Source organism: Scandinavium sp. (genome assembly GCF_051650185.1).
Taxonomy (GTDB): Bacteria; Pseudomonadota; Gammaproteobacteria; order Enterobacterales; family Enterobacteriaceae; genus Scandinavium.
Genome location: NZ_JBOFIN010000074.1, coordinates 1 through 47,477 on the forward strand (window position 1 = coordinate 1; position 47,477 = coordinate 47,477).

General features: G+C 55.0%; 39 protein-coding genes and 1 riboswitch. Of the genes, 15 read left to right on the plus strand and 24 right to left on the minus strand.

Features of this window, described 5'->3' with window-relative positions; genetic code table 11:
- The 20 genes from lpxC to leuO all read right to left on the minus strand — a co-directional run.
- A partial coding sequence (gene lpxC / locus ACRCWW_RS09370) for a UDP-3-O-acyl-N-acetylglucosamine deacetylase (RefSeq protein ID WP_438682173.1) occupies positions 1-527 on the minus strand: 527 nt, incomplete at its 3' end.
- A 100-nt stretch (positions 528-627) separates the two neighbouring features.
- Positions 628-1,779, minus strand: a complete 1,152-nt coding sequence (ftsZ, locus tag ACRCWW_RS09375) for a cell division protein FtsZ (protein ID WP_438682174.1) — start codon at positions 1,777-1,779, stop codon at positions 628-630.
- 62 nt (positions 1,780-1,841) lie between these two features.
- Complete coding sequence (gene ftsA, locus ACRCWW_RS09380) at positions 1,842-3,098, minus strand: cell division protein FtsA (RefSeq protein ID WP_097162871.1); 1,257 nt, start codon at positions 3,096-3,098, stop codon at positions 1,842-1,844.
- Complete coding sequence (gene ftsQ, locus ACRCWW_RS09385; RefSeq protein WP_438682175.1) at positions 3,095-3,928, minus strand: cell division protein FtsQ; 834 nt, start codon at positions 3,926-3,928, stop codon at positions 3,095-3,097. Before ftsQ ends, ftsA begins: the two co-directional genes overlap by 4 nt.
- Before the next feature lies 1 nt (position 3,929).
- Positions 3,930-4,850 (minus strand): D-alanine--D-alanine ligase, encoded by a 921-nt coding sequence (locus ACRCWW_RS09390; RefSeq protein ID WP_438682176.1) that lies wholly within the window; start codon positions 4,848-4,850, stop codon positions 3,930-3,932.
- Complete coding sequence (gene murC, locus ACRCWW_RS09395; RefSeq protein WP_438682177.1) at positions 4,843-6,318, minus strand: UDP-N-acetylmuramate--L-alanine ligase; 1,476 nt, start codon at positions 6,316-6,318, stop codon at positions 4,843-4,845. Before murC ends, ACRCWW_RS09390 begins: the two co-directional genes overlap by 8 nt.
- A gap of 57 nt (positions 6,319-6,375) precedes the next feature.
- The gene (gene murG, locus ACRCWW_RS09400) at positions 6,376-7,443 is read right to left on the minus strand and encodes an undecaprenyldiphospho-muramoylpentapeptide beta-N-acetylglucosaminyltransferase (protein ID WP_438682178.1); all 1,068 of its coding nucleotides are present in this window, start codon (positions 7,441-7,443) and stop codon (positions 6,376-6,378) included.
- The gene (gene ftsW / locus ACRCWW_RS09405) at positions 7,440-8,684 is read right to left on the minus strand and encodes a cell division protein FtsW (protein WP_438682179.1); all 1,245 of its coding nucleotides are present in this window, start codon (positions 8,682-8,684) and stop codon (positions 7,440-7,442) included. Before ftsW ends, murG begins: the two co-directional genes overlap by 4 nt.
- Positions 8,684-10,000, minus strand: coding sequence for a UDP-N-acetylmuramoyl-L-alanine--D-glutamate ligase (gene murD, locus ACRCWW_RS09410; RefSeq protein ID WP_438682202.1), 1,317 nt, complete (start codon positions 9,998-10,000; stop codon positions 8,684-8,686). Before murD ends, ftsW begins: the two co-directional genes overlap by 1 nt.
- 2 nt (positions 10,001-10,002) lie before the next feature.
- Positions 10,003-11,085: a phospho-N-acetylmuramoyl-pentapeptide-transferase gene (gene mraY / locus ACRCWW_RS09415; protein ID WP_404658697.1), complete on the minus strand. Its 1,083-nt coding sequence runs from the start codon at positions 11,083-11,085 to the stop codon at positions 10,003-10,005.
- Complete coding sequence (gene murF, locus ACRCWW_RS09420; RefSeq protein WP_438682180.1) at positions 11,079-12,437, minus strand: UDP-N-acetylmuramoyl-tripeptide--D-alanyl-D-alanine ligase; 1,359 nt, start codon at positions 12,435-12,437, stop codon at positions 11,079-11,081. Before murF ends, mraY begins: the two co-directional genes overlap by 7 nt.
- Positions 12,434-13,921 carry a UDP-N-acetylmuramoyl-L-alanyl-D-glutamate--2,6-diaminopimelate ligase gene (gene murE, locus ACRCWW_RS09425; RefSeq protein WP_438682181.1) on the minus strand — a complete coding sequence of 496 codons (1,488 nt, stop codon included), beginning with the start codon at positions 13,919-13,921 and terminating at the stop codon, positions 12,434-12,436. The genes murF and murE overlap by 4 nt, the downstream gene beginning before the upstream one ends.
- Positions 13,908-15,674 carry a peptidoglycan glycosyltransferase FtsI gene (locus ACRCWW_RS09430; protein WP_438682182.1) on the minus strand — a complete coding sequence of 589 codons (1,767 nt, stop codon included), beginning with the start codon at positions 15,672-15,674 and terminating at the stop codon, positions 13,908-13,910. The genes murE and ACRCWW_RS09430 overlap by 14 nt, the downstream gene beginning before the upstream one ends.
- A 30-nt stretch (positions 15,675-15,704) precedes the next feature.
- Positions 15,705-16,070 (minus strand): cell division protein FtsL, encoded by a 366-nt coding sequence (gene ftsL, locus ACRCWW_RS09435; protein WP_404658693.1) that lies wholly within the window; start codon positions 16,068-16,070, stop codon positions 15,705-15,707.
- Positions 16,067-17,008: a 16S rRNA (cytosine(1402)-N(4))-methyltransferase RsmH gene (gene rsmH / locus ACRCWW_RS09440; RefSeq protein ID WP_438682183.1), complete on the minus strand. Its 942-nt coding sequence runs from the start codon at positions 17,006-17,008 to the stop codon at positions 16,067-16,069. Before rsmH ends, ftsL begins: the two co-directional genes overlap by 4 nt.
- 1 nt (position 17,009) lies before the next feature.
- Positions 17,010-17,468 (minus strand): division/cell wall cluster transcriptional repressor MraZ, encoded by a 459-nt coding sequence (gene mraZ / locus ACRCWW_RS09445; RefSeq protein ID WP_404658691.1) that lies wholly within the window; start codon positions 17,466-17,468, stop codon positions 17,010-17,012.
- A gap of 600 nt (positions 17,469-18,068) precedes the next feature.
- Positions 18,069-19,073, minus strand: a complete 1,005-nt coding sequence (gene cra, locus ACRCWW_RS09450) for a catabolite repressor/activator (RefSeq protein WP_330982327.1) — start codon at positions 19,071-19,073, stop codon at positions 18,069-18,071.
- A gap of 180 nt (positions 19,074-19,253) precedes the next feature.
- Positions 19,254-19,745, minus strand: coding sequence for an acetolactate synthase small subunit (ilvN, locus tag ACRCWW_RS09455; RefSeq protein WP_097162857.1), 492 nt, complete (start codon positions 19,743-19,745; stop codon positions 19,254-19,256).
- A gap of 2 nt (positions 19,746-19,747) precedes the next feature.
- A complete protein-coding gene (ilvI, locus tag ACRCWW_RS09460) occupies positions 19,748-21,472 on the minus strand; it encodes an acetolactate synthase 3 large subunit (protein WP_438682184.1) in 1,725 nt (574 codons plus the stop codon).
- A 384-nt stretch (positions 21,473-21,856) separates the two neighbouring features.
- A complete protein-coding gene (gene leuO / locus ACRCWW_RS09465) occupies positions 21,857-22,807 on the minus strand; it encodes a transcriptional regulator LeuO (protein WP_438682185.1) in 951 nt (316 codons plus the stop codon).
- A 628-nt stretch (positions 22,808-23,435) separates the two neighbouring features.
- On the opposite strand from leuO, the gene leuL reads away from it, so the two are divergent.
- The 5 genes from leuL (at position 23,436) to leuD (ending at position 28,297) form a co-directional block, all read left to right on the plus strand.
- Entirely contained in the window at positions 23,436-23,522 is an 87-nt protein-coding gene (gene leuL, locus ACRCWW_RS09470; protein ID WP_404658748.1) for a leu operon leader peptide, read from the plus strand.
- A gap of 93 nt (positions 23,523-23,615) precedes the next feature.
- On the plus strand, positions 23,616-25,187 hold the full coding sequence (leuA, locus tag ACRCWW_RS09475; RefSeq protein WP_438682186.1) for a 2-isopropylmalate synthase: 1,572 nt from the start codon (positions 23,616-23,618) through the stop codon (positions 25,185-25,187).
- A complete protein-coding gene (gene leuB / locus ACRCWW_RS09480) occupies positions 25,187-26,278 on the plus strand; it encodes a 3-isopropylmalate dehydrogenase (RefSeq protein WP_438682187.1) in 1,092 nt (363 codons plus the stop codon). Before leuA ends, leuB begins: the two co-directional genes overlap by 1 nt.
- Before the next feature lie 2 nt (positions 26,279-26,280).
- On the plus strand, positions 26,281-27,681 hold the full coding sequence (gene leuC / locus ACRCWW_RS09485) for a 3-isopropylmalate dehydratase large subunit (RefSeq protein WP_330982323.1): 1,401 nt from the start codon (positions 26,281-26,283) through the stop codon (positions 27,679-27,681).
- 10 nt (positions 27,682-27,691) lie between these two features.
- The gene (gene leuD, locus ACRCWW_RS09490) at positions 27,692-28,297 is read left to right on the plus strand and encodes a 3-isopropylmalate dehydratase small subunit (protein ID WP_438682188.1); all 606 of its coding nucleotides are present in this window, start codon (positions 27,692-27,694) and stop codon (positions 28,295-28,297) included.
- Between the two features lie 82 nt (positions 28,298-28,379).
- Here the strand turns inward: leuD and ACRCWW_RS09495 are convergent, their stop codons facing one another.
- A complete protein-coding gene (locus tag ACRCWW_RS09495) occupies positions 28,380-29,558 on the minus strand; it encodes a sugar efflux transporter (RefSeq protein WP_438682189.1) in 1,179 nt (392 codons plus the stop codon).
- A gap of 110 nt (positions 29,559-29,668) precedes the next feature.
- Positions 29,669-29,815: a glucose uptake inhibitor SgrT gene (gene sgrT / locus ACRCWW_RS09500; protein WP_330982320.1), complete on the minus strand. Its 147-nt coding sequence runs from the start codon at positions 29,813-29,815 to the stop codon at positions 29,669-29,671.
- Between the two features lie 87 nt (positions 29,816-29,902).
- Between sgrT and sgrR the strand changes: the two genes are divergently transcribed.
- From sgrR to thiQ, 4 genes are all read left to right on the plus strand, one after another.
- Positions 29,903-31,558 (plus strand): HTH-type transcriptional regulator SgrR, encoded by a 1,656-nt coding sequence (sgrR, locus tag ACRCWW_RS09505; RefSeq protein WP_438682190.1) that lies wholly within the window; start codon positions 29,903-29,905, stop codon positions 31,556-31,558.
- 161 nt (positions 31,559-31,719) lie between these two features.
- Positions 31,720-31,815: riboswitch (TPP riboswitch) on the plus strand.
- A 32-nt stretch (positions 31,816-31,847) separates the two neighbouring features.
- Positions 31,848-32,831, plus strand: a complete 984-nt coding sequence (thiB, locus tag ACRCWW_RS09510; protein WP_438682191.1) for a thiamine ABC transporter substrate binding subunit — start codon at positions 31,848-31,850, stop codon at positions 32,829-32,831.
- Positions 32,807-34,417, plus strand: coding sequence for a thiamine/thiamine pyrophosphate ABC transporter permease ThiP (gene thiP, locus ACRCWW_RS09515; RefSeq protein ID WP_438682192.1), 1,611 nt, complete (start codon positions 32,807-32,809; stop codon positions 34,415-34,417). Before thiB ends, thiP begins: the two co-directional genes overlap by 25 nt.
- Positions 34,401-35,099, plus strand: coding sequence for a thiamine ABC transporter ATP-binding protein ThiQ (thiQ, locus tag ACRCWW_RS09520; RefSeq protein WP_438682193.1), 699 nt, complete (start codon positions 34,401-34,403; stop codon positions 35,097-35,099). Before thiP ends, thiQ begins: the two co-directional genes overlap by 17 nt.
- Before the next feature lie 47 nt (positions 35,100-35,146).
- On the opposite strand, the gene ACRCWW_RS09525 is transcribed toward thiQ, so the two are convergent.
- Together ACRCWW_RS09525 and araC are read right to left on the minus strand one after the other, a co-directional pair.
- On the minus strand, positions 35,147-35,914 hold the full coding sequence (locus ACRCWW_RS09525; protein ID WP_438682194.1) for a DedA family protein: 768 nt from the start codon (positions 35,912-35,914) through the stop codon (positions 35,147-35,149).
- A 122-nt stretch (positions 35,915-36,036) separates the two neighbouring features.
- Positions 36,037-36,888, minus strand: a complete 852-nt coding sequence (gene araC, locus ACRCWW_RS09530; protein WP_438682195.1) for an arabinose operon transcriptional regulator AraC — start codon at positions 36,886-36,888, stop codon at positions 36,037-36,039.
- A 215-nt stretch (positions 36,889-37,103) separates the two neighbouring features.
- Between araC and araB the strand changes: the two genes are divergently transcribed.
- The 6 genes from araB to rluA all read left to right on the plus strand — a co-directional run bounded on the left by araB (position 37,104) and on the right by rluA (position 47,245).
- On the plus strand, positions 37,104-38,810 hold the full coding sequence (gene araB, locus ACRCWW_RS09535) for a ribulokinase (RefSeq protein WP_438682196.1): 1,707 nt from the start codon (positions 37,104-37,106) through the stop codon (positions 38,808-38,810).
- A gap of 10 nt (positions 38,811-38,820) precedes the next feature.
- Positions 38,821-40,323: an L-arabinose isomerase gene (araA, locus tag ACRCWW_RS09540; RefSeq protein ID WP_438682197.1), complete on the plus strand. Its 1,503-nt coding sequence runs from the start codon at positions 38,821-38,823 to the stop codon at positions 40,321-40,323.
- Between the two features lie 86 nt (positions 40,324-40,409).
- Positions 40,410-41,105 (plus strand): L-ribulose-5-phosphate 4-epimerase, encoded by a 696-nt coding sequence (gene araD / locus ACRCWW_RS09545; RefSeq protein ID WP_438682198.1) that lies wholly within the window; start codon positions 40,410-40,412, stop codon positions 41,103-41,105.
- A 75-nt stretch (positions 41,106-41,180) separates the two neighbouring features.
- Positions 41,181-43,538, plus strand: a complete 2,358-nt coding sequence (gene polB, locus ACRCWW_RS09550) for a DNA polymerase II (protein WP_438682199.1) — start codon at positions 41,181-41,183, stop codon at positions 43,536-43,538.
- Positions 43,539-43,669: 131 nt separating this feature from the next.
- Positions 43,670-46,576 carry an RNA polymerase-associated protein RapA gene (gene rapA / locus ACRCWW_RS09555; RefSeq protein WP_438682200.1) on the plus strand — a complete coding sequence of 969 codons (2,907 nt, stop codon included), beginning with the start codon at positions 43,670-43,672 and terminating at the stop codon, positions 46,574-46,576.
- Between the two features lie 9 nt (positions 46,577-46,585).
- Entirely contained in the window at positions 46,586-47,245 is a 660-nt protein-coding gene (gene rluA / locus ACRCWW_RS09560) for a bifunctional tRNA pseudouridine(32) synthase/23S rRNA pseudouridine(746) synthase RluA (RefSeq protein ID WP_438682201.1), read from the plus strand.
- Positions 47,246-47,477 lie beyond the last annotated feature (232 nt).

A 47,477-nucleotide genomic window follows, 5' to 3' on the forward strand; every position in this document is an offset into this window, starting at 1 on the left:
TTCATGGCATAACGCTGGTTGCTGCCGTCAATCGCCGGATGGTTAAAGTCGATGGTGAAATCCAACGAGAAACCATTGTACGGCTTGAATTCAGCCCATTTGTCGCCATCTTCAACGCGAACCGTTTCTTTAATGCGCACAAATTTCTTCGCGCAGTTCAGTTCATCGATCCCTGCATCGAGCAGCAGATAGACAAACGGTGCAGCACTGCCATCCATGATCGGGATTTCTGGCGCATCGACTTCAATAACAATGTTATCGATACCCAAGCCCGCCAGCGCGGCATTCAAGTGCTCAACCGTTGAAATCCGCACGTCATGCTCGTTGACAAGGCAAGTACAGAGCATGGTATCACGCACAGATTTGGCATCTGCCGGAAAATCAACCGGTGGATTCAAGTCGGTGCGACGATAGATGACCCCGGTATTTGCCGGCGCAGGGCGCAACGTCAGCGTGACTTTCTTGCCGGTGTGTAAACCGACGCCAGTCGCCTGAACGATACGTTTAAGTGTCCTTTGTTTGATCATCGTATAATCTCGCCAAATTACCTATCCAACCGAAGTGTACTATACATTCGGCAGGCCAGTTTAGCACAAAGAGCGCAGATACCCAACTTCCAGCTAATTCTTAATCAGCTTGCTTACGCAGGAAGGCTGGAATGTCCAGATAATCCGGTTCTTTGGTGGTTTGCGGCGTATTGTCGTTTACCACTTTTGCGACCGGCTTCTGCTCTTGCGTCAACGGAGCCATACCGTGCTGCTGGTAGCGTTCCATCACTGGCTGCTGCTGTTGTTTGTTGGTCACCAGAGTAATTTCTGGACGTTTGTCCATACCGATACCGGTGGCAACAACGGTCACGCGCAGTTCGTCGTTCATGTCCGGGTCCAGTGAAGTACCGATAACCACGGTCGCATTATCCGAAGCAAATGCACGGATAGTGTTACCCACGGTTTCGAACTCATCCAGACGCAGATCGAAGCCTGCAGTGATGTTAACCAGCACACCACGCGCGCCAGACAGATCGATATCTTCCAGCAGTGGAGAAGAGATAGCCATTTCAGCCGCTTCTTCCGCACGGTCTTCACCGCTAGCCAGGCCAGAGCCCATCATCGCGTAGCCCATTTCGGACATCACGGTGCGCACGTCTGCAAAGTCGACGTTCATCAGACCCGGACGTGTAATCAGCTCTGCGATACCCTGCACTGCGCCTTTAAGAACGTCGTTCGCCGCACCGAATGCATCAAGCAGAGAAATCCCACGACCCAGCACTTTCAGCAGCTTGTCGTTCGGGATAGTAATCAGAGAGTCCACATGCTTGGACAGCTCGGCGATACCCTGCTCCGCGAATGCCATGCGCTTCTTGCCTTCAAAGTTGAAAGGCTTCGTCACGACAGCAACGGTCAGGATACCCAAATCTTTTGCGACTTCAGCGACTACAGGAGCCGCACCGGTACCCGTACCACCACCCATACCAGCGGCGATGAACACCATGTCTGCACCTTCAAGGGCAGCACGCAGTGCTTCACGGTCTTCGTCTGCCGCGTTGCGACCGACTTCCGGGTTTGCACCAGCACCCAGGCCTTTGGTAATACCATTACCAATCTGGATGGTCTGGCCAACGGCCGTTTTACGCAACGCCTGGGCGTCGGTGTTAACGGCGAAGAATTCAACACCCTCAATGCGCTCGCGCACCATGTGTTCGACGGCGTTGCCACCGCCACCACCGACGCCGATGACTTTAATCACCGCGTCGTTGGTCAGTTCCATAGGTTCAAACATAGTTTCTCTCTCCGTTGTGCCTGTCGCCTGAGAACGCTAATTTTCTGCGCTCTCTTAAAAAATTAAAACTCTTTTCGCAGCCAGGTATTAATTCGCTTAATCCATGAACTCACTGCGACACGTTTTTCCACTTCCGCTTCACCACTCAGGTGTGACTCTTTCCCGTAGTGCAGCAGGCCCACCGCCGTTGAATAATACGGCTCCTGGGCATAATCCGTCAGTCCGGTGATGTTCAGCGGTGCGCCAATGCGAACCTGGGTATGGAACACACGCTGCGCACAGGCCGCCAGGCCTTCAATTTGCGCCGCGCCTCCGGTCAGAACAATCCCCGCAGCCAGGTGGTGTTTGACACCCTGCTGGCGCAGCTGTTCCTGCAGTTGCAAAATCTCTTCGTTCACCAGATTGAGCAACTCGGTATAACGCGGCTCAATCACTTCTGCCAGCGTCTGACGCTGCAGACTACGCGGTGGACGACCACCTACGCTTGGCACTTCAACGCTTTCGTCTTTCCCGACGATGGAGCCCAATGCACAGCCATGGCGAACTTTAATCGCTTCGGCGTCGCTTGGCGGTGTGCCGAAGGCGTAAGCGATATCGCTGGTCACCACGTTCCCGGCATACGGGATAACCTTGGTATGACGCAGCGCTCCGCCCGTATAAACGGCGATATCCATGGTACCACCGCCAACGTCAACCACACAGACGCCCAGCTCACGTTCGTCTTCCGTCAGGACTGAATAACTCGATGCCAGCCCGGCAAAAATAAGTTGGTCAACTTTCAGACCACAACGTTCCACGGCTTTCACAATGTTTTTCGCCATATCGTTGTGACATGTGATCAAGTGCACTTTTGCCTGCATACGCACACCGGAAAGGCCAACCGGATTTTTGATCCCTTCCTGATAGTCGATGGCGTACTCCTGCGGGATCACGTGCAGAACACGATGTTCGTCACGCACACGTACGGACTTCGCCGTATGCACTACGTTCTCAACATCTTCCTGCGTCACCTCTTCTTCAGAGATGGGCACCATACCAATTTCATTCTGACAGCTAATATGTTTGCCTGAAAGCGCCAGATACACTGACGAGATTTGGCAATCCGCCATTAACTCCGCCTGATCAATGGCACGCTGTACGCATTTCACCACGGATTCAAGGTCGTTCACGCCACCTTTGTCCATACCCCGGGATGGGCAACTGCCCACGCCAATAATATTCACCATTCCGTCGGGCAGAACTTCCCCTACCAAAGCGGCTACCTTCGCGGTACCAATTTCCAGTCCTACTACCAGTTTTCTGTCCGTCGCTTTGATCATTGTTGCTCTGCCTGTGCCTGATTTTGTTGTTGATGTGTATCCTCTACGGGAGCAGGCTGCCAACCCACCGCCGCGCCTGAGTCATAACGCAAATCAACGTAGCTAATCCGTTTGCCATCGGTCTGCGCCTGCTGCTGTAGAACAGGATAGAGTTCTAAAAAGCGCTCAAGCCTTTTCATCGTATCGCCACGTCCCAGGTCCAGTTTGATGTCGTTACTCAACGTCAACTGCCAGGAACGGCGTGCGGTCATCGCCGCCACTTTCAACGTAAATTTCCCTTTCGCCAGCATCTGCCCCATATCGCGATAGCCTTGCAGCACTTCACTCTCGCTGCCTTCCGGGCCATACAACATGGGCAGATTCTGTTTACTGGTGCGATCGGTCGGCACGCTAAAGGCATTGCCGTCGCTATCCACCATATGCTGATCATTCCAACGCGCAATCGGCACATATTCAACCAGATGAATCTTCAATTCGTCCGGCCACTGCTTACGAACGCTTGCCTGCTTGATCCACGGCAGACGTTCAATCTGGCTCTGAATGATGTTGACGTCCTGGGTCATGAAGGTGCCCGGTGGCCCCAACGCCAGGATCGCCTGACGAATATCATCATTTCTTGTGTAGTGACGTTCCCCGGTCACCACCAGTTTTGACAGCGGCAGCCGCTGCGCATCTTCCATCCAGCCCAGCACCATCCAGCCGCTCATCAACACGGTGCATAATACCGCGAGCAGGAACACTATCCCTGCAAGACGCGTTCCATTATTTCTGCGTGAAGAAGCGATTTCCTCTTCTTCACGGTTCCGTGTATTCAGTGCTGCCTGCGACATATCAACCCGCCAGGTCCAAAATGCGTACCACTAACTGCGAGAAGCTCATGCCAGCCTGACGCGCCGCCATCGGCACCAGGCTGTGGCTGGTCATGCCTGGAGAGGTGTTCGCCTCCAGCAGATACAACTGGCCATCGCTATCCTGCATCACATCAATGCGTCCCCAGCCTGCACAACCCAGGACTTTCCAGGCTTTTAGCACCAGAGTGTGCATTTCTTGTTCACGCGCTGGATCTTCACAACCAGGGCAGAAATACTGCGTCTCGTCAGAGAGATACTTCGCCTCATAATCATAGAAGACTCCAGCCGGTTGGATGCGGACTGAAGGTAAAATTTCTTCACCGAGTACGGCGACGGTAAATTCCGGCCCGCTTAACCATTTTTCAATCAATACTTCTTCATCGTGCTGAAAAGCCAGCGTTAAGGCGTCGTTAAGCGCACCCTTTTCGCCCACTTTCGACATGCCCACGCTTGAACCTTCACGACTCGGCTTCACAATCAACGGTAATCCCAGGGCGGAAATGCGCTGCTGCTGGTCTTGCGAAAGGCCATGGGCAAACTCATCACGGGTCAGTGCCACCCACGGAGCCACCGGTAAACCAGCGCCCTGCCACAGCAATTTGCTGCGCAGTTTATCCATAGAAATTGCAGAAGCCATCACGCCGCTACCGGTATAAGGCAGGCCAATCAGCTCCAGCACCCCCTGAAGCGTGCCATCTTCCCCACCGCGTCCGTGCAGCGCAATAAACGCTTTCTTAAAACCCTGATTTTTGAGTTGCGTGATATCCGCATCGCGAGGATCAACGCCGTGTGCGTCGATACCCGCTTCGCGCAAGCCCGCCAGCACAGCCGCGCCAGAATTCAGAGAAACCTCTCGCTCTGCGGAAGTGCCGCCGAGGAGGACAGCGATTCTATCAGCCATGGCGCTCTTCCTCCTGAGTTTGCGGCTTGAGTTTGATTTCAGCTAAGTTACGCGCAATTTTGCCGATATTTCCCGCTCCCTGAATCAGAATCAGGTCGTTGCCCGTCAGTACGGGTGCCAGCATTTCTGCAACTTTCGCCGGATCAGAGACCAGGATGGGGTCCACCTTGCCACGGCCACGAATGGTGCGGCACAGTGAGCGGCTATCCGCGCCAGGAATCGGAGCTTCACCCGCCGGATAGACTTCCAGCATCAGAAGCGCGTCGACGTCCGTCAGCACGTTGGCGAAATCGTCATACAGGTCACGCGTACGGGTATAACGGTGTGGCTGGAATACCATCACCAGATTTTTGTCCGGCCAGCCCGCACGTGCCGCTTTGATAGTGGCATCAACCTCCGTTGGATGATGACCATAGTCGTCAACCAGCATCGCGCTGCCGCTTTTACCGTTCACTTCCGCTAGCGGATATTCGCCGAGGAAATCGAAACGACGCCCCGTGCCCTGGAAGCTTTCCAGTGCGCGCAGAATAGCTTCATCGTCAATGCCTTCTTCCGTAGCAACAGCGACGGCTGCGGCGGAGTTCAGAGCGTTGTGACGACCCGGTGCATTCAGCGTCACTTTCAGCGGCGCATGATCCTGACGAATCAGCGTGAAATGCCCCTGAGCGCCAATTTGTTTGTAATCTTCAACACGCACATCGGCATCGTCACTGAAACCATAAGTGGTAATTTGACGGCCAACGCGTGGCAGCAATTCGCGGATAACAGGGTCATCAACGCACATCACCGCACGACCATAAAACGGCAAATTGTGCAGGAAATTAATAAACGTCTGCTTTAAGTTCTCGAAGTCGCCCTGGTAAGTGTCCATGTGGTCGGCTTCGATATTGGTGACAATCGCCACCATCGGTTGCAAATGCAGGAACGACGCATCGCTCTCATCCGCTTCCGCAATCAGATAACGGCTGTGGCCCAGACGAGCATGCACTCCGGCAGCTTTCACCAGACCACCGTTAACGAACGTCGGGTCAAGACCCGCTTCGGCATAAATGCTTGAGACCATCGCCGTAGTCGTGGTTTTACCGTGCGTACCGGCAATGGCAATGCCATGACGAAAACGCATCAATTCTGCCAGCATCTCTGCACGGCGAATGACTGGAATACGCGCTTCATGCGCCGCGACAATTTCCGGGTTATCCGCAGAAATGGCGCTGGAAACCACCACCACACTCGCATCGAGTACGTTTTCCGGGCGATGATTGAAATAAATGGTGGCACCCAGCGCCGTCAGCTGCTGAGTCACAGGGTTCGGAGCAAGATCCGACCCACTGATTTGATACCCTTCATTCGCCAACACTTCGGCAATACCGCCCATGCCAGCACCGCCGATGCCGACAAAGTGGATGTGCCGGACGCGACGCATCTCGGGCACAATAGAACGCAGTTTCGCCAGTTGTTGTGTATTCATTCTCTAAACGCCATCGACTACTTCAAAATTCGTGCAACGCAAAAGGCGCTGCGATGATTAAGCCTGAGCTGCCAGGCTGACTGCTTTTGCTACCCGCTCGGTAGCATCCGGAATGGCGGCAGCTCGCGCACGCTCGGCCATTTCCAGCAATGTCTTTCTGTCCCAGTCTGCCAACGTGTTGGCGACGGCTTCCGCGGTGAACTGCGGCTGCTCAAAAATTTTGGCTGCACCGGCTTTTTCCAGCGGCAGTGCATTCCAGTACTGCTGGCGGTCTTTGTGCTGGAACGGCACAAAAATCGCGGGCAAACCTGCCGCAGCGATTTCGCTGACCGTCAGCGCGCCGGAGCGACAAACCACCACATCAGCCCAGGCATAGGCCGCGGCCATGTCGTCAATAAATTCGGTCACTTTATGCTGTGGCTGGCCTGCATCAGCATAAGCTTGCTCAACGGCTTGCTGCGCACCCTTCCCGCTTTGATGCCAGACAGAAATCTGATCGTCGAGCTTCGCGGCAACCTGCGGCATTGTCTGGTTTAAGACGCGCGCGCCCTGAGAGCCGCCAACCACCAGCACACGAATTTCACCTTCGCGCCCGGTCAGTCGCTGCTCCGGCAATGGCAGCGCCAGTACATCAACGCGAACGGGGTTCCCAACCACTTCTGCGTCAGGGAATGCGCCCGGGAACGCCTGCATCACAGTTTTAGCAATCTTCGACAGCCATTTGTTGGTCAGGCCGGCAATGCCGTTCTGCTCGTGCAGCACCACTGGAATACCTAATGACCACGCTGCCAGACCACCTGGACCCGAAACATATCCGCCCATTCCCAGCACCACATCCGGCTGAAAACGCTTCATGATGGTGCGAGCCTGTCGCCAGGCGTTGAAGATACGTATCGGCGCAAAAAGCATAGCCTTGAGGCCTTTTCCACGCAGACCCGAAATCTGAATGAAATCAATCTCGATCCCATGCTTTGGCACTAAGTCCGCTTCCATACGATCGGCGGTACCGAGCCAGCGAACCTGCCAGCCCTGATCCATCAGATGGTGCGCAACAGCCAGCCCCGGGAACACATGCCCCCCGGTACCGCCCGCCATCACCATCAACCGCTTAGCCTGACCACTCATCGAACACCCCGTGTAAACGCCTGAGCTTTTTCCAGACGCGTTTCATAATCAATTCGCAACAGCAACATGATTGCTGTCGACATAATCAGCAGACTGGAACCACCGTAACTGATGAGCGGCAGCGTCAGACCCTTGGTTGGCAGCATACCTGCCGCAGCCCCGACGTTAACTAACGCCTGGAAGCTGAACCAGACACCGATCGAACAAGCCAGAAAACCTGAGAAGCGCTGGTCAATCTCCAGCGCTTTACGGCCAATGGACATGGCGCGGAAAGCGACGAAGAATACCATTAAAAGCGCCAGTACCACACCGATATAGCCTAATTCCTCGCCGATGATGGCGAAGATGAAGTCGGTATGCGCTTCCGGCAAATACTCCAGTTTCTGCACCGAGTTGCCGAGGCCCTGCCCCCACATTTCACCGCGACCAAAGGCCATCAGAGACTGGGTTAACTGGTAACCGCTGCCGAACGGATCTTCCCATGGGTTCCAGAATGAGGTGACGCGGCGAATACGATACGGCTCGGCAAGGATCAGCAAGACCACGGCGGAGATCCCCATGCCGATAATGGCGATGAACTGCCACAGTTTTGCCCCTGCCAGGAACAGCATCGCCAGCGTCGTCACAAACAGCACAACCACCGTACCAAGGTCTGGCTGAGCCAGCAGAAGGATGGCCAGTACGAAAATCACACCCATCGGTTTTAAGAAGCCACGAAGGTTGTTTCGAACCTCATCGCCCTTACGCACCAGATAGTTGGCGATGTAACAGAACAGCGACAGTTTGGTCAGTTCCGCAGGCTGAATACGCAGTGGCCCCAGTGCAATCCAGCGTGATGCCCCGTTAACCGAGCTCCCGACGACCAGTACGATCAACAGCATGCCAATCGACGTAATCAGCATCGCGGTGCTGTGACGCTGCCAGAAATCCATCGGCAAACGCAGCGTGATGAGCCCTAAACAAAACGCCAAAATGATGTACAGGCCATCACGCTTGGCAAACAAAAACGGATCGTTCGCCAGGCGTTGCCCGACAGGCATGGACGCAGACGTCACCATGACAAAACCAATCGCCGCCAGGCCGAGTGTCAGCCACAATAGCGTGCGATCGTACATCACCAGGCTGTCGGTATCTTTCTGCCGAGAGCCCATCACCCAGCCTTTCAGTGCCGCAAACAGCCAGACCAGGACTCCTGATCCCGGCAGACGCGGCAATCTCAGGCGAGGGAGAGATAAACGCATTAGCCTAACTCCTTCGCCAGGCGGGTAAACACATCCCCGCGCTGCTCAAAATTCTTAAATTGATCAAGGCTGGCACAGGCTGGCGACAGCAAAACCATATCGCCCGCTTTCAGCTGCGGCGCAATCGCACGCATCGCCTGTTCCATGGTTTCGGTGCGCGTTGCCACTTCAGGGCGCAGGGCAGCAAGTTCATCACCGTCGCGGCCAAAGCACCACAGACGCACGTTATCGCCTTTGAGATACGTTTTAAGCGGAGAAAAATCGGCCGCTTTGCCATCACCACCCAGCAGTAAATGCAGCGTGCCGTCGACGTGCAGGCCATTCAGCGCGGCTTCAGTGCTGCCGACATTGGTGGCTTTAGAGTCATTAATCCAGCGCACACCGTGATGTTCCAGCGCTAACTGGAAGCGGTGCGTCAGGCCCGTAAAGGTGGTCAGCGCTTTCAGGCTGCTGGCGCGCGGTAAACCCGCGGCATCTGCCAGAGCCAGTGCCGCCAGCGCGTTGCTGTAGTTGTGTTGCCCGGTGAGTTTCATTTCACGTACGTTAAGCACCTTCTCCCCTTTCACGCGCAGCCAGGTTTCGCCCTGCTGGCGATTGAGGTGATAGTCGCCCATGTTGACGCCAAAGCTCACGCAGCGCTCATCGGCCCCGCGAACCGGCATGGTCAGCGCATCATCGGCATTCACCACACAGGTTTTTGCATTCTCATAGACGCGCAATTTGGCTGCCCGATACTGCTGCAGCCCAAACGGGTAGCGATCCATATGATCTTCCGTCACGTTGAGGATCGTGGCCGCCACCGCTTGCAGGCTGGAGGTGGTTTCCAGCTGGAAGCTTGAAAGTTCAAGCACGTACAGCTCACGGGAAACATCCAGCAGCATCAGCGCTGGCAGGCCGATATTGCCACCAACCCCAACATTGACGCCTGCGGCTTTCGCCATTTCGCCCACCAGCGTGGTAACCGTACTTTTGCCGTTTGAGCCCGTGATAGCGATGATCGGCGCCTGAGCTTCACGGCAGAACAGTTCGATGTCGCCAACAATCTCAACACCAGCATCCGCCGCCGCGATCAAGGAAGGGTGCGCTAAGGCAATACCAGGGCTGGCAACAATTAAGTCCGCCGCCAGCAACCAGTCATCATTCAGACCACCAACATGACGCTCCACTTCTTCAGGCAGCTTATCGAGACCCGGAGGAGTGGCTCGGGTATCCATTACCCTAGGCATTACGCCCTGCGCCAGAAAGAAATCGACGCAGGAAAGCCCGGTCATTCCCAGACCGATGATGACAACGTTTTTATCCTGGTAATCTGCCATCATTAACGTACCTTCAGCGTGGCCAGGCCAATCAGGACCAGCATCAGTGAAATGATCCAGAAGCGCACGATGACGCGCGGTTCCGGCCAGCCTTTCAGTTCATAGTGGTGATGAATCGGCGCCATACGGAAGATGCGCTGACCGCGCAGCTTGAAGGAGCCCACCTGCAGAATCACCGACAGCGTTTCGACCACGAACACACCGCCCATAATGACCAGCAGGAATTCCTGACGCAGTAACACCGCGATAATGCCCAGTGCGCCGCCCAGAGCCAGGGAACCGACATCGCCCATAAAGACCTGAGCCGGATAAGTGTTGAACCACAGGAAGCCTAAACCTGCGCCGACTATCGCGGTGCAGACGATAACCAGTTCACCCGCATGACGCAGATACGGAATATGCAGGTAGTTCGCAAAGTTCATGTTACCGGTCGCCCATGCCACCAGCGCGAAACCGGCAGAAACGAACACGGTTGGCATAATCGCCAGGCCGTCCAGGCCATCGGTGAGGTTAACCGCGTTACCGGTCCCCACAATCACGAAGTAGGCCAGCAGGATGTAGAAGATACCGAGCTGCGGCATGACATCTTTAAAGAACGGCACAACCAGCTCGGTGGCTGGCGTATCTTTCCCGACCATGTACAGCGCGAAGGCCACGCCCAGCGCAATCACCGACATCCAGAAGTACTTCCAGCGGGCAATCAGGCCTTTGGTGTCTTTGCGCACAACTTTGCGGTAGTCGTCGACAAAACCGATGATGCCGTAACCGACCAGAACGACCAGCACGCACCAGACGTACGGGTTAGACGGATAGGCCCACAGCAGCACTGAAACCACAATCGCGGTCAGGATCATGATCCCGCCCATGGTTGGCGTTCCGCGTTTGCTGAAGTGTGACTCAGGGCCGTCATTACGGACGACCTGACCGAAAGAGAGTTTTTGCAGACGGGCGATCATGCGCGGGCCCATCCACAAAGAGATGAACAGCGCAGTCAGCAGGCTGACGATGGCGCGAAACGTCAGATAGGAAAAGACGTTAAAGCCAGAATAATATTTGACCAAATGTTCGGCCAGCCAAACTAACATGTCCCATTCTCCTGTAAAGCGCGAACCACCTCTTCCATGGCAGCGCTACGTGAACCCTTCACCAAAATAGTGATAATTTGATGTTCTTCGATGAGTGACTTAAGGCGTGCAATCGCTGCGGTTTTGTCCGCGAAATGCTCGCCGACGCCGCTTGCATCGCTGATCGCTTTGCTTTGTTTGCCAACGCTCAGCACGCAATCAATGCCTGCCGCTTTTGCCGCTTCGCCTACCTGCTGATGACAGGCTTCGCTTTCCGCCCCCAGCTCAGCCATATCTCCCACCACGAACACGCGGTAACCCGGCATTTCGGATAAGACCTGCGCCGCCGCCGTCATTGAGCCGACGTTGGCGTTGTAGGAGTCATCCAGTAAGAGCTGATTTTCAGCAAGCTTGATCGGGAACAAGCGCCCCGGCACCGCTTTGAGTGAGGCTAACCCAGCTTTTACGGCTGGCAGATTTGCACCGACAGCCATGGTCAAAGCCGTGGCAGCTAAAGCATTCGCGATATTGTGACGACCGGGTAACGGCAGCAAAACGTCAATGTTGCCCACTGGCGTTTGCAGCGTGAATTCGGTGCCGTGGCTGGTAACGTGAACGTTGTTGGCCGTGAAATCACTGTTCGCCGCATTCGGTGAGAAGCGCCAGACTTTGCGATCGCCAATCACGCTCTGCCAGTTCAGCCAGTCGTTATTGTCGGCATTGAGGATCGCGATACCGTTCAGCGGTAAGCCGGTGAAGATTTCACCTTTCGCTTTCGCTACCCCCGCCAGAGAGCCAAAACCTTCCAGATGTGCCGCCGCGAGATTATTCACCAGCGCCGCTTCCGGACGAGTCAGACCGACAGTCCAGGCGATTTCGCCCTGATGGTTAGCGCCCAGCTCAATCACCGCGTACTCGTGCTCTTTAGTCAGACGCAACAGCGTCATCGGCACGCCGATATCGTTGTTCAGGTTACCTGCGGTGTAGAGCGTATTCCCGCACTGGCTCAGAATCGATGCCGCCATCTCTTTCACAGAGGTCTTGCCGGAAGAGCCGGTTAACGCAATTACGCGCGTCGGTAGCTGCTGGCGAACCCATGCAGCCAGTTCACCAAACGCCAGACGGGTATCTTTCACCAACACCTGCGGCAAATCGCAATCAACTTTGCGGCTGACCAGCAGCGCACCTGCGCCACCTGCTTTTGCCTGTTCAGCAAAATCATGGGCGTCGAAACGGTCGCCTTTCAGGGCGACAAACAGGCAGCCAGGCGTGAGTTTACGCGTATCGGTCGTGACAGCATCGATGGTCACATCGTTACCCAGCAGTTCGCCATTGAGGATGTCGGCTATCTGACTTAGCGTTACGCTAATCATGCGATCCCCCCCAGCAGACGGGCTGCGGTTACACGGTCGGAGTAATCCAGACGACGAGTCCCCACAATCTGGTAATCCTCGTGGCCTTTTCCGGCTAACAGTACGACGTCGTTTTCTTTCGCCTGCATGATGGTGGCCGTCACCGCTTCAGCGCGGCCTTCCATCACTTTGGCATGGCCTGCATCTAGCATGCCCGCCAGAATATCGTTGATGATGGCGCGCGGCTCTTCAGTACGTGGGTTGTCGTCGGTGACGACAGCAATGTCCGCAAACTGCTCAGCGATGGCTCCCATCAGCGGGCGCTTGCCTTTGTCGCGGTCGCCGCCGCAGCCAAATACGCACCAGAGTTTACCGGCACAGTGCAGGCGGGCCGCTTCAAGCGCTTTTTCCAGCGCATCGGGAGTGTGAGCGTAATCGACCACAACGGTCGGTTTGCCCGGCGCAGTAAACACTTCCATACGGCCACAAACCGGCTGAAGGCGTGATGCTGTTTTCAGCAGTTCGGCCAGCGGATAATTCAGAGCCAACAACGTGGCCAGCGCCAGCAGAAGGTTGCTGACGTTAAACGCGCCCATCAGACGGCTTTCGATTTCGCCCTGACCCCAACTGGAGTCAAACTGGATAGTCGCTCCGCTGTCGTGATAGCTCACTGCAGTGGCTTTCAGCCAGCGGCCATGACAGTTCGGGTTGATGTGATCTTCCATCGATACCGCAACCGCATCCGGCAGTTTTGCCAGCCAGCGGCGACCCACTTCGTCATCGGCGTTAATGATTGCCTGACCAAAGTGGTGCGTGGAATAGAGCATCCATTTTGCCGCTTCGTAGTGCTCCATATCGCCGTGATAGTCGAGATGGTCACGGCTGAGGTTGGTAAACACGGAAGCCACAAATTTCAGTGCAGCGACACGGTGCTGAACCAGACCGTGGGAAGAAACCTCCATTGCCGCAAACGAAGCGCCCTGTTCTGCCAGTCCTGACAGCACATGCTGCACATCAACCGCAGAACCGGTGGTATTTTCCGTTGGCACAACCTTGCCCAACAACCCATTCCCCACCGTACCCATTACCGCACTGGTTTCACCGAGCAGTTGCGCCCACTGTGCCAGCAACTGAGTGGTGGTCGTTTTGCCGTTCGTTCCGGTGACGCCCACCAGTTGGAGTTGTTCAGAAGGTTGATGGTAGAAACGCCCGGCCAGCGCGGACAAACGTTCATTCAACTGGCTGAGATAGATGACGGGCACACCGTGCATTTCACGGATTTCGCCATCAGCAGCTTCATCTTTTGCTTCAGCAATAATGGCAGCTACACCTTGCGCTATCGCCTGCGGGATATATCGACGCCCGTCCGCCTGATGACCTAAAACAGCCACGAAAAGATCGCCCGACGCAGCCACACGGCTGTCGAGTGTCATTTCTCGCAGTGCTCGCTCCGGTGCATTTGGCACCCACGGAGCCAGAAGGTCGCGCAAATTACGATCTGCCACCTGTTCCCTCGCCTTGATTAGTCACAAATTCACTTTTTTCGCCCGTAGACAGCGCATCAGGTTCGATGTTCATGGTGCGCAGAACGCCGCCCATGATGGCACCAAACACTGGCGCAGATACGGCACCGCCGTAGTACTTACCGGCCTGCGGATCGTTAATCACCACCACCAGCGCAAAACGCGGCTGGCTGGCTGGTGCAACGCCCGCGGTATAAGCAATGTATTTGTTGATGTACTTACCGTCTGGCCCCACTTTTTTCGCGGTACCGGTTTTGATGGCGATGCGATAGCCTTTGATCGCCGCTTTCACGCCGCCGCCGCCAGGCAGCGCCACGCTTTCCATCATGTGAACGACGGTACGAACAATGGGTTCCGGGAAGATGCGTTCTCCCGGAACGGGTGGGTCAACTTTGGTAATCGACAGCGGGCGATACACCCCGTAGCTGCCAATCGTTGCGTAGACTCGCGCTAACTGTAACGGCGTTACCATTAGCCCGTAGCCGAAAGAGAAGGTGGCCCTCTCTATGTCAGACCACCGTTGTTTTTGAGGATATAAGCCACTGCGTTCTCCGACCAACCCCAAATTGGTCGCTTTTCCCAATCCAAAACGTGAGTAAGTATCTACTAACGCTGAGGAGGGCATCGCTAACGCCAGTTTGGAAACCCCGACGTTACTCGACTTCTGTAGTACCCCGGTGAGGGTCAATTCGCTGTAACGCGCCACGTCTTTGATTTCGTGACCGTTAATTCGGTAAGGAATGGTATTCAGCACCGTGTTTTCGTTGACGATGCCGCGTTGCAATGCCGTCATCACCACCATCGGTTTAACGGTGGAACCCGGCTCGAAGACGTCGGTGATTGCGCGGTTACGCATCGCGTCTTTTGCCGTGCCGGTAAAGTTGTTCGGGTTATAAGAGGGGCTGTTTGCCATCGCCAGTACTTCACCGGTGCTGACATCCACCAGCACTGCGCTGCCCGATTCCGCTTTGTTAAACGCCACGGCGTTGTTCAGTTCGCGATAAACCAGTGCCTGAAGGCGTTCGTCAATGCTCAACGCCAGGTTGTGTGCTGCCTGGCTGTCGGTGGAAGAGATATCTTCAATGACGCGACCGTAACGGTCTTTACGCACGATGCGCTCGCCTGGCTGGCCAGTCAGCCATTTATCAAAGCTTTTTTCGACGCCTTCAATCCCCTGACTGTCGACGTTGGTGAAGCCAATGAGGTGAGCAGTCACTTCCCCTGAAGGGTAATAACGGCGGGATTCTTCACGCAGATGAATCCCCGGCAGCTTGAGCTTTTTGATGTAGTCGGCCATATCAGGGTTAACCTGACGCGCCAGATAGATAAAGCGCATGCGCGGGTTGCTGTTGATACGCGTTGCCAGCTGATCCAGGGGCATGTTGAGCGCATCGGCTAACGCCTTCCAGCGGTTATCAATGCTCACGCCACCGGCGTCATGCAGCTCTTTCGGATCGGCCCAAATCGCTTTTACGGGCACGCTCACCGCCAGCGGGCGACCAGAGCGGTCGGTAATCATGCCACGGGACGTTGAGACTTCCTGCACGCGCAGCGAGCGCATGTCGCCCTGACGCACCAGCATGTCCGGATTGATTATCTGTAACCAGGCCACGCGGCCCAGCAGGAAAGCCATCGCCAGCAAAATGCACCCGCAAAGCAACGCAAAACGCCAACTGATAAAGTTGGCCTGTTCTTCCTGACGTTTTGGTTTAAGCGTCTTTGCCGCTGCTTTCATTGCGTTACATTAATCCTTATTCTGTAGCGTCTATTTCTGAACGACGATGTTTTCCTGTGAAGGATCGACATGCTGCATTTGCAGCTTCTCCGTCGCGATCCGTTCTACCCGGCTGTGATCGCCGAGTGCGTTTTCTTCGAGGATCAGGTTGCGCCACTCGATATCCAGAGCGTCGCGTTCCAGAACCAGTTGTTCACGTTGGGCAGTTAACAAACGAGTATGGTGCGCCGTTGTGACTACCGTCACTGCCGAAATGATGATGCAAATGAACAGGCAGAGTGGCAGCTTCCCAAACCGCAAAAGATCGTCGCCGATCACGCCAGGCAAAGCATGGCGCTCGTTGCTTCCTAACGATCCTTTCACTTTGCTTAGGGCTTCTGACACTCTGCTGATCATGCGTTCGTCCTTTCTGCGATACGCAGTACTGAACTACGAGCGCGTGGATTCTCTGCCACTTCTTGTTCGCCCGGCATCAACTTGCCTAGTGCTCGCAGGTGACGGCCACCCAGTTTCCTGAGTTGCTCTTCGGTCATCGGTAACCCGGCCGGAACCTGCGGACCGCGGCTTTGCTCACGCATAAAGCGTTTCACAATGCGGTCTTCCAGCGAGTGGAAACTGATGATAGAGAGCCGCCCTCCCGGGGCAAGCACGTCGAGCGAGCTTTTTAGCGCCTGCTCTATCTCCTCAAGTTCACTGTTCACCCAGATGCGCACCGCCTGGAAAGTACGGGTCGCAGGATGTTTGAATTTGTCCTTCACCGGCATTGCCGCAGCGATAACTTCCGCCAGCTCTTTGGTGCGGGTCATCGGCTCTACGCGATTGCGTTCAACGATGGCGCGAGCAATACGTTTGCCGAAACGCTCTTCGCCAAAGGTTTTGATAACCCAGGCGATGTCCGCTTCGTCCGCCGTTTGCAGCCATTGGGCAGCAGACTGACCACGAGTCGGATCCATACGCATATCCAGCGGCCCATCACGCATGAAGGAGAAGCCGCGCTCTGCGTCGTCAAGCTGAGGTGAAGAGACACCAAGATCGAGAAGGATGCCGTCGATCTTGCCAATAAGGTCACGCTCGGCCACGTAATCGGCCAGCGCGGAAAAAGGTCCATGCACGATGGAAAAGCGAGGGTCATCGATGGTGCTCGCCTCAGCGATCGCCTGCGGATCACGATCGATAGCCAGCAGCTGCCCTTCCGCACCCAGCTGCGACAGGATCAGACGCGAGTGGCCACCACGACCGAAGGTGCCATCAATGTAGATACCGTCAGGACGAATATTCAGGCCGTTGACAGCCTCATCCAGCAGTACCGTTGTATGTTTGAAATTTTCCATCATTTTATAAGGACAAGTCCTGCAACCGCTCCGACAACTCTCCGGAGGCGGACTGCTCAGCGTCGATATCTTCCTTGACCCGTTGATACCAGGTCGATTCATCCCACAGTTCAAACTTGTTGAACTGCCCGACCAGCATCACTTCTTTAGTCAGTCCGGCGTGTTGCCGTAAAACCGGCGCAATCAGCAAACGACCGGCGTTGTCCATTTGACATTCGCTGGCATGTCCCAGCAGCAGACGCTGCACGCGGCGCTCTGCGGGATTCATGCTCGACAGTCGTGACAATTTTTGCTCAATGATTTCCCACTCAGGCAGTGGGTAAAGCAGCAGGCACGGGTGATGGATGTCAATGGTGCAAACCATTTGACCGGCAGCGTTCTCGTTCAGCAAATCCCGGTATCGGGTCGGCACCGCTAAGCGCCCTTTGCTGTCGAGATTGACTAACGTAGCTCCACGGAACATGCCAGCCTCACCCCTTTTCTCCACTTTCACCCACAAATTCCCACATAAAGGAGTTTACGGAGCGGAGGAAAAGCTTGTCAAGCCAGCACTGGTGCTATAAGAGTCTTAAAACTCAATATTGGACACCAATATTCGCCCTGATTAATTTCTGTCCAGCGAACGAGGCAAAATAACGTTATGAATACTGGCGAGAAAAAAACCAACAGGTTCGTAACGATTTTGAACAACTCAATTTCACAAAGGTGAAAATATAAAGTGTCAGTTTGCGACGTGCGCGGCATTTTAGGACATTCTCATCCGCGTTAATAGCCCTTGTGGGAACTGTTTCTGCCAGCCCACAGGCGCTAAAGCGTGAGGAAATGTGAGAGTAAGAATGAAGTGACTGTTAATTCTGCAAAAGCCTCGCAGAATGTAACAAAACAATACAAGGTAAACGAAACTTTACTTTCTATTAACCTAAATTAATTCATTTTAACTCAGACAAATAACGGGGTTTATTAAGAATCCGGGAAATTTAAGGAATTGTCTGAATAAGAAGTTTCCCTACCTTCGTCTGCAAATCTGGAAAGGCAATCATCGTTAATTGCCTTTCCTTTCCCCTTATCGGCGGCTGAGGCTGCCACGACGATAAAGATTACGACGGATGCGGCTCAGACCCGGCTTCGGCTTACGCGGCTCGTCCAGGCTGGCAAGGACGATTTCCAGGACACGCTCGGCCACATCACGATGGCGCTGGGCCACCGCTAAAACGGGACACTGCAGGAAATCGAGCAATTCATGATCGCCAAAGGTCGCGATGGCCAGGTCCGAAGGCAGTTTACCTTCGCGACGCAGCGTCACATCCATAACGCCCTGAAGCAGCGCGAAAGAAGTGGTAAACAGCGCCTGTGGCATAGGATGGGTTTCCAGCCACTTCTCGAACAACTGCGCGGCAGCTTCACGCTCGTAGCTGTTGGCGTACAGGAAATGAACATCGCGCGAGTCTTCTTTCCACGCAGTGCGGAAACCTTGCTCGCGTAAGAAACTGACGGACAATTCCGGTAATGCGCCAAGATAGAGAACGGTCTCCGCAGGGAATTTCCGCAACTCAGCGGCTAATGCTTCTGAATCTTCCTGATCGGCACCCACTACGCTGGTGAAATGCTCGCGGTCGAGTGCGCGATCCAGCGCCACGATCGGGAAGGGATCGTTGGCCCAACGTTGATAGAACGGATGCTCCGGCGGCAACGACGTCGAAACAATGATGGCGTCGACCTGCCGTTGCAGCAAGTGCTCAATGCAGCGCATCTCGTTATCGGGCTGGTCTTCAGAACAGGCAATCAGAAGTTGATAGCCACGCTGTCGAGCCTGACGCTCGAGATAGTTAGCAATGCGGGTATAACTGGTGTTTTCGAGATCGGGGATAACCAAACCAATGGAACGCGTGCGTCCAGCACGAAGACCAGCCGCTACGGCATTAGGATGGTAGTTATGCTCACGCACGACAGCCATGACTTTTTCGACCGTTTTATCGCTAACACGGTACTGTTTGGCCTTTCCGTTGATCACATAACTTGCCGTGGTGCGCGATACACCGGCAAGCCTGGCGATTTCGTCCAGTTTCACAATTGCCCCTTGCTTAAAATGTACAATCCATAACCATTGTTAAATTATGGGATAAATTCCATAACATCTAAGCGCAGAATAAAGATCGCGGCAACCGCTTTTGTTGCCACTTCCCACTGATTTCGCAAAAAAAAGCCCGACGTGGAACGCCGGGCTACGTATTTCGGATGAACCTCAGGCTTATCGCATGATCTTGTCGCCGCGAGACAGGCCAACCACGCCTGAACGCGCAACTTCAACAATCCTCGCTACGTCACGCAGCGAGGCAAGAAATGCGTCAAGTTTATCGCTGGTTCCGGCAAGCTGAACGGTATAAATAGAAGGCGTAACATCGATGATCTGCCCACGGAAGATCTCTGTGTTGCGCTTAACTTCTTCACGCCCATAACCGCTGGCCTGGACTTTCACCAGCATAATTTCACGCTCAACGTGCGCGCCCTGCCCCAGTTCGCTAACGCGTAAGACGTCAACCAGTTTGTGTAGCTGCTTTTCAATCTGCTCGATGACTTTTTCATCGCCAACGGTCTGAATAGTCATGCGAGACAAGGTCGGATCGTCTGTCGGAGCGACGGTCAGGCTTTCAATGTTGTAGCCACGCTGAGAAAAGAGCCCAATCACGCGCGATAAAGCACCCGATTCATTCTCTAACAGGACTGATAATATCCGGCGCATAATCAGGTTCTCTCCGTTTTGCTTAACCACATTTCATCCATACCCCCGCCGCGGATGTGCATCGGGTAGACGTGCTCGCTACCGTCGACGATCACATCGACAAACACCAGCCGGTTGTTACGTACGTGCTCCAGCGCTTCTGCCAGTTTTGTTTCCAGCTCAGCGGGATCGCTGACACGGATACCTACGTGACCGTAAGCTTCTGCCAGGCGAACAAAGTCAGGCAAAGAGGACATATAGGACTGAGAATGACGACCCGAGTAGATCATGTCCTGCCATTGTTTGACCATACCGAGATAGCCGTTGTTGAGGTTCAGCACCAGCACCGGTAACTCATATTGCAGGGCTGTCGACAGCTCCTGGATATTCATCTGAATACTGCCGTCGCCGGTTACGCAGACCACAGTCTCTTCCGGCAGCGCCATCTTCACACCCAGCGCGGCTGGCAGGCCAAAGCCCATCGTGCCCAGACCACCAGAGTTAATCCAGTGACGTGGCTTGTCGAATGGGTAGTAAAGGGCGGCAAACATCTGGTGCTGACCGACATCGGACGTGACGTAGGCATCGCCGTGGGTCAGCTTCCAGATGGTCTCAATAACGGCTTGCGGTTTAATGTGCTCACTTTGGGTGTCATATTTCAGGCACTGGCGAGAGCGCCATTGCTCGATTTGCTGCCACCAGTCACGAATCTCATCCAACGGTTGCGTTGTCGTTTCTTGCTCCAGCAGCTCAAGCATTTGCTCCAGCACCAGACGAGCATCACCGACAATCGGCACATCTGCCGAGACCGTTTTGGAGATAGACGTTGGGTCGATATCGATGTGCAGTACCGTCGCATTAGGGCAATACTTCGCGAGGTTGTTGGTTGTGCGGTCGTCGAAGCGTACGCCAACCGCAAAAATGACATCGGAATTGTGCATCGTCATGTTGGCTTCATAAGTGCCGTGCATGCCCAACATACCGAGCGCCTGACGATGTGATGCGGGAAACGCCCCCAATCCCATTAAAGAAGAGGCAACGGGTAAATTCAGTTTCTCAATCAGCGTGTGCAGTTCGCCCTCACAGGCTGAATTGATTGCCCCACCACCGACATAAACCACGGGTTTTTTGGCGGCGATAAGAGTCTGCAAAGCACGCTTGATTTGCCCTTTATGCCCCGTGGTCGTCGGGTTGTAAGAGCGCATGCTAACCGTCTCCGGCCAGCTATAAGGCAGTTTATTTGCCGGGTTGAGAATGTCTTTTGGCAAGTCGACAACGACTGGCCCTGGACGCCCGCTGGCTGCCAGCCAGAAGGCCTTTTTCAGCACACCTGGAATGTCTTCAGTTTGTTTTACCAGGAAGCTGTGTTTCACCACAGGACGGGAGACCCCCACCATATCGCATTCCTGGAATGCATCGTAGCCAATCAGTGAGGTCGCCACCTGCCCTGACAGCACCACGAGCGGAATGGAATCCATATAGGCCGTGGCAATGCCCGTTATGGCGTTGGTCGCCCCTGGTCCGGAAGTGACGAGCACCACGCCGACTTCCCCTGTTGCGCGAGCCAGGCCGTCGGCCATATGTACCGCTGCTTGTTCGTGGCGAACCAGAACGTGATCGATTCCGCCGACCGTATGCAACGCATCATAGATATCGAGGACTGCGCCTCCGGGATAGCCGAAAACCTGCTTCACGCCTTGATCGATTAACGATCGGACGACCATCTCGGCGCCAGACAACATCTCCATGGTTTGCCTCCAGGCTTAGTTAATGACGGCAGAACTCATTTCCGCATCGTCACACAACAGGGCACCTATGCACCCTGTTGATTTTAGAATGACAGCATTTCCTTAACATAACCGCTCACTCCCGGGCAGGCAATCAGCCACCAGGATGAGGCCATGGTAACAAACAGGAGAAATGAAGAGCCCGCCCCACATTCGTGGTGGAATACTTCAGAGATAAGAACAGACGATAGGGAAAATTTGGGAAATCAGGATGCTGACAGACAATCATCCATTTTTAATCTGATCAACAAGGCGTGAAAAAAATGGCATTAGATAAAAATATCGATTTCATTGTGAATAACGCTATAAACCAGATGCCGAAACATCTGGTTTAAGCAGAGGCCATTAATCGCGGCAAACAGAAACCAGCAGTTCTTCCATCCATTGATGGCCTTTATCTCGTCCGGCAGCTTCATGCCAGGAAAGATAACAAGTTCGGCTATTCAGTTTCATTGGCAACGGTAAAACCTGAATGTTAAGTTTTTCCGTGAACGCTTCCGCCAGCCATCTCGGCGCAATCGCAACGAGCTGCGTTTGAGAAACAACATTAAGCACGCTGATTAATGCCATCCCCTGATAGGCAATGCAGGCCTGTTTTTCTGGTGTGTCGTACCAGGGCTGGCTAAATGAGGCATAGCGTTCCAGAGAAACAATCGCATGCTCTTCACGATAAATATCGCTTTCTTTCAACGGCCCAAGAAGACGCGGATGGTTTGCACTGGCGACCAATACCATTTCATCGCGGAATAAAGGCACACAAGCAAACTCCGGACGGCGGAATTCTTCATAGCCAATAACAAATTCCAGCTCCTGGTAGCGCAGCTGATGTTCTGTATTCTGATTTAAGCTGGACTTAAATACGAGATGAATATTCGGTGCGATCGCACTCACATTATTTAGAATTAATGAGGTCAACCGATTATCCAGCGGACTGCAGACGCAAAGATTAAACACGCGTTCACTGGTGACAGGTTCAAATCCAGAGCCTGGCAACTCATTCTGCACCAGTTGCAATGCCTGGCGAATTGATCCAAACAGCTGAGATGCCCTTGCCGTGGGCTGAATGCCTCGCCCGTAGCGCACGAACAACTCATCATTGAACATGACTTTCAAACGCGCGACGGCATTACTGACCGCCGGTTGCGACATCCCCAGAAAGTGTGCGGCACGAGTAATATTTTGCTCCTGCATCACCGCATCAAAAACGGTCAGTAAATTTAAATCCACTGAGCGTAATTGCGGCCGGTGCGCGTCCGGAGCCGAAGCAGAGCTGGGCACTTCTTTTTCTACGACCATGGTTGACTCCAATGTCACACATAACTCCCTTGCCTGACTGCAGCAATACATTTCGAAAATATGATTTACCACGCAAATACATTCAGCAGAAGAGTAGCGGCGAAATTTAGGAATTTATAAAGCTCTTCCACCCGGTGCCGACAAACGTGCCTTACACCAGGAGCAATAAGCCATCGAACGATAACTGGTACTTTGTAAACCAAGTTTACTCATAAACCGGATCAATAAACAACAGCACGACAAGACAAACAATGTTTTAGTAATCTTAAATTGGCTTTTAAGAATTTTCGAATCACATAACAAACAATTATCAATTAATTATGAAAATTCCTAAAACTTAATGACCTCATTAATTAAGTTTCACTATATCATCGCGTTACACGAGCACACTGACGAGGTCAGTCTGTATCCGGATAAAAATGGATATTGAAAATTGATTCAAATTATTAAAATCATGAATTGCCGCTAAAACATTCTGCGAAAAAAAACGACGCTGCCAGCACAATTAGCTTAAGAAAACTCGCAGAGCCCCTCCCCGGAAACCAAAACAGAACTCAGAAAAGATTGACATCAATCGTCGTATCCAGTACCACTAGAAGCATATCGAATTCATCTGGAGCATGACGTAATGACTCGCAACTCTCGTTTCAACGGTCTACTACTACTAAACGCATTCACTGTGCGCGGTAGACTGGTGGGCGACGTTCAACGTTAAGTCATCTTCCAGCAAGACTGAAAACCCGCGCCTTAGCGCGGGTTTTTTTATGCTCGTAGCAAGGCGACCTAAGACTGACAAGGACCAAAAACCATGAGCCAACAAGTCGTTATCTTCGATACCACCTTACGTGACGGTGAACAGGCATTGCAGGCAAGCCTGAGTGTAAAAGAGAAACTGCAGATTGCCCTGGCCCTTGAGCGTATGGGCGTCGACGTCATGGAAGTCGGCTTCCCGGTCTCTTCCCCTGGCGATTTTGAGTCAGTTCAGACTATCGCTCGCACCATTAAAAACAGCCGTGTGTGTGGCTTAGCCCGCTGTGTTGAGAAAGATATTGATGTTGCGGCTGAATCACTGAAGGTGGCTGAAGCTTTCCGCATCCACACATTCATTGCGACGTCTCCAATGCACATCGCCACCAAGTTGCGCAGCACCCTGGATGAGGTCATCGAGCGTTCTATTTATATGATCAAACGCGCTCGTAACTACACCGACGATGTTGAATTCTCTTGCGAAGACGCAGGCCGCACACCAATTGCTGACCTCGCCCGCGTTGTCGAAGCAGCGATCGCCGCTGGCGCACGCACCATTAATATTCCGGACACCGTCGGCTACACCATGCCGTTTGAGTTTGCCAACATCATCTCTGGCCTGTATGAGCGCGTACCGAACATCGATAAAGCGATTATCTCTGTTCATACCCACGATGACCTGGGCTTAGCGGTCGGCAACGCCATTGCCGCTGTTCACGCTGGCGCTCGTCAGGTCGAAGGCGCGATGAACGGTATTGGTGAGCGTGCAGGCAACTGCTCACTGGAAGAAGTGATCATGGCTATCAAGGTCCGCAAAGACATCATGAACGTGCAGACCCGCATCAATCACAACGAAATCTGGCGCACCAGCCAGACCGTCAGCCAGATTTGCAACATGCCAATCCCGGCGAACAAAGCGATTGTTGGCACAGGCGCCTTCGCCCACTCCTCCGGTATTCACCAGGATGGCGTGCTGAAGAATCGCGAAAACTACGAAATCATGACCCCGGAATCCATCGGTCTGAATCAGGTGCAACTGAACCTGACGTCCCGCTCTGGTCGTGCGGCAGTGAAACACCGCATGGACGAAATGGGTTACAAAGAGTCCGATTACAGCCTGGATAACCTGTACGACGCGTTCCTGAAACTGGCTGATAAGAAAGGTCAGGTCTTTGATTACGACCTGGAAGCCCTGGCGTTCATTAACAAGCAGCAGGAAGAGCCAGAACATTTCCGCCTGGATTACTTCAGCGTGCAGTCAGGCTCTAACGACATCGCAACGGCATCAGTCAAACTGGCCTGCGGCGAAGAAGTCAAAGCAGAAGCGGCGAACGGAAACGGCCCGGTAGATGCGGTTTATCAGGCTATCAACCGCATCACCAACTACAACATTGAGCTGGTGAAATACGGTCTGACCGCAAAAGGTCACGGTAAAGATGCACTGGGCCAGGTAGATATCGTCGCCAACTATAACGGTCGTCGTTTCCACGGCGTCGGTCTGGCAACGGATATCGTCGAATCCTCCGCCAAAGCGATGGTTCACGTGCTGAACAACATCTGGCGTGCCAATGAAGTCGAAAAAGAGTTGCAGCGCAAAGCGCAGAATAACGAGAACAAAAAGGAAACCGTGTAATGTCGAAGAACTACCATATTGCTGTGTTGCCGGGTGACGGTATTGGCCCGGAAGTGATGACACAAGCCCTGAAAGTCCTGGAAGCCGTCCGCAAGCGTTTTGACATTCGTATTACCACCAGCCATTACGATGTTGGTGGGATCGCCATCGACAAACACGGCCAACCGCTGCCGCAGGCAACGGTGGAAGGCTGTGAACAAGCTGATGCCATTTTGTTTGGCTCTGTAGGTGGCCCAAAATGGGAACATTTGCCACCAGCCGAACAGCCGGAGCGCGGCGCGTTACTGCCACTGCGTAAGCACTTTAAACTGTTCTCGAACCTGCGCCCGGCAAAACTGTATCAAGGTCTGGAAGAGTTCTGCCCGCTGCGCGCTGATATTGCTGCTAACGGCTTCGACATTCTTTGCGTGCGCGAACTGACCGGCGGCATCTACTTCGGTCAGCCGAAAGGCCGCGAAGGCAGTGGTCAGCATGAAAAAGCGTTCGATACCGAGGTGTATCACCGCTTTGAAATCGAGCGTATCGCGCGCATCGCGTTTGAGTCTGCCCGCAAACGTCGCCACAAAGTGACCTCTATCGACAAAGCTAACGTGTTGCAGACCTCTATTCTGTGGCGCGAGATCGTCAACGAAATTGCCAAAGAATACCCGGACGTTGCGCTGTCCCACATGTACATCGACAACGCCACCATGCAGCTGATTAAAGATCCGTCCCAGTTCGACGTGCTGCTGTGCTCCAACCTGTTCGGCGACATTCTCTCTGATGAATGCGCGATGATCACCGGCTCCATGGGCATGCTGCCTTCCGCCAGCCTGAACGAGCAAGGTTTTGGTCTGTATGAACCTGCGGGTGGTTCTGCGCCAGATATCGCGGGCAAAAACATTGCTAACCCGATTGCGCAGATCCTCTCCCTGGCGTTGCTGCTGCGCTACAGCCTCGATGCCAACGATGCGGCAGCCGCTATCGAAAGCGCCATCAACCGTGCATTAGAAGAAGGCGTGCGCACTGGCGATTTAGCCCGTGGTAACGCAGCCGTCAGTACCGATGAAATGGGCGATATCATTGCCCGCTATGTAGCTGAAGGGGTGTAATCATGGCAAAGACGTTATACGAAAAATTGTTTGATGCGCACATCGTGCATGAAGCGCCAAATGAAACCCCGCTGCTGTATATCGACCGTCACCTGGTGCATGAAGTGACGTCTCCGCAGGCGTTCGATGGCCTGCGCGCGCATAAACGTCCAGTACGTCAGCCGGGTAAAACGTTCGCGACGATGGATCACAACGTCTCGACGGAAACCAAAGATATCAACGCTTCCGGTGAGATGGCACGCATTCAGATGCAGGAGCTGATTAAGAACTGCAACGAATTCGGCGTCGAGCTGTACGACCTGAATCACCCGTATCAGGGCATCGTCCACGTGATGGGCCCGGAGCAAGGCATCACCCTGCCGGGCATGACCATCGTCTGCGGCGACTCTCACACCGCAACACACGGCGCATTTGGCGCGCTGGCGTTCGGGATTGGCACCTCTGAAGTGGAACACGTTCTGGCGACACAAACCCTGAAACAGGGCCGCGCCAAAACCATGAAAATTGAAGTCACCGGCAAAGCAGCACCGGGCATTACGGCGAAAGACATCGTGCTGGCCATTATCGGCAAAACCGGAAGCGCTGGCGGTACTGGTCACGTGGTTGAATTCTGCGGCGATGCCATCCAGGCGCTGAGCATGGAAGGCCGTATGACCCTGTGTAACATGGCTATCGAATTAGGCGCGAAAGCGGGTCTGGTGGCACCGGATGAAACAACCTTCAATTATGTGAAAGGTCGCCTGCATGCGCCGAAAGGCCAGACTTTCGATGATGCCGTCAATTACTGGAAGACGCTGAAAACCGACGAAGGTGCGAAGTTCGATACCGTTGTCACCCTGAAAGCCGAAGATATCGCGCCGCAGGTGACCTGGGGCACTAACCCGGGCCAGGTGATTTCCGTTAACGACAACATCCCGGACCCGGCCTCCTTTGCCGATCCGGTAGAACGCGCGAGTGCAGAGAAAGCACTGGCCTATATGGGCCTGAAACCAGGCGTACCGCTGACAGAAGTCGCTATCGACAAAGTGTTTATCGGCTCCTGCACGAACTCCCGCATTGAAGATTTACGTGCAGCCGCTGAAATCGCTAAAGGCCGAAAAGTCGCACCAGGCGTTCAGGCTCTGGTCGTTCCAGGTTCTGGCCCGGTCAAAGCGCAGGCGGAAGCGGAAGGTCTGGATAAGATTTTCATTGAAGCCGGTTTTGAATGGCGTCTGCCGGGCTGCTCCATGTGCCTGGCGATGAACAACGACCGTCTGAACCCAGGCGAGCGCTGCGCCTCCACCAGTAACCGTAACTTTGAAGGCCGTCAGGGCCGTGGTGGCCGTACGCATCTGGTGAGCCCGGCAATGGCCGCAGCCGCCGCCGTTACCGGCCATTTTGCCGACATTCGTGGCATGAAATAAGGAGACCATCATGGCAGAGAAATTTACCCAACACACAGGCCTGGTTGTCCCTCTGGATGCGGCTAACGTCGATACCGACGCCATTATCCCGAAGCAATTTTTGCAGAAGGTTACTCGCACTGGTTTTGGCGCGCACCTGTTTAACGACTGGCGCTTCCTCGACGACAAAGGTGAGCAGCCAAACCCGGAATTCGTGCTGAACTTCCCGGAATTCAAAGGCGCTTCCATTTTACTGGCGCGTGAAAACTTCGGCTGCGGCTCTTCCCGTGAGCACGCCCCGTGGGCATTGACCGACTACGGCTTCAAAGTGGTGATTGCCCCAAGCTTTGCCGATATCTTCTATGGCAACAGCTTCAACAACCAGCTGCTGCCCGTCACCTTAAGCGATGAGCAGGTCGACGACCTGTTTAACCAGGTGCAGGCCAATCCGGGGATGAAGTTTGAAGTGGATCTGGAAGCGCAGGTGGTGAAAGCCGGTGATAAGACCTACAGCTTTACTCTCGATGCCTTCCGTCGCCACTGCATGCTGAATGGTCTGGACAGCATCGGCCTGACGCTGCAGCACGAAGCCGCCATCTCGGAGTACGAGAAGAAACAGCCTGAATTTATGGCTTAACACCTTTGCCCGGCGGCGTCTTCGCCTTGCCGGGCTTACAGGATCGGTAGGCCGGGTAAGGCGAAGCCGCCACCCGGCAACATTAAACGTCCTTGACGCGCAACGTCAGCCCCAGTGCCACCAGCGAAATCCCCGCAATCACCCAGTAAACCGTAAAGTGTCCGAAGCTTTGTGACACCGCGCCCTGAATGATCCCTGCGAGGATCACGCCCGTCGAAATGCTGTTGGTGAAGAGCGTCGTCGCGGCACCGGCTTTTCCTGGCATCAAATCCTGGAACCACAGCATGCCGATCCCGGCAATGATCCCGATAAAGACCGCATTGAACAGCTGCAGAGCTAACAGCGCTTCACGGCTGTGAAACAGAATCAAACCAGCGTAAAACAGCACGCCTGCCGTGATGGCGGTGATCATCATCGGTCGTTTGCCAAAGCGTTTCACGTAGTAACCCGCGAGGATCATCGCCGGGATCTCAAGCCCCGCCGCCGTGCCCATCAGGATCCCGGCAAGATTGTCCGGCAATCCCAAATCGCTGCTGATCCACAGCGGCATGTCGATGATATACATCGTGTTGCAGGTCCACATTAAGGTGGAAGCCACAAACAACATCCGCACGTTCTTATCGCCCCAGCCGCTGATTTGGGTGATATCAACGGCGGCTGGCTGTTCGACCCGCGCGACGGAAGGAAGCGCAAAAGCGATCAACACAAGGCTCAGGACGAAGATCCCGGCCGCGATACAAAACATGGTGGTGAAGCCGTAATTGAGCGCCAGCATGAACGCCAGCGGCGGCCCGATAACCCAGGCTAAAGAGAGCTGCGCACGCATCACCGAGCTGAACATCACCACTTCACGCGCAGAGCTGTCGGCATACTCACGTGCCAACGCAAACAGCTGCGGCATGGCGGTATTGGCCAGCGAAGCCAGCAAAACGCCGCAGGTGATCAGCGTCAGATAATGACGATTAAAGGCAAACAGCAGCGCGTTACCGACCGCCATCAGGCAGCAAAACATAATCAGCTTGCGGCGGTCGCCTTTATTATCAGAACGCTTCGCCAGCCCAAGGCTAACCGCAATCCCGGCGATGGCGTTGACGGTATAAAACAGCCCAACCCAAAACGGCTGAACGCCCACTTCCCGGCTGAGAAACAGGCTCAGCGTCGGTGCCTGCAACGCCCCCGCAACGCCCACCATAAACGCCACCAGCATAAAAGCGGCGTACACCCCGTTGAGGCGGCGCCCCATCGTCATCAGCCAGAGCATGAATCATCCTTAAGCGCGAAGAGAAAACGAAAAAAGCCAGCAGAACAGTTCTGCTGGCGGGTGATTTTACACCAATACTCAGTCACACATGATTAGGCAAGTTAGTGGGGTCAAGAAGCCGGGTTTGTAACTTCCCACTGCATCAGTTCTTCGAGCATTTTCAGGCGCTTTCCTGCGACCAGGCGGGCCAGCCATGACGCTCCCTGCGTTGCCAAAAAGTACTGACGGTAAAACTGACGGACAGATGGCTTGTTCATCATCACCTCCTCACTTCATCGGGAGTGATTATTGGCTTAATATAGGGATTAATAAATTGCTGAGTTTTCGTCAGGAGTTCCTCTTTTATGTCCTCGGGCCGTCTGCAACAACAATTCATCCGTCTCTGGCAGTGCTGCGACGGTAAATCTCAGGACACCACGCTCAATGAGCTGGCGGAACTTCTGAGCTGTTCCCGTCGCCATATGCGTACGCTTTTGAACACCATGGAAGAGCGAGGCTGGCTGAAATGGCAGGCGGAAGCCGGGCGTGGCAAGCGCTCACACCTGACGTTTCTCTATACCGGTCTGGCGCTGCAACAACAGCGTGCGGAAGATTTGCTGGAGCAGGACAGGATCGACCAGCTCGTGCAACTGGTCGGCGATAAAGCCGCCGTGCGGCAAATGTTAGTCTCACATCTGGGGCGTAGCTTCCGCCAGGGTCGGCATATTCTGCGGGTGCTTTACTATCGTCCAATGCGCAATTTACTGCCCGGTACCCCGCTACGCCGCTCTGAAACCCATATGGCACGCCAGATTTTTAGCGCCCTGACCCGCATAAATGAGGAAAATGGGGAACTGGAAGCGGACATTGCGCACCATTGGCAGCAAATTTCCCCTTTACACTGGCGCTTCTATCTTCGACCTGGCATTCATTTTCATCATGGTCGGGAACTGGAGATGGGAGATGTCATTGCCTCACTGGAACGAATCAACACCTTGCCGCTTTATGCTCATATCGCGCAAATCAGCTCACCCACCGCCTGGACGCTGGATATTCACCTGTCACGTCCCGACCGTTGGCTGCCATGGTTGCTCGGACATATTCCCGCAATGATCCTGCCGCAGGAATGGGAAACCCTGGGGAATTTCGCCTCTATGCCCGTAGGCACAGGCCCCTACGCGGTGGCACGTAACAACGAAAACCAGTTAAAAATCCATGCATTCGATGATTTTTTCGGTTTCCGGGCGCTCATTGATGAAGTGAACGTTTGGGTACTGCCGGAAATTGGTGAAGAGGTCACCTGCGGCCTGACGCTGAAAGGCCCGACTGACGGCGAAAAAGCCGTGGAAAGCCGCCTGGAAGAAGGCTGCTACTACCTGCTGTTTGATGCCCGAAGCCAAAAAGGGCTGTCGCACGAGGTTCGCGACTGGGTTAGCCAGATCCTTTCCCCGGCCAACTTGCTCTATCACGCCGACGAACAGTATCAGGGCTACTGGTTCCCGGCGTACGGCTTGCTGCCCCGCTGGCATCACGCGCGTCCAGGCAAAGGGGAGAAACCCGCAGGGCTGGAAACGCTGACCCTCACCTACTATCGCGAACATCTGGAACATAAAAATATCGCGCTCATCATGAGCCGCCTGCTGGCAGAGCATCAGGTGAAACTCGTCATTCAGGAAGTGGATTACGACGAATGGCACCGTGGCGAGGCGCAAAGCGATATGTGGCTGAACAGCGCCAACTTCACGCTGCCGCTCGATTTTTCGCTGTTTTCCCATCTGTTTGAAGTGCCGCTGATCCAGCACTGCATCCCGCTGGACTGGCAGCAGGCGGCGAGCGAATGGCAATCCGGCGAAATGAATCTGGCGAACTGGTGCCAGCAGTTAATCGCGCAACGCGCCGTCGTGCCGCTCATTCACCACTGGCTGATGATTCAGGGGCAACGCAGTATGCGCGGCCTGCGAATGAACACCCTGGGCTGGTTTGACTTTAAATCTGCGTGGTTTGCTCCTCCTGATCCTTAATTTACCCCTAAATAATTCAAGTTGCAGAAAGGCGGCAAGGGAGTGAATCCCCAGGGGCTTACTTGAGTAAGTGACTGGGGTGAGGGAGTGCAGCCAACGCATCTGCGGCTTGAAGTATGACGGGGGGCTTTCTGGAAAGTCACAAACTCATTACAATAGCGCCGTTCTCAACGGGGTGCTGCGTAAAGCGGCTGAGAAGATACCCGTCGAACCTGATCCGGATAACGCCGGCGAAGGGATTTGAGGCTGACTCAAAATCCTTTGCCACCCCTACTTTTTGAGGTGCAAAGTGCTGAAGAAATTCCTGCCATTACTGGCGCTCGTGAGCCTGCCCGTGTTCGCGAAACCTGTACTCACCGTCTATACCTACGACTCTTTCTCTGCCGACTGGGGCCCAGGCCCGGCGGTCAAAAAAGCCTTTGAAGCCGACTGCAACTGCGAGCTGAAATACGTGGCGCTGGAAGACGGCGTGTCGCTGCTCAACCGCCTGCGCATGGAAGGCAAAAACAGCAAGGCTGACATCGTGCTTGGCCTCGACAACAATCTGCTGGAAGCCGCAACTCAAACTAAGTTGTTCGCGAAAAGCGGCGTATCACCTGAGGGGCTGACTGTCCCTGGCGGCTGGAAGAACGACACGTTTGTGCCGTTCGACTATGGCTATTTCGCCTTTGTCTATGACAAAAACAAGCTGAAAAACCCGCCAAAAAGCCTGAAGGATTTGATCGAAAGCCCGCAGAAATGGCGTGTTATCTATGAAGATCCGCGCACCAGCACACCGGGGCTGGGCCTGCTGCTGTGGATGCAAAAGGTGTATGGCGATAAAGCGCCAGAAGCGTGGCAAAAACTGGCGGCGAAAACCGTTACCGTCACCAAAGGCTGGAGCGAAGCTTACGGCCTGTTCCTCAAAGGCGAAAGTGACCTGGTGCTGAGCTACACCACGTCTCCGGCTTATCACATCATCGAAGAGAAGAAAGACAACTACGCTGCGGCTGATTTTGCGGAAGGCCACTATATGCAGGTCGAAGTTGCCGCGCGCACGGCATCCAGCAAACAGCCAGAACTGGCAGAAAAATTCCTGAAATTTATGGTCAGCCCGGCCTTCCAGAAAGCCATCCCGACCGGCAACTGGATGTATCCGGTCACACAAATTGAGCTGCCTGCGGGTTTCAACGGTCTGGTGAAACCCAAAACTACGCTGGAATACACCCCACAGCAGGTTGCAACCGAACGTCAGAACTGGATTGCTGAATGGCAACGCGCCGTCAGCCAGTAATTGCCGGCTGGCTAATGCCCGGCCTGACGGTCGCCGTAATGATGGTGACCGTTGCGCTGGCGGCATTTCTTGCGCTGTGGTTTAACGCTCCGGCCGGTAGCTGGAGCGGTTTTCTGCACGACAGCTATCTGTGGCACGTCGTGCGCTTCTCTTTCTGGCAGGCCTTTTTATCGGCTTTGTTGTCCGTCATCCCGGCCATTTTCTTAGCCCGCTCGCTTTACCGCCGTCGCTTTCCCGGTCGCCAGACGTTGCTGCGCCTGTGCGCGATGACGCTGATCCTGCCGGTGCTGGTCGCCGTGTTTGGCATTCTCAGCGTATATGGCCGTCAGGGCTGGCTGGCGCATCTGTTTCACGCCGCTGGCTGGGAATGGACATTCTCGCCGTATGGCCTGCAAGGCATTCTTCTGGCGCATGTTTTCTTCAACATGCCGATGGCGACTCGCCTGCTTCTGCAAGCGCTGGAGCAAATTCCCGGCGAGCAGCGCCAGCTAGCCGCACAGCTCGGCATGCACGGCTACACCTTCTTCCGTTTTGTCGAATGGCCGTGGATGCGGCGACAAATTCCCGCCGTAGCCGCCCTGATTTTCATGCTGTGCTTCGCGAGCTTTGCGACAGTCCTTTCGCTCGGCGGCGGCCCACAGGCCACGACCATTGAGCTCGCTATCTATCAGGCACTCAGCTTTGATTACGACCCTGGCCGCGCCGCGATGCTGGCGATAGTCCAGATGCTTTGCTGTCTGGGTTTAATGCTTCTCAGCCAGCGCCTGAGCAAAGCCATCGCCCCGGGTAATAGTCAACACACCGACTGGCGCGATCCTGAAGATAAGCTGCACAGCCAGATTGCCGACACGCTCCTGATCGGCTTTTCCCTGCTGTTGCTTCTGCCGCCACTGTTAGCGGTCATTGTGGATGGCCTGAATCAAAACCTGCCCGAAGTGCTCAGCCAGCCCGTTCTCTGGCAAGCCATCTGGACTTCATTGCGCATCGCGATTTGTGCCGGAGTGCTTTGCCTGGCGTTGACCGTGATGTTGCTGTGGAGCAGTCGTGAACTGCGAGCCAGGCAGCGAAACCTTGCCGGGCAAGCGCTCGAGTTAAGTGGAATGCTGATCCTCGCGATGCCGGGGATCGTGCTGGCGACAGGTTTCTTTTTGCTGCTCAACAACAGCACGGGGTTGCCCACTTCTGCAGACGGTATCGTGATTTTCACCAATGCGCTGATGGCCATTCCGTATGCTCTGAAAGTGCTGGAAAGCCCGATGCGTGATGCGACAAGCCGCTACAGCCAGCTTTGCCAGTCTCTGGGATTACAAGGGCTGACTCGTTTTCGGATTGTGGAATTGCGCTCGCTGAAAAGGCCACTGGCACAGGCGATGGCCTTTGCCTGCGTCTTATCGATGGGCGATTTTGGCGTCGTGGCGCTGTTCGGCAATGAAGATTTCCGCACCCTGCCGTTCTATCTTTATCAGCAGATTGGTGCCTACCGCAGTCAGGACGGTGCCGTGACCGCGTTTATCCTGCTGATGCTCTGTTTCCTGTTATTCACCGTGATTGAAAAACTTCCGGGCCGCCATGCTAAAACTCAATAATGTTACCTGGCTTTACGAGCACCTGCCGATGCGCTTCACGCTCACCGCCAGACAAGGAGAGCACATTGCCGTGCTCGGCCCAAGTGGCGCAGGGAAAAGTACACTGCTCAATCTGATCGCCGGTTTTCTGACGCCCGCCAGTGGGTCGATTTACATCGAAAATCAGCCGCATACCGATACGCCACCGTCAAAGCGCCCAGTGTCGATGCTGTTTCAGGAAAATAATCTTTTCAGTCATTTAACCGTGCGGCAAAACATCGGATTAGGTATGCATCCGGGCCTCAGGCTCAATGAGGCGCAGCGCCACAAGCTGGAAGTCATCGCCACACAAATGGGCATTGAATCGCTGCTGGAACGCCTGCCGGGCGAACTCTCTGGCGGGCAACGTCAGCGTGTGGCGCTCGCACGCTGCCTGGTGCGTGAACAGCCGGTGCTGTTACTGGATGAACCTTTTTCAGCACTCGATCCGGCGCTGCGACAAGAGATGCTGCAACTGGTCAGCGACGTTTGCCGTCGCCAGCAACTCACATTATTGATGGTGTCTCACAGCGTGGAAGATGCCGCAAAGATTGCCGGGCGGTCGCTGGTGATTGCCGATGGGCGTATCGCCTGGGATGGCGCAACGGATGAGCTGCTGAGCGGGAAAGCCAGCGCCTCGCATTTGTTGGGGATCGAGGTATAAAAGATTTTCTCCCTCTCCCTTTGGGAGAGGGCCGGGGGGAGGGGGGATCAGCGACTCACCACTTTCCCTAAAATATCCAGATACACCGGCATCAGCGGGTGCCTGAAAAGCATATACAGCGACACCGCCGCCAACACCACCAGCAGCGGCGTTAGCCACAGCAAGCGCCCGCGAGGCAGATATTTGGTCAGCTTGTCAGTGCCTGCCTTACCGCTGCGCCACAGGCGCCAGCCCATCCACGCAGCCAGCCAGAGAAGAGCCGCCGCCAGTAGCAATAGCCACTTAAAGCCACCGCTCTGCGCATCTGCGGGAATATCAATTGCCGCCCCCGCCAGAATACCCGGCAGGAAATAGACTGGCGGCCATAGCAGGCAACCAATAATATTTGGAATAACGAATTTCGCTACCGGCAGGTCTAACATACCCGCCACCATCGGTACGACCGGGCGAGTCGGGCCAATAAAACGGCCAATCAGAATGGTGATCATGCTGTGCTGGTGCAGCGCGTGTTCGGTTTTATCGAGCAGCGCCTTGTTCTTCTTCATAAACGACCAGCGATGAAGCGGCTTTTTGAAGCGCCAGCCCAGCCAGAACGAGATCCAGTCTCCCAGCAGACAGCCGATAATGCCCGCCAGCCAGGCCTGCCAGAAGTTCACCTCTCCGCTACCAATCAGCGCCCCGAGCGCCGACATCATTATCGTACCGGGTAAAATCAGGCCGACCAGCGCCAGCGATTCCAGAAAGGCAACCAGGGCCACGGCAATCAGCGAGTACATCACGGACTGAGTGATGAAATGTTCCAGCAACGCTTGCATAAAGTATCCGGTAGAAAAGCGAAGCAGCGATTCTCCCGAGGGGACGCTGCGGCGTCAAGTCGACAATTGTCTGAATAGTTTACAGGTTAGGACCGGGATAGCGGGCTAAGGGTTCACTTTTTTCACACGTTGTTTACACCCGCGCGGAATTCGCTCGGGCTCGCTCCGGTACATTTCTTAAAGACGCGAGAAAAGTAGAGCTGGTCTTCAAACCCGACGTTTCGCCCGACGCTGGCAATCGGCATCCTCGTGGTACTGAGCAACAGCTTGGCCTGGCTGATACGTTGATCTTCGCGCCAGCTCAGTACGCTGACGCCAAGCTGTTGGCGGAACAGATGAGAAAGGCGAGAAGGAGACAGACAAACATGCTGGGCGACGCTTGCGATATCAAACTGGCTGTCCGCCAGATGGTCGCTGATGTACTGGCAGGCATCCCGCACGCGGTTATCCATCGGCGGATGCAGCGATTCGTTGATTGCCTCCATTCGGCGCAGCAAGAGCTGCTCCAGCAGGTTAATCGCCAACAGTTCGGAATAGCGCCCTGAGCCCTGCCCGGCCTCAATAATCTGGCCGAACAACCCGGCAAACAGAGCCTGATGCGCTTCATCCGGGCGATAAAACCCTGTCTGAGCAAACAGCGTGGGCCACGCAAGCCACTCATGCCAGTAGGCGCGTGGGCGAAAATAAACCCATTGGTGATACCACTCGCTGGCGTCCGGGTGACGGCCGTAGTGATGAATTTCGCCTGGCGGAAACAGCACAATATCGCCCGGGCGGCAGACGAACTGATTTCCCTGATTGTTGATGACCCCTTCCCCACGCACTGTCAGATTGAGGATAAAGCCTTTCATCCCGAGCGGCCGGTCGATGAAAAAGTCCAGATAGCCGTCGGCTTCGACAGGCGTTAATCCTGCCACCAGATGGGCATTAAAGGAGTAGCCAGGCAACAGCGGATCGTTCTGGGGTTCAGGCATAAACACGCTCACTCAGCAGGCTTGAAAGGGAATCAATTGTCCATATTGCCAGCGAAGCGAAAAAGGCAGAAATGGCATGAGAGATTATTTGCACGGCGTCACACTTTGTATCGCCACAGCATTATTGTCCATAAGATTAGCGCTTCCCGCCTGACGCTTTTGGGCGCAAATATCTACTGTTTCTCCATACCCGACACTCTTCATGGAGCAACACGATGGCAATAGCAATTGGCCTCGATTTTGGCAGCGATTCGGTGCGTGCGCTGGCGGTAGACACCACCAGCGGAGAGGAGATCGCCACCAGCGTAGAGTGGTATCCGCGCTGGCAGGAAGGTCGCTACTGCGATGCACCGCACAACCAGTTTCGCCACCACCCTCTCGATTACATTGAATCAATGGAAGCCGCGCTGAAAAGCGTACTGAACGAGCTCGGCCCACGCCGGGACGAAGTCGTTGGTATCGGCGTAGACAGCACCGGCTCAACGCCCGCGCCGATCGATGCTGAAGGCAATGTGCTGGCTTTACGCCCTGAATTTGCCGACAACCCCAACGCCATGTTTGTGCTGTGGAAAGATCACACTGCCGTAGAAGAAGCCGAAGCGATCACCCGCCTTTGCCATCAGCCAGGAAAAACTGACTATTCCCGCTATATCGGCGGGATTTATTCCAGCGAATGGTTCTGGGCCAAAATTCTGCATGTCACACGCGCTGACCACAGCGTGGCTCAGGCCGCCACTTCCTGGATTGAGCTTTGCGATTGGGTACCAGCCCTGCTTTCAGGCACAACGCGTCCGCAGGACATTCGTCGAGGACGCTGCAGCGCCGGGCATAAATCCCTGTGGCACGAAAGCTGGGGCGGTTTACCGCCTGAGAGTTTCTTTGACGACCTCGATCCCGTGCTCAATCAACATCTTAACTATCCCTTATTCACCGACACTTACACAGCCGACATCCCCGTTGGCACGCTGAACACAGAATGGGCTAAGCGCCTGGGCCTGGCGGAAAGCGTAGTGATTTCTGGCGGCGCGTTTGATTGCCATATGGGCGCGGTAGGCGCAGGCGCACAGCCAAACACGCTGGTAAAAGTTATCGGCACCTCAACCTGCGACATCCTGATTGCCGATAAAGCAAGCGTAGGCGATCGCGCGGTACAAGGCATTTGCGGCCAGGTGGATGGCAGCGTCACACCAGACTTCCTCGGTATGGAAGCCGGGCAATCCGCCTTCGGCGATATCTACGCCTGGTTCGGCCGCATCCTTGGCTGGCCGCTGGAACAACTGGCGGCGCAGCATCCGGAACTGAAAGATCAAATCAAAGCCAGCCAGAAGCAGCTTCTGCCTGCCTTAACCACTGCATGGGCGCAAAAACCTTCTCTGGAGCACCTGCCCGTCGTGCTCGACTGGTTTAACGGTCGCCGCACGCCGAACGCTAACCAACGCCTGAAGGGAGTGATCACCGACCTGAATCTGGCGACCGATGCGCCCGCGCTGTTTGGCGGTCTGGTTGCCGCCACCGCCTTTGGCGCACGCGCCATTATGGAGTGCTTCACCACTCAGGGCATCCCGGTGGATAACGTGATGGCGCTGGGCGGCATCGCCCGCAAAAACGTCGAAATCATGCAGGCCTGCTGCGACGTGCTGAATCGCCCGTTGCAGATTGTCGCCTCCGATCAGTGTTGCGCTCTGGGTGCCGCCATCTTCGCCGCTGTGGCCGCTGGCGTTCATTCAGATATCCCCGCCGCGCAGCAAAAAATGGCCAGCAGCATCGAGCATACCCTTCAGCCTCGCCCCGCGCAGGCTCAACGCTTTGAACAGCTTTATCAGCGCTATCTCCAGTGGGCGAAGAGCGCCGAACAACACTATCTCCCTGCAGCAGCATCAACCGGAACTAAGCCGGTCGCTCAGTCAGCCCTGACGCATTAAGGAAATGAAGATGACGATTTTTAATAACTACGAAATCTGGTTTGTGATTGGCAGTCAGCATCTGTATGGTCCGGAAACGCTGCGTCAGGTCACGCAACACGCGGAGCATGTGGTCAACGCGCTGAACGCCGAAGCCAAACTGCCTTGCAAACTGGTCCTGAAGCCGCTGGGCACCACGCCGGATGAGATAACGGCTATCTGTCGCGACGCTAACTACGACGACAAATGCGCCGGTTTAGTCGTCTGGCTGCACACCTTCTCTCCGGCCAAAATGTGGATCAACGGCCTGACCATCCTCAACAAGCCGCTGCTGCAGTTCCACACCCAGTTCAACGCTTCCCTGCCGTGGGACAGCATCGATATGGACTTTATGAACCTGAACCAGACCGCGCACGGCGGCCGCGAGTTCGGCTTCATTGGCGCGCGTATGCGCCAGCAGCACAGCGTGGTCACAGGCCACTGGCAGGATAAACACGCTCATGAGCGCATTGGTTCGTGGATGCGTCAGGCAGTGTCAAAACAGGATACCCGCCATCTGAAAGTCGTGCGCTTCGGCGATAACATGCGTGAAGTGGCCGTCACCGATGGCGATAAAGTGGCAGCGCAAATCAAATTCGGCTTCTCGGTGAACACCTGGGCCGTGGGCGATTTGGTGCAGGTCGTCAATGACGTTTCCGACGGCGATGTCAGCGCGCTGGTCGATGAATATGAAAGCAGCTATCGCCTTACCGCTGCCGCGCAGATACACGGCGATAAGCGCCAGAACGTGCTTGATGCAGCCCGCATTGAGCTGGGTATGAAGCGCTTCCTTGAACAAGGCGGCTTCCATGCGTTCACTACGACTTTTGAAGACCTGCATGGCCTGAAACAGCTTCCGGGTCTGGCAGTACAACGTCTGATGCAGCAGGGCTACGGCTTTGCGGGCGAAGGCGACTGGAAAACTGCCGCTCTGCTTCGCATCATGAAGGTGATGTCGACCGGTCTGCAGGGCGGCACCTCCTTTATGGAGGATTACACCTATCACTTCGACAACGGCAACGATCTGGTGCTCGGCTCCCATATGCTGGAAATCTGTCCAACGATCGCCACCGCCGATAAGCCGATCCTCGACGTACAGCATCTGGGCATTGGCGGGAAAGCCGATCCCGCACGCCTGATTTTCGACACCAAAACCGGCCCGGCGCTGGTCGCAAGCCTGGTCGATTTGGGCGATCGCTTCCGTCTGCTGGTTAACACTATCGAAACCGTCAAAACCCCGCACAGCCTGCCAAAACTGCCAGTGGCTAACGCCCTGTGGAAAGCCCATCCGAACCTGGAAGTGGCCTCAGAAGCGTGGATCGTCGCGGGCGGCGCGCACCACACCGTCTTCAGTCACGCATTGACCCTGGACGATATGCGCCAGTTTGCCGAGCTGCACGATATCGAACTGACCGTCATCGACAACGACACCCGCCTGCCAGCGTTCAAAGACGCACTGCGCTGGAACGAGGTTTATTACGGGTCTAAACGCTAAGTAATTGCCCGGCGGCACTTCGTTTGCCGGGCCTACAAGCTGATGTAGGCCGGGTAAGCGCAGCGCCACCCGGCAAGGAGAGCACAATGCTTGAAGCATTAAAACAGCAGGTGCTGGAAGCCAATCTCCAGCTCCCGCAACACAATCTCGTGACCCTCACCTGGGGCAACGTCAGCGCAGTCGACAGAGAACGCGGCGTGCTGGTTATCAAACCTTCTGGTGTGGATTACAGCGTGATGACCGCAGAAGATATGGTGGTGGTCAGTCTGAAAACGGGCGAAGTGGTGGAAGGAAATAAGAAACCCTCATCAGATACCCCTACCCATCGCCTGCTGTACCTGACGTTTCCGTCCATCGGCGGCATCGTCCACACCCATTCTCGTCACGCGACAATCTGGGCGCAGGCCGGCCAGTCCATTCCGGCTACGGGCACAACCCACGCTGACTATTTCTACGGCAGCATTCCCTGCACCCGTAAAATGACCGATGCCGAAATCAACGGTCAATACGAATGGGAAACCGGCAACGTCATCGTTGAAACCTTCGAAAAACAAGGCATCGACGCGGCCCAAATGCCCGGCGTGCTCGTCCATTCCCACGGCCCCTTCGCCTGGGGGAAAACCGCCGAAGACGCCGTGCACAACGCCATCGTGCTGGAAGAAGTGGCCTACATGGGCATTTTCTGCCGTCAGTTAGCACCGCAGCTGCCGGATATGCAGCAAACCCTGCTCGATAAGCACTATCTGCGCAAGCACGGGGCAAAGGCTTATTACGGGCAGTGATACCTGTATAAAACCACAGCAATCAACGGTAAACCAGGCTATACTCAGGCCTGGTTTTCTTTTTGGGTAGAGTGCGTGGCGCAGGCACGAGAAGGTTTTTTATTAACCCGTCACTGGCGGGATACCCCGCAGGGAACGGAAGTCACTTTCTGGCTGGCGACGGACAGCGGCCCGCTTCAGGTGACGCTTGCGCCGCAGGAATCTGTGGCCTTTATTCCAGAGTCGCAGCGTGCGCAAACTGAAAGGTTGCTGCGTAGTGAGCGAGATGCACGCCTTGCTCCGCTCGCGCTGAAAGATTTTCACCGCCAGCCGGTGTTCGGCCTTTATTGCCGCTCTCACCGCCAGCTTATGCGTCTTGAAAAACTGCTGCGTGAAGACGGCATTACGGTTTATGAAGCCGATGTGCGCCCGCCCGAGCGTTATCTGATGGAACGCTTTATCACCGCCCCCGTCTGGGTCGAAGATGAACAGCAGGGTAACGCGCTGGTCAGCGCCCGACTGAAACCCAACCCTCACTATCGCCCGCCGCTAAAATGGGTGTCCCTCGACATCGAAACCACCCGTCACGGCGAGCTTTATTGCATTGGGCTCGAAGGCTGCGGTCAGCGCATTGTCTATATGCTTGGGCCGGAAAATGGCGATGCGTCTGGCTTAGACTTTCAACTGGAATATGTCTCCAGCCGTCCGCAGCTGCTGGAAAAGCTTAATGCCTGGTTCGCGGAGCACGATCCTGACGTGCTGATTGGCTGGAACGTGGTGCAGTTTGACCTCAAAGTGCTGCAAAAACATGCCGAACGCTACCGAATCCCTTTGATGTTGGGGCGCGGTAACACAGAAATTGACTGGCGCGAGCACGGCTTTAAAAACGGTGTTTTCTTTGCCCAGGCCAGTGGCCGTTTGATTATTGACGGTATCGAAGCACTGAAATCGGCCTTCTGGAATTTCTCTTCATTCTCGCTGGAAAACGTGTCGCAGGAGCTGCTCGGCGAAGGTAAGTCCATCGATAATCCCTGGGACAGAATGGACGAAATTGACCGCCGGTTTGCCGAAGATAAGCCCGCCCTGGCGAAATACAATCTCAAAGACTGTGAGCTGGTCACCCGCATTTTCCATAAAACCGAGATCATGCCGTTCCTGCTGGAGCGAGCCACGGTCAACGGTTTGCCCGCAGACAGGCACGGCGGCTCTGTGGCGGCCTTTGGTCATCTCTATTTCCCGCGCATGCATCGGCTTGGGTACGTCGCGCCAAATCTCGGCGAAATCCCCCCTCAGGCAAGTCCTGGCGGCTACGTGATGGACTCACGCCCGGGATTGTACGACTCCGTACTGGTGCTCGATTACAAAAGCCTGTACCCGTCGATCATCCGCACCTTCCTTATCGATCCGGTCGGGCTGGTCGAGGGCATGGCGCAACCGGACAGCGAACACAGCACCGAAGGTTTCCTCGGCGCCTGGTTTTCGCGAACCAACCACTGCCTGCCGGATATCGTCGGGCAGATCTGGCATGGTCGCGACGAGGCGAAAGCCCATCACAACAAGCCGCTGTCTCAGGCACTGAAGATCATCATGAATGCCTTTTACGGCGTGCTGGGCACCAGTGCCTGCCGTTTCTTCGATCCTCGTCTGGCCTCGTCGATCACCATGCGCGGGCATGCGATCATGCGCCAGACTCGCGAACTGATCGAGTCAAAAGGCTATGATGTGATTTACGGCGATACCGACTCCACGTTTGTCTGGCTCAAGCGGGCGCACAGTGAAGAAGCTGCCGCCAGCATTGGTCGCGAACTGGTGCAATTCGTGAACGAATGGTGGGAAAAAGAGCTGCAAAAACAGGGCCTGAGCAGCGCGATGGAGCTGGAGTTTGAAACCCATTTTTGCCGCTTCCTGATGCCAACGATCCGCGGCACGGAAACGGGCAGCAAAAAGCGCTATGCGGGAATGATTCAGGAAGGCGAAGAACAGCGGATGGTGTTCAAAGGGCTGGAAACCGTGCGAACCGACTGGACACCGCTGGCGCAACAGTTCCAGCAGACGCTCTACCGGCGCATTTTCCGCAATGAGCCGTATCAGGACTTTATTCGCGAAACGATAGACAAGCTGATGTCAGGCCAGCTCGACGACCAGCTGGTCTATCGTAAGCAGCTGCGCCGCCCACTGGCTGAATATCAGCGTAACGTGCCACCGCATGTGCGTGCCGCAAGGCTTGCCGATGAGCAAAATGCAAAACTGGGCCGACCGTTGCAGTATCAGTCTCGCGGCAGCATCAAATACGTCTGGACCACCAGCGGCCCGGAACCCCTGGCCTATCAGCAGTCGCCGCCGGATTACGAACATTATCTCAGCAAACAGCTTGAACCTGTTGCTGATGGAATTTTACCTTTTGTCCACGATGACTTTGCTACACTACTGACAGGACAACTGGGGCTATTTTGACAGGTGACTAACACCCTGGCTTCCAGTACCATAGCGCCCTTTCCATTCCTGGACCCCAATTTTGACGCTCCGTGAAGCTTTTCGCGGAGGACACTTATTGCCTGCAATTAAAGATATAGAGCCCAAATTATATGCCTTTTACACTTGGTCAACGCTGGATCAGCGATACAGAAAGCGAGCTGGGATTAGGGACTGTCGTTGCGCTGGACGCGCGAATGGTAACCCTTCTCTACCCTGCAACAGGTGAAAACCGTCTGTATGCGCGTAACGACTCCCCTATCACCCGCGTGATGTTTAACCCGGGCGATACCATTACCAGCCACGACGGCTGGCAGCTGCGCGTTGACGAAGTAAAAGAAGAAAATGGCCTGCTGGCGTACGTCGGGTTCCGTCTGGATACCGAAGAAGAAGGCGTGGTGCTGCGTGAAGTGCTGCTCGACAGCAAGCTGATTTTCAGCAAACCGCAGGACCGCCTGTTCGCCGGGCAGATTGACCGTATGGATCGCTTCGCCTTGCGCTACCGCGCTCGCAAATACCAGAGCGAAGAGTACCGCATGCCGTGGAGCGGCCTGCGCGGACAGCGTACCAGCCTGATCCCACACCAGTTGCATATCGCCCACGACGTCGGCCGTCGCCATGCACCACGCGTTTTGCTGGCCGATGAAGTCGGCCTCGGGAAAACCATTGAAGCCGGGATGATCCTGCATCAACAGCTCCTCTCCGGCGCCGCTGAGCGCGTGCTGATCGTAGTGCCTGAAACCCTGCAACACCAGTGGCTGGTCGAAATGCTGCGCCGTTTCAACCTGCGCTTTGCGCTGTTTGATGATGAGCGTTATGCCGAAGCGCAGCACGACGCGGACAACCCGTTCGAAACTGAACAGTTAGTGATTTGCTCGCTGGACTTTGTTCGCCGCAGCAAGCAGCGTCTTGAGCACCTCTGTGATGCCGAATGGGACATCATGGTGGTCGATGAAGCTCACCATCTGGTGTGGAGCGAAGACGCGCCAAGCCGCGAATATCAGGCTATCGAACAGCTTGCTGAACGTGTGCCGGGTATCCTGCTGCTGACTGCAACACCAGAACAGCTGGGGATGGAAAGCCACTTTGCCCGTCTGCGTTTGCTGGATCCAAACCGTTTCCACGATTTCGAGCAGTTCGTTGAAGAGCAGCAAAATTATCGCCCTGTCGCGGACGCCGTTTCCCTGCTGTTAAGCGGCGAGCAGCTGAATAACGATCAGATGAACGCCCTGAGCGAACTGATTGGCGAGCAGGACATCGAGCCGCTGTTGCAGGCAGCAAACAGTGGTCGTGACGGTGCCGAAAGTGCCCGTCAGGAGCTGATTGCCATGCTGATGGATCGCCACGGCACCAGCCGCGTGCTGTTCCGTAACACCCGTAACGGTGTGAAAGGTTTCCCGAAACGCGAACTGCATACCATCAAGCTGCCGTTGCCGACGCAGTATCAGACGGCGATTAAAGTATCCGGCATTATGGGTGCGCGCAAAACGTCTGAAGAGCGCGCTCGCGATATGCTTTATCCGGAACAGATTTATCAGGAATTTGAGGGCGATACCGGCACCTGGTGGAACTTCGATCCGCGCGTTGAATGGTTGATGGGCTACCTGACCAGCCATCGCTCACAGAAAGTGCTGGTTATCTGTGCGAAGGCCGCCACTGCGCTGCAGCTCGAACAAGTACTGCGCGAGCGTGAAGGTATTCGCGCCGCCGTCTTCCACGAAGGCATGTCCATTGTAGAACGTGACCGTGCTGCGGCCTGGTTTGCGGAAGAAGACACCGGCGCGCAGGTGCTGCTGTGCTCTGAAATTGGTTCTGAAGGCCGTAACTTCCAGTTCGCCAGCCACCTGGTGATGTTCGATCTGCCGTTTAATCCGGATTTGCTGGAGCAGCGTATCGGCCGTCTGGACCGTATCGGTCAGGCTCACGATATTCAAATCCACGTGCCGTATCTGGAAAAAACCGCTCAGTCCGTGCTGGTGCGCTGGTTCCACGAGGGTCTGGATGCGTTCGAGCACACCTGCCCGACGGGTCGCACTATTTACGATAGCGTTCATACGCAACTGATTGAATATCTCGCCGCGCCGGAAAACAGCGACGGTTTTGACGACCTGATTAAAGCCAGCCGCGAACAGCACGATGCGCTGAAAGCCCAGCTTGAACAAGGGCGTGACCGCCTGCTGGAAATCAACTCTAACGGCGGCGAGAAAGCGCAGCAGCTTGCAGAAAGCATTGAAGAGCAGGATGACGACACCGGGCTCATCAGTTTCTCGATGAACCTCTTCGATATTATCGGCATTAACCAGGACGATCGTGGCGAAAACCTGATCGTCCTGACCCCGTCCGATCATATGCTGGTACCGGATTTCCCGGGCCTGCCAGAAGATGGCTGCACCGTGACGTTCGAGCGTGATGTCGCGCTTTCCCGCGAAGATGCGCAATTCCTGACGTGGGAGCATCCGCTGATCCGCAACGGTCTGGATCTGATCCTTTCCGGCGACACCGGCAGCAGCACCATTTCACTGCTGAAAAACAAAGCACTGCCGGTCGGCACTCTGCTGCTGGAACTGATTTACGTGGTTGAAGCTCAGGCGCCTAAGCAGCTGCAGCTGCACCGCTTCCTGCCGCCAACGCCGGTACGTATGCTGGTTGATAAGAACGGTAACAACCTGGCCGCGCAGGTTGAGTTCGAAACCTTCAACCGCCAGCTAAGCGCGGTGAACCGCCACACCGGCAGCAAGCTGGTGAACGCTGTTCAGCAGGACGTGCACGCTATTCTGCAACAGGGCGAAGCTCAGGTAGAGAAAACCGCTAAAGCCTTGATTGAAGCAGCGCGTCAGGAAGCGGACGAAAAACTGAGTGCCGAGCTGTCGCGCCTGGAAGCGCTGAAAGCCGTCAACCCGAACATTCGTGATGACGAACTGGAAGCCATTGAAAGCAATCGTCAGCAGGTGATGGAAGCGCTGGCGCAGGCTGGCTGGCGTCTGGATGCACTGCGACTGATTGTCGTCACGCATCAGTAAGGAAAGGTTATGGTACTGGAGTCCTACAATCCGCCGACAGACCCCTGGTTAGTGGTGCTGTATCAGGATGAACATATTATGGTGGTCAACAAGCCGAGCGGCCTGTTGTCCGTGCCGGGTCGCCTGGAAGAGCACAAAGACAGCGTGATGACGCGCATTCAGCGTGATTTCCCTGAAGCGGAATCTGTTCATCGTCTGGATATGGCAACCAGCGGCGTGATTGTGGTGGCTCTGACCAAAGCCGCAGAACGCGAGCTGAAGCGTCAGTTCCGCGAGCGCGAACCGAAGAAGCAGTATCTGGCACGCGTCTGGGGTCATCCGGAAAAAGCAGAGGGAGTGGTGGATTTACCGCTGATCTGCGACTGGCCAAATCGCCCGAAGCAAAAAGTCTGTTTCGAGACAGGCAAATCAGCGCAGACGGAATATGAAGTGCTGGAGTACGCCGATGACAACACCGCACGCGTGCTGCTGAAGCCCATTACCGGACGTTCCCATCAGTTGCGTGTGCATATGCAGGCGTTAGGGCATCCGATTCTGGGCGATCGCTTTTATGCCACGCCGGAAGCTCTGGCGATGGCACCTCGCCTGCTGCTTCACGCGGAAATGCTGACGATTACCCACCCTAAATTTGGCAACAGCATGACGTTTAAGGCGCCGGTGGATTTTTAATTCGCTGCGGCCTGATGCCCTCTCCCCCGACCCCTTGCCCGGTGGCGGCTGCGCCTTACCGGGCCTACGAATCTTGTAGGCCGGGCAAACGCTGGGTATGAACCGGAAACATGGGTAACACTTTAGACCGGATACATGGGTAACAGTTATAACTGGCATAGAAGAGGAGACTCGCTATGCCCTGGACTGAGACCCAACCTTGTATTATCCCCCACGTGCAGAAAGAGCCGGC

What these genes read in the sequence shown, in the direction of transcription:
- ftsZ (WP_438682174.1), bottom strand. Translation starts at nt 1,779, where the DNA reads ATGTTTGAACCTATGGAACTGACCAACGACGCGGTGATTAAAGTCATC.
- ftsA (WP_097162871.1), bottom strand. Translation starts at nt 3,098, where the DNA reads ATGATCAAAGCGACGGACAGAAAACTGGTAGTAGGACTGGAAATTGGT.
- ftsQ (WP_438682175.1), bottom strand. Translation starts at nt 3,928, where the DNA reads ATGTCGCAGGCAGCACTGAATACACGGAACCGTGAAGAAGAGGAAATC.
- ACRCWW_RS09390 (WP_438682176.1), bottom strand. Translation starts at nt 4,850, where the DNA reads ATGGCTGATAGAATCGCTGTCCTCCTCGGCGGCACTTCCGCAGAGCGA.
- murC (WP_438682177.1), bottom strand. Translation starts at nt 6,318, where the DNA reads ATGAATACACAACAACTGGCGAAACTGCGTTCTATTGTGCCCGAGATG.
- murG (WP_438682178.1), bottom strand. Translation starts at nt 7,443, where the DNA reads ATGAGTGGTCAGGCTAAGCGGTTGATGGTGATGGCGGGCGGTACCGGG.
- ftsW (WP_438682179.1), bottom strand. Translation starts at nt 8,684, where the DNA reads ATGCGTTTATCTCTCCCTCGCCTGAGATTGCCGCGTCTGCCGGGATCA.
- murD (WP_438682202.1), bottom strand. Translation starts at nt 10,000, where the DNA reads ATGGCAGATTACCAGGATAAAAACGTTGTCATCATCGGTCTGGGAATG.
- mraY (WP_404658697.1), bottom strand. Translation starts at nt 11,085, where the DNA reads ATGTTAGTTTGGCTGGCCGAACATTTGGTCAAATATTATTCTGGCTTT.
- murF (WP_438682180.1), bottom strand. Translation starts at nt 12,437, where the DNA reads ATGATTAGCGTAACGCTAAGTCAGATAGCCGACATCCTCAATGGCGAA.
- ACRCWW_RS09430 (WP_438682182.1), bottom strand. Translation starts at nt 15,674, where the DNA reads ATGAAAGCAGCGGCAAAGACGCTTAAACCAAAACGTCAGGAAGAACAG.
- ftsL (WP_404658693.1), bottom strand. Translation starts at nt 16,070, where the DNA reads ATGATCAGCAGAGTGTCAGAAGCCCTAAGCAAAGTGAAAGGATCGTTA.
- rsmH (WP_438682183.1), bottom strand. Translation starts at nt 17,008, where the DNA reads ATGATGGAAAATTTCAAACATACAACGGTACTGCTGGATGAGGCTGTC.
- mraZ (WP_404658691.1), bottom strand. Translation starts at nt 17,468, where the DNA reads ATGTTCCGTGGAGCTACGTTAGTCAATCTCGACAGCAAAGGGCGCTTA.
- ilvN (WP_097162857.1), bottom strand. Translation starts at nt 19,745, where the DNA reads ATGCGCCGGATATTATCAGTCCTGTTAGAGAATGAATCGGGTGCTTTA.
- ilvI (WP_438682184.1), bottom strand. Translation starts at nt 21,472, where the DNA reads ATGGAGATGTTGTCTGGCGCCGAGATGGTCGTCCGATCGTTAATCGAT.
- leuO (WP_438682185.1), bottom strand. Translation starts at nt 22,807, where the DNA reads ATGGTCGTAGAAAAAGAAGTGCCCAGCTCTGCTTCGGCTCCGGACGCG.
- leuL (WP_404658748.1), top strand. Translation starts at nt 23,436, where the DNA reads ATGACTCGCAACTCTCGTTTCAACGGTCTACTACTACTAAACGCATTC.
- leuA (WP_438682186.1), top strand. Translation starts at nt 23,616, where the DNA reads ATGAGCCAACAAGTCGTTATCTTCGATACCACCTTACGTGACGGTGAA.
- leuB (WP_438682187.1), top strand. Translation starts at nt 25,187, where the DNA reads ATGTCGAAGAACTACCATATTGCTGTGTTGCCGGGTGACGGTATTGGC.
- leuC (WP_330982323.1), top strand. Translation starts at nt 26,281, where the DNA reads ATGGCAAAGACGTTATACGAAAAATTGTTTGATGCGCACATCGTGCAT.
- leuD (WP_438682188.1), top strand. Translation starts at nt 27,692, where the DNA reads ATGGCAGAGAAATTTACCCAACACACAGGCCTGGTTGTCCCTCTGGAT.
- ACRCWW_RS09495 (WP_438682189.1), bottom strand. Translation starts at nt 29,558, where the DNA reads ATGCTCTGGCTGATGACGATGGGGCGCCGCCTCAACGGGGTGTACGCC.
- sgrT (WP_330982320.1), bottom strand. Translation starts at nt 29,815, where the DNA reads ATGAACAAGCCATCTGTCCGTCAGTTTTACCGTCAGTACTTTTTGGCA.
- sgrR (WP_438682190.1), top strand. Translation starts at nt 29,903, where the DNA reads ATGTCCTCGGGCCGTCTGCAACAACAATTCATCCGTCTCTGGCAGTGC.
- thiP (WP_438682192.1), top strand. Translation starts at nt 32,807, where the DNA reads ATGGCAACGCGCCGTCAGCCAGTAATTGCCGGCTGGCTAATGCCCGGC.
- thiQ (WP_438682193.1), top strand. Translation starts at nt 34,401, where the DNA reads ATGCTAAAACTCAATAATGTTACCTGGCTTTACGAGCACCTGCCGATG.
- ACRCWW_RS09525 (WP_438682194.1), bottom strand. Translation starts at nt 35,914, where the DNA reads ATGCAAGCGTTGCTGGAACATTTCATCACTCAGTCCGTGATGTACTCG.
- araC (WP_438682195.1), bottom strand. Translation starts at nt 36,888, where the DNA reads ATGCCTGAACCCCAGAACGATCCGCTGTTGCCTGGCTACTCCTTTAAT.
- araB (WP_438682196.1), top strand. Translation starts at nt 37,104, where the DNA reads ATGGCAATAGCAATTGGCCTCGATTTTGGCAGCGATTCGGTGCGTGCG.
- araA (WP_438682197.1), top strand. Translation starts at nt 38,821, where the DNA reads ATGACGATTTTTAATAACTACGAAATCTGGTTTGTGATTGGCAGTCAG.
- araD (WP_438682198.1), top strand. Translation starts at nt 40,410, where the DNA reads ATGCTTGAAGCATTAAAACAGCAGGTGCTGGAAGCCAATCTCCAGCTC.
- rapA (WP_438682200.1), top strand. Translation starts at nt 43,670, where the DNA reads ATGCCTTTTACACTTGGTCAACGCTGGATCAGCGATACAGAAAGCGAG.
- rluA (WP_438682201.1), top strand. Translation starts at nt 46,586, where the DNA reads ATGGTACTGGAGTCCTACAATCCGCCGACAGACCCCTGGTTAGTGGTG.